The 46,068-nt window shown below is 71.8% G+C and carries 42 protein-coding genes and 2 pseudogenes (1 of these 44 running past the window's edge); 21 read left to right on the top strand and 23 right to left on the bottom strand.

Translation table 11 applies throughout. The annotated features are described in order from the left end of the window. The 3 genes from ABZX96_RS03785 to ABZX96_RS03795 form a co-directional block, all read left to right on the top strand. Nucleotides 1–488, top strand: partial view of a hypothetical protein gene (locus ABZX96_RS03785; protein ID WP_355537266.1) — the 3' end only. 769 nt of this gene lie to the left of the window's left edge; 488 of the gene's 1,257 nt are visible here — the last part of the coding sequence; the start codon falls outside the window, past its left edge; its stop codon occupies nt 486–488. Between the two features lie 257 nt (nt 489–745). Continuing rightward, nucleotides 746–1,072: a thioredoxin domain-containing protein gene (locus ABZX96_RS03790; protein ID WP_355537269.1), complete on the top strand. Its 327-nt coding sequence runs from the start codon at nt 746–748 to the stop codon at nt 1,070–1,072. 376 nt (nt 1,073–1,448) lie between these two features. After that, entirely contained in the window at nt 1,449–2,798 is a 1,350-nt protein-coding gene (locus ABZX96_RS03795) for a cytochrome P450 (protein WP_355537272.1), read from the top strand. 180 nt (nt 2,799–2,978) lie between these two features. Here the strand turns inward: ABZX96_RS03795 and ABZX96_RS03800 are convergent, their stop codons facing one another. Beyond that, nucleotides 2,979–4,223 carry a glutamate dehydrogenase gene (locus ABZX96_RS03800; protein ID WP_355537275.1) on the bottom strand — a complete coding sequence of 415 codons (1,245 nt, stop codon included), beginning with the start codon at nt 4,221–4,223 and terminating at the stop codon, nt 2,979–2,981. A 4-nt stretch (nt 4,224–4,227) separates the two neighbouring features. Then, nucleotides 4,228–4,911 carry a hypothetical protein gene (locus ABZX96_RS03805; protein ID WP_355537278.1) on the bottom strand — a complete coding sequence of 228 codons (684 nt, stop codon included), beginning with the start codon at nt 4,909–4,911 and terminating at the stop codon, nt 4,228–4,230. A 440-nt stretch (nt 4,912–5,351) separates the two neighbouring features. Between ABZX96_RS03805 and ABZX96_RS03810 the strand changes: the two genes are divergently transcribed. Continuing rightward, on the top strand, nt 5,352–7,355 hold the full coding sequence (locus ABZX96_RS03810) for an alkyl sulfatase dimerization domain-containing protein (RefSeq protein WP_355537281.1): 2,004 nt from the start codon (nt 5,352–5,354) through the stop codon (nt 7,353–7,355). A gap of 291 nt (nt 7,356–7,646) precedes the next feature. Here the strand turns inward: ABZX96_RS03810 and ABZX96_RS03815 are convergent, their stop codons facing one another. Together ABZX96_RS03815 and ABZX96_RS03820 are read right to left on the bottom strand one after the other, a co-directional pair. Further along, a complete protein-coding gene (locus ABZX96_RS03815) occupies nt 7,647–8,228 on the bottom strand; it encodes a DUF1349 domain-containing protein (RefSeq protein WP_355537284.1) in 582 nt (193 codons plus the stop codon). 300 nt (nt 8,229–8,528) lie between these two features. Next, on the bottom strand, nt 8,529–8,675 hold the full coding sequence (locus ABZX96_RS03820; protein WP_355537287.1) for a hypothetical protein: 147 nt from the start codon (nt 8,673–8,675) through the stop codon (nt 8,529–8,531). 201 nt (nt 8,676–8,876) lie between these two features. Here ABZX96_RS03820 and ABZX96_RS03825 point away from each other — a divergent pair, with 201 nt between their 5' ends. Continuing rightward, nucleotides 8,877–9,281, top strand: coding sequence for an ester cyclase (locus tag ABZX96_RS03825; RefSeq protein WP_355537290.1), 405 nt, complete (start codon nt 8,877–8,879; stop codon nt 9,279–9,281). Nucleotides 9,282–9,423: 142 nt separating this feature from the next. On the opposite strand, the gene ABZX96_RS03830 is transcribed toward ABZX96_RS03825, so the two are convergent. Both ABZX96_RS03830 and ABZX96_RS03835 read right to left on the bottom strand, forming a co-directional pair. Beyond that, nucleotides 9,424–10,041, bottom strand: coding sequence for an HAD-IA family hydrolase (locus ABZX96_RS03830; protein ID WP_355537293.1), 618 nt, complete (start codon nt 10,039–10,041; stop codon nt 9,424–9,426). A gap of 252 nt (nt 10,042–10,293) precedes the next feature. After that, nucleotides 10,294–10,647 carry a hypothetical protein gene (locus ABZX96_RS03835; protein ID WP_355537296.1) on the bottom strand — a complete coding sequence of 118 codons (354 nt, stop codon included), beginning with the start codon at nt 10,645–10,647 and terminating at the stop codon, nt 10,294–10,296. 457 nt (nt 10,648–11,104) lie between these two features. Between ABZX96_RS03835 and ABZX96_RS03840 the strand changes: the two genes are divergently transcribed. Together ABZX96_RS03840 and ABZX96_RS03845 are read left to right on the top strand one after the other, a co-directional pair. Then, the gene (locus ABZX96_RS03840; RefSeq protein WP_355537299.1) at nt 11,105–11,647 is read left to right on the top strand and encodes a DUF1707 domain-containing protein; all 543 of its coding nucleotides are present in this window, start codon (nt 11,105–11,107) and stop codon (nt 11,645–11,647) included. A gap of 411 nt (nt 11,648–12,058) precedes the next feature. Beyond that, nucleotides 12,059–12,448, top strand: coding sequence for a RidA family protein (locus ABZX96_RS03845; protein ID WP_355537302.1), 390 nt, complete (start codon nt 12,059–12,061; stop codon nt 12,446–12,448). A 319-nt stretch (nt 12,449–12,767) separates the two neighbouring features. Here ABZX96_RS03845 and ABZX96_RS03850 read toward each other — a convergent pair whose 3' ends face one another. Next, nucleotides 12,768–13,400 carry a response regulator transcription factor gene (locus ABZX96_RS03850; protein WP_355537406.1) on the bottom strand — a complete coding sequence of 211 codons (633 nt, stop codon included), beginning with the start codon at nt 13,398–13,400 and terminating at the stop codon, nt 12,768–12,770. After that, nucleotides 13,400–14,674 (bottom strand): sensor domain-containing protein, encoded by a 1,275-nt coding sequence (locus tag ABZX96_RS03855; protein ID WP_355537409.1) that lies wholly within the window; start codon nt 14,672–14,674, stop codon nt 13,400–13,402. The genes ABZX96_RS03850 and ABZX96_RS03855 overlap by 1 nt, the downstream gene beginning before the upstream one ends. A 558-nt stretch (nt 14,675–15,232) precedes the next feature. On the opposite strand from ABZX96_RS03855, the pseudogene ABZX96_RS03860 reads away from it, so the two are divergent. Then, nucleotides 15,233–15,969: pseudogene (locus ABZX96_RS03860) on the top strand (ABC transporter ATP-binding protein). Further along, a complete protein-coding gene (locus ABZX96_RS03865; RefSeq protein ID WP_355537305.1) occupies nt 15,963–18,419 on the top strand; it encodes an FtsX-like permease family protein in 2,457 nt (818 codons plus the stop codon). Before ABZX96_RS03860 ends, ABZX96_RS03865 begins: the two are co-directional and overlap by 7 nt. A 390-nt stretch (nt 18,420–18,809) precedes the next feature. Here the strand turns inward: ABZX96_RS03865 and ABZX96_RS03870 are convergent, their stop codons facing one another. Next, nucleotides 18,810–19,448 carry a TetR family transcriptional regulator gene (locus tag ABZX96_RS03870; protein WP_355537308.1) on the bottom strand — a complete coding sequence of 213 codons (639 nt, stop codon included), beginning with the start codon at nt 19,446–19,448 and terminating at the stop codon, nt 18,810–18,812. Between the two features lie 116 nt (nt 19,449–19,564). Here ABZX96_RS03870 and ABZX96_RS03875 point away from each other — a divergent pair, with 116 nt between their 5' ends. Next, complete coding sequence (locus tag ABZX96_RS03875) at nt 19,565–20,500, top strand: zinc-binding dehydrogenase (protein ID WP_355537311.1); 936 nt, start codon at nt 19,565–19,567, stop codon at nt 20,498–20,500. A 307-nt stretch (nt 20,501–20,807) separates the two neighbouring features. Here ABZX96_RS03875 and ABZX96_RS03880 read toward each other — a convergent pair. Beyond that, nucleotides 20,808–21,977: pseudogene (locus ABZX96_RS03880) on the bottom strand (aminotransferase class I/II-fold pyridoxal phosphate-dependent enzyme); the annotation flags it as partial. A gap of 17 nt (nt 21,978–21,994) precedes the next feature. Between ABZX96_RS03880 and ABZX96_RS03885 the strand changes: the two are divergent. Beyond that, nucleotides 21,995–22,561 (top strand): CGNR zinc finger domain-containing protein, encoded by a 567-nt coding sequence (locus tag ABZX96_RS03885; protein WP_355537314.1) that lies wholly within the window; start codon nt 21,995–21,997, stop codon nt 22,559–22,561. A gap of 148 nt (nt 22,562–22,709) precedes the next feature. Here the strand turns inward: ABZX96_RS03885 and ABZX96_RS03890 are convergent, their stop codons facing one another. The 3 genes from ABZX96_RS03890 to ABZX96_RS03900 form a co-directional block, all read right to left on the bottom strand. Further along, nucleotides 22,710–23,078: a hypothetical protein gene (locus ABZX96_RS03890; RefSeq protein WP_355537317.1), complete on the bottom strand. Its 369-nt coding sequence runs from the start codon at nt 23,076–23,078 to the stop codon at nt 22,710–22,712. A 276-nt stretch (nt 23,079–23,354) separates the two neighbouring features. After that, nucleotides 23,355–23,930, bottom strand: a complete 576-nt coding sequence (locus tag ABZX96_RS03895) for a helix-turn-helix domain-containing protein (protein WP_355537320.1) — start codon at nt 23,928–23,930, stop codon at nt 23,355–23,357. 233 nt (nt 23,931–24,163) lie between these two features. Further along, nucleotides 24,164–24,643 (bottom strand): cupin domain-containing protein, encoded by a 480-nt coding sequence (locus tag ABZX96_RS03900; RefSeq protein ID WP_355537323.1) that lies wholly within the window; start codon nt 24,641–24,643, stop codon nt 24,164–24,166. 635 nt (nt 24,644–25,278) lie between these two features. Here ABZX96_RS03900 and ABZX96_RS03905 point away from each other — a divergent pair. Beyond that, entirely contained in the window at nt 25,279–25,470 is a 192-nt protein-coding gene (locus tag ABZX96_RS03905; protein WP_355537326.1) for a hypothetical protein, read from the top strand. A gap of 170 nt (nt 25,471–25,640) precedes the next feature. Here the strand turns inward: ABZX96_RS03905 and ABZX96_RS03910 are convergent, their stop codons facing one another. Beyond that, the gene (locus ABZX96_RS03910; protein WP_355537329.1) at nt 25,641–26,522 is read right to left on the bottom strand and encodes an NAD(P)H-binding protein; all 882 of its coding nucleotides are present in this window, start codon (nt 26,520–26,522) and stop codon (nt 25,641–25,643) included. A gap of 295 nt (nt 26,523–26,817) precedes the next feature. On the opposite strand from ABZX96_RS03910, the gene ABZX96_RS03915 reads away from it, so the two are divergent. From ABZX96_RS03915 to ABZX96_RS03935, 5 genes are all read left to right on the top strand, one after another. Next, a complete protein-coding gene (locus ABZX96_RS03915) occupies nt 26,818–27,783 on the top strand; it encodes an ankyrin repeat domain-containing protein (RefSeq protein WP_355537332.1) in 966 nt (321 codons plus the stop codon). Nucleotides 27,784–28,086: 303 nt separating this feature from the next. Further along, complete coding sequence (locus ABZX96_RS03920; RefSeq protein ID WP_355537335.1) at nt 28,087–28,281, top strand: toxin-antitoxin system HicB family antitoxin; 195 nt, start codon at nt 28,087–28,089, stop codon at nt 28,279–28,281. Further along, nucleotides 28,278–28,574 carry a type II toxin-antitoxin system PemK/MazF family toxin gene (locus tag ABZX96_RS03925; RefSeq protein ID WP_355537338.1) on the top strand — a complete coding sequence of 99 codons (297 nt, stop codon included), beginning with the start codon at nt 28,278–28,280 and terminating at the stop codon, nt 28,572–28,574. Before ABZX96_RS03920 ends, ABZX96_RS03925 begins: the two co-directional genes overlap by 4 nt. Before the next feature lie 418 nt (nt 28,575–28,992). Further along, nucleotides 28,993–29,763 carry a DUF1963 domain-containing protein gene (locus ABZX96_RS03930; protein ID WP_355537341.1) on the top strand — a complete coding sequence of 257 codons (771 nt, stop codon included), beginning with the start codon at nt 28,993–28,995 and terminating at the stop codon, nt 29,761–29,763. Nucleotides 29,764–30,165: 402 nt separating this feature from the next. Continuing rightward, nucleotides 30,166–31,053 (top strand): calcium-binding protein, encoded by an 888-nt coding sequence (locus ABZX96_RS03935; RefSeq protein WP_355537344.1) that lies wholly within the window; start codon nt 30,166–30,168, stop codon nt 31,051–31,053. Nucleotides 31,054–31,176: 123 nt separating this feature from the next. Here ABZX96_RS03935 and ABZX96_RS03940 read toward each other — a convergent pair whose 3' ends face one another. Beyond that, a complete protein-coding gene (locus ABZX96_RS03940; protein WP_355537347.1) occupies nt 31,177–31,689 on the bottom strand; it encodes an SgcJ/EcaC family oxidoreductase in 513 nt (170 codons plus the stop codon). A gap of 187 nt (nt 31,690–31,876) precedes the next feature. Here ABZX96_RS03940 and ABZX96_RS03945 point away from each other — a divergent pair, with 187 nt between their 5' ends. After that, nucleotides 31,877–32,386, top strand: a complete 510-nt coding sequence (locus tag ABZX96_RS03945) for a hypothetical protein (protein WP_355537350.1) — start codon at nt 31,877–31,879, stop codon at nt 32,384–32,386. Nucleotides 32,387–32,427: 41 nt separating this feature from the next. Here the strand turns inward: ABZX96_RS03945 and ABZX96_RS03950 are convergent, their stop codons facing one another. Continuing rightward, nucleotides 32,428–33,426, bottom strand: coding sequence for an AraC family transcriptional regulator (locus ABZX96_RS03950; RefSeq protein ID WP_355537353.1), 999 nt, complete (start codon nt 33,424–33,426; stop codon nt 32,428–32,430). Between the two features lie 82 nt (nt 33,427–33,508). Here ABZX96_RS03950 and ABZX96_RS03955 point away from each other — a divergent pair, with 82 nt between their 5' ends. Next, nucleotides 33,509–34,357: an NAD(P)H-binding protein gene (locus ABZX96_RS03955; RefSeq protein WP_355537356.1), complete on the top strand. Its 849-nt coding sequence runs from the start codon at nt 33,509–33,511 to the stop codon at nt 34,355–34,357. Nucleotides 34,358–34,504: 147 nt separating this feature from the next. After that, the gene (locus ABZX96_RS03960) at nt 34,505–34,933 is read left to right on the top strand and encodes a pyridoxamine 5'-phosphate oxidase family protein (protein WP_355537359.1); all 429 of its coding nucleotides are present in this window, start codon (nt 34,505–34,507) and stop codon (nt 34,931–34,933) included. Between the two features lie 123 nt (nt 34,934–35,056). Here ABZX96_RS03960 and ABZX96_RS03965 read toward each other — a convergent pair whose 3' ends face one another. The 6 genes from ABZX96_RS03965 to ABZX96_RS03990 form a co-directional block, all read right to left on the bottom strand. Continuing rightward, complete coding sequence (locus ABZX96_RS03965; protein WP_355537362.1) at nt 35,057–36,286, bottom strand: DegT/DnrJ/EryC1/StrS family aminotransferase; 1,230 nt, start codon at nt 36,284–36,286, stop codon at nt 35,057–35,059. Then, nucleotides 36,283–36,411, bottom strand: a complete 129-nt coding sequence (locus tag ABZX96_RS03970) for a hypothetical protein (protein WP_355537365.1) — start codon at nt 36,409–36,411, stop codon at nt 36,283–36,285. The genes ABZX96_RS03965 and ABZX96_RS03970 overlap by 4 nt, the downstream gene beginning before the upstream one ends. Beyond that, nucleotides 36,408–37,538 carry a dTDP-glucose 4,6-dehydratase gene (rfbB, locus tag ABZX96_RS03975; RefSeq protein WP_355537368.1) on the bottom strand — a complete coding sequence of 377 codons (1,131 nt, stop codon included), beginning with the start codon at nt 37,536–37,538 and terminating at the stop codon, nt 36,408–36,410. The genes ABZX96_RS03970 and rfbB overlap by 4 nt, the downstream gene beginning before the upstream one ends. Before the next feature lie 34 nt (nt 37,539–37,572). Then, nucleotides 37,573–38,448: a glucose-1-phosphate thymidylyltransferase RfbA gene (rfbA, locus tag ABZX96_RS03980; RefSeq protein WP_355537371.1), complete on the bottom strand. Its 876-nt coding sequence runs from the start codon at nt 38,446–38,448 to the stop codon at nt 37,573–37,575. Between the two features lie 218 nt (nt 38,449–38,666). Beyond that, entirely contained in the window at nt 38,667–40,124 is a 1,458-nt protein-coding gene (gene desII, locus ABZX96_RS03985; protein ID WP_355537374.1) for a dTDP-4-amino-4,6-dideoxy-D-glucose ammonia-lyase, read from the bottom strand. After that, entirely contained in the window at nt 40,121–41,371 is a 1,251-nt protein-coding gene (locus tag ABZX96_RS03990; RefSeq protein WP_355537377.1) for a dTDP-4-dehydro-6-deoxyglucose aminotransferase, read from the bottom strand. Before ABZX96_RS03990 ends, desII begins: the two co-directional genes overlap by 4 nt. A gap of 342 nt (nt 41,372–41,713) precedes the next feature. Here ABZX96_RS03990 and ABZX96_RS03995 point away from each other — a divergent pair, with 342 nt between their 5' ends. Beyond that, nucleotides 41,714–42,943, top strand: a complete 1,230-nt coding sequence (locus ABZX96_RS03995; RefSeq protein ID WP_355537380.1) for a cytochrome P450 — start codon at nt 41,714–41,716, stop codon at nt 42,941–42,943. Nucleotides 42,944–43,177: 234 nt separating this feature from the next. Here ABZX96_RS03995 and ABZX96_RS04000 read toward each other — a convergent pair whose 3' ends face one another. Then, nucleotides 43,178–45,721 carry a glycoside hydrolase family 3 C-terminal domain-containing protein gene (locus ABZX96_RS04000; protein WP_355537383.1) on the bottom strand — a complete coding sequence of 848 codons (2,544 nt, stop codon included), beginning with the start codon at nt 45,719–45,721 and terminating at the stop codon, nt 43,178–43,180. Nucleotides 45,722–46,068 lie beyond the last annotated feature (347 nt).

A 46,068-nucleotide genomic window follows, 5' to 3' on the forward strand; every position in this document is an offset into this window, starting at 1 on the left:
TCTTCCCCGGCACGGGCTTCGCCGCGATCGGTCACGACCGCATCCTCTACGGGACGTTCCGCCACGCCCGGCTGCTGGACTACCACGCGACGAGTCCGCTGCCGAGCGCCTCGGCCGCTCCCGGCGAGCCCCGCCCGGTGCTCGGCGACATCATCGCCGACAAGACCATCGGCAACCGGCGCAGCCCCATCCGCCCGGTGGCCGACGACGGCCGCGTCGTGGCGGTCCTACAGGACACCCGGCTCATCTTCTGGGAGCCCGCCACCCGGCGGACGCTCACCGCCGTCACCCTGCCCTTCCCCGCCATCTGCCCGTCGTCGGCGAAGCCCAAGATCCCCGCGCAGTTCACCACGTCCTTCTCCGCGGACCACAAGACCTTGGTGATCAGCGGTTTCTGCCCGCCCTACAACAACATCGAGTCGAATTCCGAGGAGGGACGGCGGCTTTCCACGTACCGGCGCTGGGCGGTCGCCTATCCGTCGCCGTGAGAGGGCGAAGGGTCCGTATGCCTCGTGGGTCGGCTTTCGTTCGGAGCGAGCCGATCGGCGCGATTGTCCGGAAAAGGGCAGGGGAGCGCCCGCCTCCGCGTCTACGCTGCGTTCTCCGAAGGTGACGCGTTCTCCGAACGTGACGCGTGCACCGGGCGTGACGCGGTGCGCCGGGGCGGGTTGTTCGCCGGTGGCCGCCACGCGGGACCGTCGGCCCGGGGCCCGTTTCGCCAACGCCCCTGCCGGAGGGATTCCTTGTGGCTGACACCGTTGTGGATGTGACCGACGCGACCTTCCTGACGAAGGTGGTGCAGGCTCCCGGCCCGGTCCTCGCCGTCTTCCGCGCCGAGTGGAGCGGGGTCTGCCGGGCGCTGGACCCCGTCCTGGCGGAGGTCGCCAAGGAGTACGCGGACCGCTTGACCGTCGCCCGGCTCGACATCGACCAGAGCCCCCAGACGCCCCCGAAGTACAGCGTCACCGCGATCCCCACCCTGCACGTGTTCAAGGAGGGGAAGGTCGTCGCCACCCGGATCGGGCCGTCCAGCAAGAGCGACGTGGTGAGGCTGGTGACGCCGCACCTGTGACCGGCCGGGGCCGGGGGCCGGTCCTTGTCCGTCCTGGTGGCGCATGGCGTCCGCGGGTGACGGCAGCCTGCCGGGGCCGCCGATGAGCGCCAGCCGCACTGGGAGACGGTTTCGCTCCCTGGGCCGTTCTCACGGTCGTTCTCACGGCCATCCTCACGGTCGTCTCCACGCGGGTCCGGCCGCCGGGAATCTCGGGGCGGAGGTGGACGGTTCCGGGAAGGCCCACGAGCAGCTCATTCCGCCCATTCCGCGCGGGCGCACCCGTGGGGCGGCGCGTACGGTGAGGGAGGATCTCGGTGCGGCCGTGCGTTCCCGGCCATCTGCGGCGAGGCCCTGACCTGCGGCCACCTACGAGTACGAGGCGAGAGCGCAGCCCATGCCGATCCGTGCCGACAGTCGGCTCCACACCGTTTCCTGGGGGCGGGTGCTGGGCGGGCTGCGGGCGGGCGGCGGTCCGCTCGGTCTGCTGGAACGGATCGGGGCGCGGTCCCAAGGGGCGCTGACCCGGCTGGACCTGGGCACCTTCCGGCCGTTCCTGGTCACCCACCCCGACCACCTGCGGCACGTGCTGCGTGACCATGGCGAGAACTACCGGCGCGGCACGGCGATGTGGAAGGCGCTGGGCCGGCTGACGGGGCTGGGCATCACGGGCGAGGGGCCCCAATGGAGGGCCAGCCGCGAGGTCTGGCACCGGGGCCTGTCGGGCGGGGCCGCGCACGCCCTCGCCGACCGGATGGTCCCCTCGGTCGCCGACGCCGTGGCGGACCTGGCGGTGCGCGCCGCGGCGGGGGCGCGGGTGGACTCGGTGGCGGAGATGACCCGCATCGTGCTGCGGATCATCAACCCGGTGCTCTTCGGCTCCCGCATCCCCCAGTCGCAGTGCGACCGGCTCGCCGCGGCGGTCGCCGTCGCGTTCGACTCGTTGCTGTGGCGAATGGCGGCGCCCTTCGTCCCGTTGGCGGTGCCGATGCCGGGCGACCGCGCGTTCCGGCGCGCCACCGCCACCGTCAACGAGATCCTGCTCCCCCTGGTCCGCCGGGCACGGCGGGAGGGGGGCGGCGGCCCGGACCTGATGAGCGCCCTGCTCGACGGCCGCGACGCCGACGGTCGGCCGCTCGCCGACGAGCAGGTCGTCCAGGACGTGGTGGCGCTGTTCGTGGCGGGCTCGGAGTCCAGCGCCCTCACCCTGACCTGGGCCTGGGTAGCGCTCGCCGGGAACCCCGAGGTCGCGGCACGCGTCCGGCGGGAGGCCGACGAGGTGCTGGGCGGCGGTGCCGCCCGGCCGGAACATCTGCGCGCGCTGGTCTACACCCGGCAGGTGGTGGCCGAGGTCTGCCGCCTGTACGCGGTGGCGTGGGCGGTGCCGCGCACGGCCGCGGCCGGGGACGTCATCGACGGGGTGCGCATCCCGCCCGGCGCCACGCTGGTGATCTCCCCGTACCTGACCCACCGGCTGCCCGCCTTCTGGGAGCGGCCCCTGCGCTTCGACCCCGGACGCTTCACCAAGGACGGTGTGCGGGGCCGGCACCCGCTGGCGTACCTGCCCTTCGGGGACGGGGCGCACCAGTGTGTGGGCCAGTCCTTCTTCCTCCAGGAGGCGGCCTTGATCATCGCCACGATGGCGAGCCGCTTCGACATCGCCGTACCCGGCCGGGCCGAGCCCCGGGCAGCGGTGGCGCTGCGGCCCCGGGAGCGGGTGGATCTGGTGATCACACCGCGCCGGTGAGGGGGTATGGGGGTTCGGGGGTGATATGCTGGGCTCGTGGTGCTTTGACGTCGTTCCCTCTGAGGTTCCCGGCATCGCGTCTGCGAATTCGGGACGGCCGACTGGACGCGGCTCCACCGGACGCGGCCCCACCGAACGCGCCTCACTGAACGCCTGGCCCGATGGCCGCCCCGTCCGGTGTCAGAACCGATCCCACCACCACGCGATGGACGGAATCGGCGGCGGTACGTCGGTCCGCGGCGCGGCCGACGTGAAGGAGCCGGTGGTGTGGACGGCCCCGGGGTGGCGGCCGTCGGGGTTGGTGTAGCGGCCGGCGTGCAGGCCCCATTCGAGGTTGCCGCGGATCAGGTGGGAGAGGTGGTCGAGGTGGCGCCGCAGCGGCTCGCCGGCCCGGGGCAGCACCTGGTCGCGCAGCCGGACGAAGCGCAGGGTCAGCCGGTCGCACAGCTCCACCGCCGCGGCCAGCGCCGCTTCGAGGCCGAGGCCGTTCTCGGCGGCCAGGATGTCGACGAGGTTGAGCCGGCACCGTGAGGGCCGGGGGTCGCGGGCGGCCAGCCAGCGTTCCTTGCCGTAGGAGAACAGGTCGTCGTCGAAGGCGGCGGTGGTGACGGCCAGTTCGCTCAGCGCGCGCACCGCGGGCGCGTCCAGCGCGGCGCCGGGTATCTCCGCCCCGTCGATGATCTCCATCCAGCCGGTGGTCGCCGTGCCGGCCGCGGTGTGCTGGCGCAGGTGGGCGTAGTCGTTGAGGGACGGCGTACGGTTCCGCAGCCGGCAGCCGAACTCCCAGGCCACCCCGAGGAACCAGGCGCGGTGCCCCTCGACGACACGCCTGACCTGCACGGGTGTGCCCGCGGCGCGGCACCGGGCCGCCAGGTCGTCCACCGCCGCCAGGAAGGGTTCCCCGGCCGGGCCGAGCGCCGCCCCCGGGGCCTCCAGGGTTCGTACGATGCGGGCGGCGACGTCGGTGAAGGCACCGCCACGGGCACTGGCCGGGCCCTCGTCACAGTGCAGGTCGTCGAAGGCGAACATCAGCACGCACCAGTCCACGGCGAGCTGGAGCCGGTCGGCCGGTGCCCGGGGCATGATCCGGCCGTAGAAGCCGCCGCAGTCGTTGCCGGTCATGCGGACGCGCTGCGCGCCCCGGCGGCACAGGCCGTAGCCGTTCAGCCAGGTGGCGGCCCGTGCGTTCAGCTCGTCGGCATCGGGGTGCACGGCGGTGGGCAGCGGGCAGAACCGCGGCGGCACGACCACCCGGAGCGGGGCGCCGGGAAGTTGGTCGTCGGCGGGCCCGTCGTTGGGAAGTCGGTTGTCGGCGGGCCGGTTGTCGGCGGACCGGTCGTCGGCGAGCTGGTTGTCGGCGAGCCGGGCGTCGGCGAGCTGGTCGCAGTGGACGGCCGTCGCGGTGGCCAGGACGTCCTCGCCCATGCCGTTACGGCAGCAGGGCGCGGGTGAGCGCCTTGGCGGCGGCGGTCACGTCACCGGTGGCGGTGGCGTCGAAGACCGTGCCCTGCGCGGGAAGCGGGCTGGTGCCGAAGGCGTCCTTCAGCGCGTTCCGCACGCCGGGGCTTGCGGTCAGGGTGGCGGCGCCCCGCGCCGTGCCCTTGGCCACGTCGACCTTGGTCTTCTCCGGGTGGAAGGCGAAGCCGAAGAGCTCGACCGGCTGCTGCCGCCCTCGGCCGGACCCGGCCCCTTCCGTGGTCGGCGTGCCGGTGGCCTTGTGGGAGGCGAAGTCGAAGGTCAGACCGGTGAAGGTGACGGTCTTGCCGGCGGACTTCTTGGTGAAGGTGAGAGCGCCGTCGGTCGGCACCGATCCCTTGCCGAGATCGACGGCGAACGAGCCCTTGGTGATCGGCAGCCGCACACACCGACGCCCGCCGACATCGGCGGTGCTCGCCGGGCCCTTGGCCCCGAGCTCGACGCCTTGGTCGGCCAGCGCCTTGGTCACGGCCTGGGTCGGGCACAGCTCGGCCTGGCCCCGGGTGACCTTGACCTGCGGGGCGGGCAGCACGCTCGGTGTCACCCCCGCCGCGGCCCCGGCCCAGGACAGCACGCACCCCGCCGCGGCCACCCCACAGCCCGGCAGGACGAAACGGCTCCAACGTCGCGACGACATGACGACTCCCAACACCCCGAGTCAGGCGATACCGGCGACTTCCTCCACCGCGCGGGCCCGCTGCCCCGACGGCCGGCCCTTCCACGCGACCACGCCACGGGACCGGCCACGACCACAGGTGGGCCATTCGGGCGACGAATCCCTTCGGGGCGGTAGGCCGCGCGGGAGGGGCCCCGACCACACGCGGGCCGTTCGAGCGACGAACCCTTTCGGGGCGGTAGGCCGCGCGGGAGGGGCCCCGGGGCATCTCCGGCCCTTTTCCCGCCGTACGCGCCATGCTGCGGTAACTGACTGGTATGCCCCTGTTCGCGCCTGATGCGGGCTGCCAGGCTCCGTACCCCGGTCCGCCGAGGTTCGGCGCCTCCCCGTGAGCGAACCGGACCACAGGTGTGCGAGGTGCCCGGGTTCACCCCGGACACACTGAGCGAAGGGAGCAACCGTTGACCGTTTCACCGCGTGGCACGGCCCAGCCCGCGACGCCGCTCACCAGGGACCTGAACGCCGCCGTGGCGGCACTGCTGCCCAAGGAGGACGAGGAGGCCGAGCTCGCCCGGAAAGGCCAACTCGTGGCGCTCCCCGAGGACTTCACCGTGGAGCGCGACGGCGGGCACCTCCCGGCGTGGAGCCTGGAGCCGTACACGTTCCTGACCGGGGACGCCCCGGACACGGTGAACCCCAGCCTGTGGCGCAACGCGAAGCTGAACATGGTCACCGGCCTGTTCGAGGTCGTGCCCAACGCGGTGTACCAAGTGCGCGGGATGGACCTCTCCAACATCTCCTTCCTGGAAGACCCCCGCGGCATCTCCCCGGAGATCGTCGTGGTCGACCCGCTGATCAGCGAGGAGTGCGCGGCAGCCGCCTTGCGGCTGTACCGCGAGCACCGGGGCGCGCACCGCGTCATCCGCGCGGTGATCTTCACCCACTCCCACCTCGACCACTACGGCGGCGTGCTGGGCCTGTTCGAGAACAGGACGCTGCCCGACCGGGTGGACATCATCGCTCCGGAAGGCTTCCTGGAGCACTCGGTGAGCGAGAACGTCTACGCCGGCAACGCCATGCAGCGCCGGGCGATGTTCATGTACGGGCCCCTTCTGGAGCGCTCCCCCCAAGGGCAGGTGGACGCCGGGCTGGGCAAGAGCATGTCCGCGGGCTCCTCGGGCCTGCTGCCCCCGACCTGCACCGTCACCTCCGACATCGCCCGGCCCGGCAACGTGGTGGCGTTCGGACCGGTGAACCTGGAGTTCCAGCTCACTCCGGGCACCGAGGCCCCGGCCGAGATGAACTTCTACCTGCCCGACGTCGAGGCGCTGTGCATGGCGGAGAACGCCACCCCGACCCTGCACAACCTCTACAGCCTGCGCGGCGCGCAGGTCCGCGACGCCAAGGCGTGGTCGCGGTACCTGAACGAGTCGATCGAGTGGTACGGCAGCCGTTCCGAGACGCTGTTCGCCTCCCACTTCTGGCCCCGCTGGAAAACGGAGGGCGGCGACGAGATCGTGTCGTTCCTGACCAGCCAGGCGGACCTGTACCGGTTCCTGCACGACCAGGCGCTCCGGCTGGCCAACCACGGCCGGACGATGACCGAGATCGCCGAGGACCTCGACCGCGCGGTGCCCGAGAGCCTGGCGCGCCAGTGGTTCAACCGCGGCTACTACGGCACCGTCAACCACGACATCAAGGCCGTCTACCAGCGCTACCTGGGCTGGTACGACGGCAACGCCGCCCACCTGCACACCTTGCCCCCGGAGCAGGCCGGCCCCCGCTACGTCGAAGCCATGGGCGGACCGGCCAAGGTCGTCGAGCTGGCCCGGCAGGCGTTCGGCAACGCCAAGAGCGCCCACGACTACCGCTGGGCGGCCGAACTGCTCAGCCACGCCGTCTTCGCCGACCCCGCCAACGAAGAGGCCCGCACGCTGGAGGCGGACGTCCTCGAACAACTCGGCTACCAGGCCGAGAGCGGCCCGTGGCGCAACTTCTACCTGGCCGCCGCCCACGAACTGCGCACCCGGCCCGCCGACGGCACCAGCACCCACGACCTGCCCTCCCCGCAGATCATCACCCAGCCCGTGCTGGAGGCCATGCCGCTGGACATGCTCTTCGACTACCTCGGCGTCCGCCTCAACGGCCCCGACGCAGCCCGCTACACGCTCACCCTGGGCCTCACCCTCACCGGCGGCCTGCCCGACGACCCCACCCGGTGCGTGGTCCGGCTCCGCAACGGCGTCCTCGTCTACACCGCCGGCCTCATCGCCCCGGAGCACGCGGACGCCACCTACACCCTCACCCGCTCCGGCCTGAACCTCCTCGCCATCGGCCAGACCACCCCCGACCAGCTCGCGGCCGACGGCGACCTGACCGTCACCACCGGCACCATGGACCCGCTGAACACCCTCAACGGGCTGCTGGAGACCTTCGAGTACTGGTTCGGGCTGAGCACTCCCTGACGTGCGGCGGTGCAGGGCCGTCCCGGTCGGTCGCCGGGGCGGCCGAGCCCGGGGCGGCCTGGTCGCCCGGGGGCCTGGTCGCCCCGGCTGGTGGCTCGGCGCGAGCATAAGCCCGGGCGAACGGCCGCCCGCATCCCGCGTTCCGCGGCCGGTTTCACGGCCGTTCCAAGCGTGGCCGTTCCGAGCGTGGCCGTTCCGAGCGCGGCCGTTCCGAACGTGGTAGGTCCGAGCGTGGCCGATCCGAGCGTGGCCGATCCGAGCGTGGCCGTTCCGAACGTGGTCACGTCCGCGTCACAAGGCCTCGAAGCGCAGGTCACTGAAGCGCGCGGTGAATCCCTTCCCGTCAGGCGAGGCACACATGAGGCCCGCCTGGGCGGCGGCGCCGGGAGGGAAATAGGCGAGGCGGAGCAGCGTCTCGGGGGGCTGCTCGCCGACGCCGTAGTGGAGGAAGACGTGATCGCCCTGCCGCCGCATCTCGATGGTGACCCGCTTGGGGGCAGGGACGTTCTGGCTCAGGGGAACGACGTTCCAGTCGGAGAAGGCGCGGGTGACGACCGCGCTGAGCTGCTGCTGCCCGTCGACGTATTCGATGCCGGTTTTGATCCAGTTCTTCTCGTCCAGGCGCAGAAGGAGACCGGCTTGGTCGTACTGCTCGCGATATTCGCCCGCGAAGGTGACCCGCATCCGGAAACTCGCCGGCACGGGGCGCAACAGCGCGTGACCGGTGTCGCGCACGAATCCGTAGTGGGTCGTAGCCCAGAAATCGGTGTCGGGGTCGGTGGTGATCTCCACCTGTTCCTCGCGGGCGGACCACTGGGCGGGCGGATTGAGCCAGGCCCAGTCGGTGTGACCGAAGCAGGCAGGGGATTTCATGAGGCGTCCTTGGTGAATCGTGAGCTGCGCGGCGGAGGGAGACAGCCGAGCAGACATTGCAGCTCTCCTTCATCGCGGCTCTCCGAGCGGGGGCGGCATCGCGAGCCGTGCAATGAGCGCCCGCGGGACAGGCGTCACGCACCCGCCCGGGCGCGGTCGCTGCAAGATCTTGCCTTTGTTTCTTGAAGCTTGCAATGGATTTGCTGCAAACTTGCCATCACTTTCTGAGGCCGGATGCCGCCTCCGCTGTGTCGGCTTCGTCGGCGTGACACATCGGTGACGTGTGACGAGCCCCGCCCCTCAGGCGAACCGCAACGAGATCACCGTGCTCGTAGCCTGCGGATGCTCTCCGGGCCGCCAGCCGCTGGTCAGCGCTGCCATGGCCGCCGGGTCGTCACCGGCAGGTGTGGCCACCGCCGCCGAGCCGGCACCGGTAGTCGCCGTCACCGCCACCGAATCGTCACCACCTACTGACCCACCATCCACTGACCCACCACCTGCCGTAGACCCTGAATCCCGTGTCGTCCGAATCACCGTTGGACCGCACGGCTCGTCCACGGGCAGGCTGGTCGTATGACAGATCGGTCGACGGATCGGTCGACGGATCGATCGGCGAGTCGATTCACGCGAGACGACCTTGTAGCCCGTTTGATCCGCGCCGGTGAGCTGGAGATATCGGGTGAGGACCTGGACGAGGCCGCGACGTACTTCGACACGGAGAGGTTCCGTTTCCACGGGCCGGACGGCTTCGAATCCGACTACGACGGGCTCAGCGCCTACTTCGCCGCGGTGCGCGAGGCCTTCGACGACCGGTCGATCCGGCGCGGCGTCGTAGTGGCCGAAGGCGACCACATCGCGTGCCAGACCTGGATCGAGGGCACCTTCGTCCGCGAATTCACCCAGTCACCCGTCGGCCCCTTACCTCCCAACGGCAAATGCGTCACCTTCGACCTGATCAACATTTTCCGCTTCGACGATCAGGGGCGCCTGATCGAGGAATGGGTACGTATCGACAATCGCGGCCTCTTGCGCCAACTGGGCGCCGAAGTCTGAGAAGCGCTTGCCCTTCATGTCACGAGGTGATTCCGGGCCCGGAAACACCGTACGAGCCGAGCATCTGGAGCGAGCGTGCACCGCCGAGCTCGTTCCTTGATGCACGGCCGCACGGCCAGGACTCCTCAACGGCCTTGACGGCTCAGCCGAGCAGAGGCGCGACCGCGTCCCGTAGCTGTTCGAAGCGCTGGTAGTGCAGTCCGCGCAGGCCCGCCGCCCGGGCCGCCTCGACGTGGGTGAGGGTGTCGTCGACGAACAGGCAGCGCTCCATGGCGGCCCCGGCCTGCCGGGCGGCGATCGCGAAGACCCGCGGGTCGGGTTTGGCGACGCCGATCCGGGCGGTGCTGACCACGGCATCGAAGGCGTCGGACAGTCCGACGGAGGCGAGGTAGGTCTCAAGCCGGGTGGTGGCGTTGGAGACCAGGACCACCGGCACCCTGCCGCGCAGCGCGGCGAGCAGCGCGACGACCTCGGTGTCAATCCGGCCGGTGAGCGCGGTCCACGCTGCCGCAAGCTCCCGGGCACGGGTCGGCGAGCCGCAGACGGGCGCCAGGTCCTCCGCCACTCGACGCCGCCACTGCTCGTCGCTGAGGCGTCCTGTGACCGCCGCGTGCAGAAGCCGGCTTTCGAACGCCACCCCAGCCAGCGTGCCCCGGGCCAGTCCCCAGGCCCGGTCCAGCGTGTTCATGGCGTCGGGATCCCACAGATGCACGACTCCGTCGAAGTCACACAGCACCGCGTCACATGGCAACTCACCCATGGGTCGCGATCATGCCATCCGGGTCGTCGCCGGCCCATGCCCTGGGTCACAGTCGGCCCGCATTCTCCGAGAAGGGTGACTTCGATGGCGGCGCGGTAGCCGCGGGCAAATGTCGGCGCCATAGCCGCGGGCGACTGCCCAGCGGGAGCACCGAAACGGCGGGCCTTTCCGTCCCGCGCCGTGGTCCTCGCGACGGTGCGCGGACCACAGCGCAGGTCAGGGGCGCGCCACCTGCGGGGCGAGCGGTGCCGGTCAGTCCTCGCAGTGCAGGTTCTGGGCCTGGACCCATCCGGTGGTCAGGCCGATTCTGGAGGCGAACAAGGCCCAGTCCCCGTCCTCGTTGTGCGTCCGCCGGGTGACCGATCCGAGCACGCCCGGGAACAGGATGCCGCTCTCCGGCGTGTCCAGGTGCGGCGCCGGACGGTAGGGGGTCCGGGTTTTGGTGATGCAGGTCTCGTCCCTGTTGTGCTCGGCGGTGACGGTCCGTGGCGTATCGGTGGGGGCGGCGGCGGTGGCCACTTGGGGTGACAGGCCCAGCGCCAGCCCGGCCCCGGTGGCCAGCAAGGCGGTTATCACGCCGGTACGCCGCTTCTTGGTCGAGAACATGGGTGGTTGCCCTTTCGTCGTGCGCGTCCGTGCGACGCACTCACCTCACGAGCACCCGGCTCCCCGTTGCGGGAAACGCCTGCGGTGGGGTTTACGCCGTTTGGCGGCGCGTCGCTTGGCCGCCAGGGTGTCGCAGTGCTGGTCATCGGGACGCGTCCGGGCCCGGCCCGGCGCCGGTATGAGGCGGCGGGCCGGTGTGCGGCGCCTGCGAGCGTGAGTTCCCCGGCACCCGGGCGAAGGCTCGCGTGCCGTGCGACGCGCCGGGGGGAAGCGCGCCGGGCGAAGCTTGCGGGGAGGGGCATGAGCGCTTGCCGGGAAGGGCATGAGCGCTTGTCGGCCGCTGAGTTCGCCGGTTGGACGATCAAGGCCGGAACGGTGAAAGGGGTCCGTACCGCATGCCTTACCTGTTGCGCGCCCCGGCATATTCACGCCATCGACGCGGTACTACAGTGCGACGGTGACCTCTGCGCGGAAAGATCCGTCGGCCCTGATCAGCGAAGACGACCGGGAGGAGGCCGTGCGGCGTCTGCGGGAGGCATACGCCCAGGAGCACGTCTCGCACGAGGAGATGGACGCGCGTCTCGACCAACTGCTCGCAGCCAGGACGCATGACGAGCTCGCGGCGGCTCTGGACGGGCTCCCGGGGGAGGTTCCGGACACGCCGCCGACGATCGCCGCCGCCGGCGGACGGATCAAGCGGCGCGGCGCATGGCGGGTACCCCGGACCCTCAAGGTCGCGTCCGCCTACGGAAAGGTGCGCCTGGATCTGTCCCGGGCGGTCATCGAGCACCCGGTCGTCGACATCGAACTGCGACTCGGCACCGGCGGGGCCACCATCACGGTCCCCCGGGACGCGATCGTCGACGTCGAAGACCTGAGCACCGGGTGGAAGGACCTGCGCTACAAGCCCCCAGGGCGTTCCCGTCCCGGCGGAGTGAGGATTCGATTCTCCGGTGTCATGGGGTTCGGACGGTTGAGGATCCGGCACGCGTGGCGTTGAGAAACCCCCGGCACACCCACCACCGGCACGTAGCGACCGCCTGGACGACCAGGACGCCCGTCCTCCCGTAGCCACCGGGCTGGGCGACTGTCTGCGCACGTCACCCAGCGGACCGACGTCCCCCCGGATGCGGTCGGGAGCGGCGCGCTGCCCGCTGAGCGGAGCCACGTTCCGCGAAACCGGCCGTAGGCGCAGGCCGTTGGCGTCTGCCGAGGCGGCGCGAACCGTACTGCCGGTTTCATCCGGCCGATGACCCGCTCCCTCTGTGCTCCGTCGTCGGGGCTGGCACGACGAAGGCGTGCAGCTGCGGAAGGGAAAGTTCGGGCCGGTCCATACGCTCAGAGATATCAGAACATACTTTCGACTGTACTGTATTAGACGTATCGATGCTGGTCACTTAGCGTTCGGCGCATGACAGAGCGACGTGCGATTCTGAGCGGTTCGACCTTCGAGGAGCAGATCGGCTACGCCCGTGCCGTGGTGGACGGTGACTGGGTGCATGTGTCCGGTACGACCGGGTTCGACTACGCCACCATGACGATCTCCGACGACGTGGTGGAACAGGCCGAGCAGTGCCTGCGCAACATCGAGGCCGCGCTGACCGAGGCCAAGTGCACCTTCGCCGACGTGGTGCGGGTGCGCTACCTGCTGCCGGACCGCGCGGACTTCGAACCCTGCTGGCCCGTCCTGCGCCGCCGTTTCGGCGACGTCCGGCCGGCCGCCACGATGCTCGTGTGCGGTCTCGCCGATCCTCGGATGAAGATCGAGATAGAGGTGTACGCGCGGCGGACCACCGCATAACGGACATGCCCTTCTCCTGGGGCCGCCGGACGTCCTGGTAGGCGGCCTGCCGGGCTGGTCGCCAGCGTGGTCACCGCCTGGTCACCGATCTGGTCACCGGTCTCGTCGACCGGAAGCCCGCTCGGCAGGGCGTGATGTTCCCCCGGCGTCCAGCCGGGCGCGGGAGCCGGTCCCGGCCATGATCACGGGGGCGATCACGGCCGCGACGACGCCACCGTCAGGCCCTGCGGGAGCGGGCCCCCGGCCACCACCATCATGACCACGCCACCGTCAGGCCCCGCTGGAACAGGTCCCGGCCACCCTCACGACCACGCCACCGTCAGGCCCGCAGATAGGCGAGGACGGCCAGCACCCTGCGGTGGGTCGCGTCCGTCAGAGGCAGTTCCAGTTTGCTGAGGATGCTGCTGATGTGCTTGCCGATCGCGGCCTCGGAAACCACCAGCTCCTTCGCGATCGCGCCGTTGGACCTGCCTTCCGCGATCAGTGCCAGCACCTCGCGCTCGCGCGGCGTAAGGCGCTCCAGCGGATCGCGGCGGCGGCGCAGCAACTGGCGCACGACCTCGGGGTCGATCACCGTGCCGCCGGCCGCGACCTCGCGCAGGGCGCCGACGAATTCCTCGACCTGGCCGACGCGGTCCTTCAGCAGGTAGCCGACCCCCGAGCCGTCGCCTGAGTCCAAGAGCTCGGAGGCGTACGTCCGCTGCACGTACTGGCTGAGGACCAGGACCGGCAGCGTGGGCCGCTGCGTGCGCAGCCGTACCGCCGCGTGCAGCCCTTCGTCCTGGAAACCGGGCGGCATGCGCACGTCCGTCACCACGATGTCGGGGGCGTGCGCCTCGACCGCGGCGATCAGCGCCTCCGCGTCCCCCACGGCCGCCACCACCTCGTTCCCGCAGCGGGTGAGCAGGCCGATGAGGCCTTCGCGCAGCAGCACGCTGTCCTCGGCCAGCACTACGCGGAGCGGTCGGCCGCCGCTTCGGTCAACTCGCAAGGGAACTCCACCAGTAACAGGGTCGGACCGCCCGGCGGGCTGGACAGGGCAAGTCTGCCATCGAGCACCGACACCCGGTCCGCGAGACCGGTGAGTCCGCTGCCCGCCGAGGGATCCGCGCCGCCCCGGCCGTCATCGCGCACCTGAAGGAACAGGCGGCCGTCGCGGTGACCTCCGCTGACCCGCGCGCGGTCGGCCCCGCTGTGCTTGGCGACGTTGACCAGCGCCTCGGAAACCACGAAGTACGCCGCGGACTCGACCGCCCGCGGCAGCCGGCCCGGGAGTGCGAGGTCGACGTCGACGGGGACCACGCAGCGGTCCGCGGCGTCGGCGACGGCGGCCTCCAGGCCGTAGTCCGTGAGGATCTTGGGGTGGATGCCGTGGATGAGTTCGCGCAGCTCCGCGAGCGCCTTGCCCGCTTCGTCGTGGGCCTTGGCGAGTTGGTCGGCGAGCGGGCCGGGCGGGGCGTCCAGCCGGGCCAGACCGAGCGTCATCGTCAGGGCCACCAGCCGCTGCTGGGCGCCGTCGTGCAGATCGCGTTCGATGCGGCGCCGCTCCGCCTCGAAGGCGTCCACCAGACGGACGCGGGAGCGGGCCAGTTCGACCACCTTGGCGTCGAGCTCTCCCTCGCGGGAGGCGATCAGCAGCCGGGTCAGTTCGGCGCGGGCGCCCGCCACGACGCCGAGCACGTAGCCGGACAGGCCCACGAGGAGCAGGCCGAGCACGGCGACGCCGAACGCGGACGGCCACGTGGTGATCGTCCACAGCTTGAGCACCTTCGTCTCCTGCCCGTCGCCGATCGTGGCCATCAGCAGCGGAGCGCCGACCATGGACAGCGGGAAGAGCAGGGCGACCGTGATCACCAGGGCGTCGACCGGCCACAGCAGCACGGCGAACAGCAGCGCGTGCCCCAGCTCCCGCCAGGTCGCCTGCTCGCGCAGCCGGGTGGACAGCCAGGCGCGCAGCCCCGGCGCGGCCGGGTCCTGGTGCTGGCCGGAGACCGGATCGTGACGGACCAGGCGCAGTCGGCGCCGCTCCACCCGGGCCACGGGGAGCCCGCTGACGGCGACCACGGCGAGCAGGGGGAGCCCCACCACGGTGAGGGCGAGCGTCCCGCAGAGCGCCACCACCCCCACGATCGCCACCAGGGCGGCGGCGCCGGTCACCGCGCCGGTGAGCAGGTACGCGATGGAGCGCCATGGCCATGCGGACAGCAGGAAGCCCGGCCGGGACATGGCCTGCCACACGTTCCGAGGGTGCATGGGGGTCACCGTAGGCGGGCGTAGCCGTCGGGTGCCATCGGTCCAGGGCGCGCATCGAGGGTAGGCCTGGCCCTACCCCAAGTCTCGCCCCTGCCACCATGCGCCGCGCACGTGCCCTGCGGTTTCGTAGAGGCGGCGCGGGGGCGAGGAGGCGGCGCACGATGACGGCGCGGGTGGCCGAGCAGATGGCGGGCTGCGCCCGATCGGTCACAGTGTGGGCCCGGGTGCCCGGCCCCGACCGATCCCGATCGGTCCCGGACTCGGGGCGCCGTTGGCCTCTGCCGTCCGCCACCGTGGCCCGCGTGCCCGCGCCGCCCGAGAACGACGCGCTACCGCACCCGAGAACGAAGCACTCCCGCGCCCCGGAACGACACGCTCCCGCACCCCCAGAACGGCCGGTACCGCGCGCCGTTCCCCGACGTTTCCACCCCGCCCAGACGCGCGGGAGGACCGTAACCGTCACCGACACGGCACCGACCCGACACGGCACAACACCGACCCGACACCGACACGAGTGGAACCCCGAACCCCATGAGCAACGACGCGATCCAACTGCGCTCCATAACCCGGCGGTACAACCCGGGCGGCACGTCCGTCACCGCCCTCGACCAGGTATCACTCGCCTTCCCGCAGGGCACGTTCACCGCCGTGATGGGCCCCTCCGGGTCGGCAAGTCGACCCTGCTGCAGTGCGCCGCGGGCCTGGACCGGCCCACGTCCGGCTCGGTCACCGTGGGCGGCACGGAACTGACCGGGCTGAGCGAGACCGGGCTGACGCTGCTGCGCCGCGAGCGCGTCGGCTTCGTGTTCCAGGCGTTCAACCTGCTGCCCGCGCTGACCGCCGAGCAGAACGTGGCCCTGCCGCTGCGGCTGGCCGGCCGCCGCCCGAAGAAGGCGCGGGTGCGCGAGGTGCTCGAACAGGTCGGGCTCGGCGACCGGGCGCGGCACCGCCCGACGGAGATGTCCGGCGGCCAGCAGCAGCGGGTCGCCCTGGCCCGCGCCCTGATCACCCGCCCCGAGGTGCTGTTCGGCGACGAGCCGACCGGCGCGCTCGACTCGCGGACCGGCCGCGAGGTGCTGACGCTGCTGCGCGGCATGGTCGACCGGGACGGCCAGACGATCATCATGGTCACCCATGACCCCGTCGCCGCCTCCTACGCCGACCGCGTCGTCTTCCTCGTCGACGGCCGCGTCAACGGCGAGCTGAGCGGCGCCTCCGCCGAGGACATCGCGGCGCACATGACCACGATCGAGGCCGTGCCGTGCTGAGCACCGCGCTGCGCACCCTGCGCACCCGCTGGATCACCTTCGTCGGCAGCTTCGTCGCCCTCTGTCTGGGCGTGGCGCTGATCGCCGTCATGGGACTGGCCCTGGCGTCCTCGCTGGACGCGCCCGACCGGGCGCCGGAACGGTTCGCCGCCGCCCCGGTCGTCGTCAAGGGTCGGGACAGCGTCGAGGTGTCCACGCCGATCGGCGACCGTCCCCTCAAGCTCGCCCGGCCGCGTCCCGTGCCCGCCGACGTGGTCGCGACGTTGCGGCGCCTCGGGACCGTCATCGAGGACCGGTCGTTCGCCGTGCGCGCCGAGGGCGGGCCCGCCGACCTGGTGGGCCACCCTTGGTCCACCGCGGCCTTCGCGCCGTACGCGCTCGACGCGGGACGCGCGCCCGAGGCCGCGGACGAGGTCGTCGTCAGCGGTGACTGGGCCCGCCCGGGCACCCGGGTGCGCACCGGCGGCGGCACCGTGCGCGTCGTCGGCACCGTGGCCGGGCTCGGCTTCGAGAACGCCGTGTTCTACACCGACGCCCGCGCCGCCCGACTGGCGCCGCGCAGCCTCCAGCTCGTGGTCGACGCCGACGCGTCGGACGTGCGCGACGCGGTGCGCGGCAGCGCGGGCGTCCTGGTCCTCACCGGGGACGCGCGCCGGTACGCCGACCCCGACCCCGACCGGGACGGCGAGGCCCTCACCGCGATGAACGCCCTGTTTGGCACGGCCGGCGGCGTCACCGGTTTCGTATCGGTGTTCGTGGTGGCCTCGACCTTCGCGTTCGCGGTGGCCCAGCGGCGCCGCGAGTTCGGGCTGCTGCGCATCGCCGGGGCGACCCCTGGACAGCTCCGCCGCCTGGTCGTCTACGAGGCGCTCGTGGTCGGCGTGCTCGCCTCGGCCGCCGGCTGCGCCCTCGGCGCCTACGGGGCCCCGCGGCTCGCCGCGTGGGCGGTCGACGAGCGGCTCGCGCCCCGCTGGTTCACCATCGGTGACGACGTCTGGCCCTACCACCTGGCGTTCTGGACGGGGTTGGGCGTGGCTCTGTGCGGCGTGCTGGCCGCCTCCTGGCGGGCGGGGCGCACCGGCCCCACCGAGGCGCTGCGCGCGGCGTCCGTGGACACCCGGGCGATGACCGGGGGCCGCCGGCTGTTCGGCGCGGCCCTGCTGATCACCGCCGTGGTGACGCTGGCGCTGGCCCTGATGACGAACCCGGGCGAGCTGCTGCAACGCAAGACCTATGTGAGCCGGCCCATGCTGCTGATCACCGCCGCCGCGCTGCTCGCGCCGGTGCTGGTGCGGCCACTGACCAGGCTGATCACCTGGCTCCCGGCCCGGCTGCCCGGCGCGGGCGGGACGCTGGTGCGGGAGAACGCCGCCGCCGGGGTACGCCGCACCGCCGCCGTCGCGGCGCCCGTACTGGTCACGGTCGCGCTGGCGGGCTCGCTGCCGGGCGCCACCGCCACCCTCGACGCGGCGAAGGCCACCGAGGTGCGCGAGCGGACGACCGCCGACTTCGTGGTCACCGCGACGGGTGACGCCGGTTTCGACGCGGCGACGCTGCGGCGGCTGGGGACCGTGCCCGGTGCCCAGACCTCCGCGAGTTCGTCGAGCGCCGTGTACGTCCTGGAGGAGGGCGCGGGCCTCGTCAGATCCGATGCCCGGGCCGCCGAGCCGGGGCCGCTCGCGGCGACGGCGCGTCTCCCGCTCGCCGCGGGGAAGGTCAGCGATCTGGACGACGACTCGATCATCGTCAACGAGGAGTGGGAGCAGCACACCGTGGGCGAGCGGGTGGACGTGTGGCGCGGCGACGGCACACGGAAATCCCTGCGGATCGCCGCCGTCATGACCGTCGGCACCGGCGACAACGGCGTCTACGTCACCCCGCGCAACGCCCCCGCGGCGCCCGTGGACCGGGTCGACGTACGCCTCGCGGACGGCGCCGACCCGCACACCGTGGCCACCGGCCTGCGGCAGGCGGTACGGACATCCGGTGGACAGGTCCTCACCAAGGACGCCTGGATCCGGACGGCATTCCCTCAGACCGACCGGACGACCCGGATGGGCTTCGTCCTGGTCCTCGGGATCGCCCTCCTCTACACCGGAATCTCGCTGGCCAGCACGATGGTCATGGCGACCTCCGACCGGGTCCGCGACCTGGCCGTGCTGCGGCTGGCCGGCGCCACCAAGGGGCAGGTCCTGCGGCTGGTGGGCGCCGAGGCGCTGACGGTGGTCGTGGTCGGCGGACTGCTGGGAGCGCTGGTCGCCGGGCTCAACCTGGCGGGCATGGGGGGAGCGCTGAGCCTGCTCTCGGTGCGGACGTCCATCGAGATCCCGTGGGCGACGCTCGCGATGGCCGTGGGAGTCTGCGCGGTGCTCGCCGTGACCTCGGCGGTGGCTGTGGCCGGTCTCTCCCTGCGCCGTGGGGCGGTGGGGGTGGCGGGCGTGCCGGAGTGATCCTCTGGGTAGGCGCGGGGGCCGGTTCCGGCGCTGGCCCCGGCCTCGGACTCGGCCCCGGCGCCGAGCGGGCCGTTCCCTGAGGGCCGTTCGCCTGTCCCGTTCGGTGCCGTCTCCCCTTCTTCCTCGGGGTCGGTGGCGGCCCGGCGGACATGGCAAGCGGGCCCGGAGAGACGGCCGCGGCACTGTCCACTGCCGAGTCCGCGACTGCCGACCGCACGACCGGAGCCTTGCTCGAAGCTCCGCTCGGAGCCCTGCCCGAAGCTCCTCCCGAAGCTTTTCCTGGAGTCTTGCTCGAAGCTCTGCTCGGAGCCCTGCCCGAAGTGCTGTCCGGAGTTTTGCCCGAAGCGCCGTTCAGCGCCGTCCGACGCCCGACGGCGCTGAACGGGCTCACGCCTCCAGATGAAGGGCGGCGTTCATGGACGAGCAGGTGCGGAGCAAGAGGGCGGGCAGTTCGCCTGGGCGACAGTCGGGCAGCCATTCGTCCAGGGCACAGCGCCAGGCGGCCACGAAGAACTCGATGAGGAGCCGCAGTTCGAGAGGACCCTGCCGATCGTCAAGATCATTGGGCCCACTGGGACCGCTCTGCCCGTCGAGCCGGTGCGCGATCTCGGCCTGCACCTCGGCGCAGTGCCGCAGCGTGTACCCGTCGAGTGCGGCCGAGTCGGCGATCAGCCGGAGCGTGAGCGGGAAGCGCCGGTACCAGTCCTCGTCCATGCGCTCCAACGTGGCCAGCATGGCTTCGAGGAGGACGTCGGCCAGCGGCCCGGTCTTGTCGTCCGTACCGTCCAGGACTTCGAGATAGACGTCCCACAACTGCTTGACGGCGGTGAGCGCCACGTCCTCCTTGGAACGGAAGTTGCGGAAGAAGGTCCGCCGGGACACCTCCACCTGCTCCAGGAGCGCGTCCAGCGGCGTGCTGTCGAATCCGCGCTCACCGAAGAGCGTGACGGCGGTGTCGGCCAGTGCCTGGCGGGTGCGCAGCTTCTTGCGTTCGCGCAGGGATGGGGGCGGTGCGGCGTCGGTCATCGCGAGCACTTTACCAACCTGGTGCCGAGTTCGCGCATGTGCTCTACTGAAGCAAACGCCACACTGTGGCACTTTCGTGCATCACGCTGTGGCACTTTCGTGAAAGGGATTTGCCCGTGCGCGCACTCGTCGTCGACCACGCCTCACCCGGACACCTGTCACTGACGGACGTCCCCGCCCCTCGGCCCGCCGCCCACGAGGCGCTCGTACGGGTCGAGGCGGTCTCGCTGAACTTCGGTGAGGTCCATATGGCGACCCACCCGGACATGCCGGACGGCACCCAACTCGGCTGGGACGCGGCCGGTGTGGTCGCCCAAGCCGCCGCCGACGGCACCGGTCCGGCCGAGGGCGAGCGCGTCGTCACCGTCGGCCACACCGGCGGCTGGGCCGAACTGCGCGCCACCCCCGCCACCCTGCTCGGCGTCGCACCGAAGGACGCGGACCCCGGCGCACTGAGCACCATCCCCGTGGCCGGACTGAGCGCCCTGCACGCGCTGCGCCGGATGGGACCGCTGCTCGGCCGCCGCGTCATGGTCACCGGTGCCTCCGGGGGTGTCGGCCGCTACGCCGTCCAACTGGCCGCCCGCGCCGGCGCGCACGTCGTCGCCATCAGCCGCGACCCCGCCCAAGCGGACGGGCTGCGCGCCCTGGGCGCCCACGAGATCCACCCCGCGCCGGCCGCCGTGCGGCAACCCGTGTCGGCCGTCATCGACAACGTCGGCGGTCAGCACCTCGTCGACGCCTTCGCCACCCTCTCGGCCGGCGGAACCCTCATCAGCATGGGCCGCTCCTCCGAGGCCGACGCGGTGCTCCCCCCGGACGCGCTGCTGGGCACCGAAGGACGGCACGACCGCTCGATCCGCACCTTCTACCTCTTCGGCGACCCCGCCACCGACTTCTCCGCGGACCTGACCTGGCTGGCGACGGAGATCACCGAGGGCCGCCTCGACCCGGGCATCAGCTGGCGCGGCCCCTGGACGCGCCACTCCGAGGCCGTCCACACCCTCCTCGACCGCCGCCTCCACGGCAAAGCCGTCCTCGACCTGGAATGACCGGCCGGCGGGCCCGTCACCCTTGAGCGATGCCGGGGACAGCGGCGCGCTCATCGCGTCGGGGGCGTCTGGGCGAGCCCCTGTGCGACGGCTGACGGGTGTACAAGTCCTCGCCGAAGGGACGACGTATGAGCTTCCTTGGCCGAAGGCCGACGTACGCGCTTCCATGTCCGAAGGCCGATGTGCCCGCGCGGTGTCGCGGCCCGCTCGCCTGCCGGATCAGCCGGAATCGCGCCCCGGTCGCCCCGGTCGCCCCGGCCGCCCGCCCGGCCGGACGTCGGCGCCCCGCCCCCCCCGTGGCCGCTGCCACCTCCCGTACCAGCGCCTCCACCGCGCGCCCGAAGGCGTGCTCCGGGGGCGTCGCGTAGGAGACGACCAGCGCGTCGCGGGCGGGGATGACCGCGTCCGGGTGGGCGAAGGAAGCGAGGCCGGACAGGGCGAGGCCGTGGGCGTGGGCGGCGTCGACGATCGGGCGTTCGGTGCCGGGTGGCAGGGTCAGCACGGCGTGCAGGCCCGCCGCGATGCCGGTGACGCGCAGGTGGGGGGCGCCGGTGGCGAGGGCGGTGACGAGGTGGTCACGCCGCCTCCGGTAGCGCAGGCGCATGCCGCGTACGTGCCGGTCGTACGCGCCCGAGGCGAGGAACTCGGACAGGGTCAGCTGGTCCAGGACGCCGGAATCCCAGGCGCCGGCGGTTTTGGCCGCGAGTACCGGTTCCATCAGGTGCCCGGGCAGCACCATCCACGACAGCCGCAGGCCGGGAGCCAGGCTCTTGCTGGCGGTGCCCATGTAGACGACCTGATCGGGGTCGAGCCCTTGGAGGGCCCCGACGGGCTGCCGGTCGTGACGGAACTCGCCGTCGTAGTCGTCCTCCACCACCACCCCGCCGTGCGCCCGCGCCCAGTCGACGACGGCGGCCCGCCGGTCCGGATGCAGCGGGACGCCCGTGGGGTACTGGTGGGCCGGGGTGAGCAGCACCGCCCGTATGCCGTCGCGCGCCGTCAGGCCCGTCAGCTCCCGGGTGCGGGCGCCGTGTTCGTCGACCGCGAGCGGGGTGGTGCGCAGCCCCTCCCGGGTGAGCGCGTCGCGGTGGAAGCCCAGCCCGTAGGGCTCGACCGCCATGTGGCGCGTCCCCATGGCGTGCAGGGCGCGGGCCAGGACGGCCAGGCCCTGACGGAAATCGGCGCAGACGACGAGGTGGCCGGGGTCGGCCCGGACGCCGCGGGCCGGTTCACGTAAAGAGGGACGATGCGGCTCTTGTAAGGAGGGGCGGTGCGGCTCACGTAAAGGGGGGGCGGTGCGGCTTTCGTAAGGAGGGCTGGTGCGGCGGGCGCCGTCCGGGGTGCCCGCGGGCCGGGAATCTTCCGTCGGTCCCGGAGGCCGTACGGAACATCGTGGCCGAAGTGTGGGAGGGGTGGCGCGTAGAGGGGTGGTGCGTAGAGGGGTGACGCCTAGAGGGTGACGCGTACCGATCGTCACCCGTCAGAATGGTGACCGTGAACCTCGACCACGTCTTCGTCTGCGGACATCCCGCGCTCGACTTCGCCGCGACGCTCCGGGCCCGGCGCTCCGTGCGCTTCGAGATGCTGGCGGCGCCGGAGCGGCTGGACGCGTGGTACGTGGAGTCCGGGATCGTGGACTCCGTCGCGCCCAGCCGCCCGTCCGACGTCGAGCGCGCCAAGGCCGTGCGGGAGGCCGTCTACGAGCTGATCACCGCCCGGCGCCTCGGTGCGGCACTCGACGACCGGGCCCTGGACACGCTCAACGACGCCGCACGCAAGCCCTCCGCGGTCCCGCAGCTCACGAGCGCCGGGCGCCGGACCGAGGCCACCGCGGAGGAAGCGCTCTCCGCCGTGGCCCGCCAGGCGGTGGAGCTGCTGGGCGGGCCGGACGTGCCGCTGCTCAAGGAGTGCGGCAACCCCGAGTGCACCCGCGTCTACATCGACCGCTCCCGGGGCATGCGGCGGCACTGGTGCGGCATGCAGTCCTGCGGCAACAAGATCAAGGCTGCCGCCTACCGCGCCCGCAAGGGGAGCGCGCCGCCCGCCACGGCTTCCCGCTGACCGGTTCCGCGCGGGCGCGGTGTCCGGCAACGGGATTCCGAGCTGTGTGATGTCGTCACGGCTCGGGAGCGATGGGCGGGCGGCGCCACGTAGGGATCAGCTATGGCTGACGGTTGTCTCTATGCGTACGCGTGTTTTTTCCACGTGACTAGTTCGCGAGGACCCGGTAACTCACGGCCGCGTAGGGGAAGTTGCTGGTGCCCAGGGTGCCCACCACATAGGTGAGATCGCCGTTCGTGCCGGGGGCGCCGGGGCGGCAGCCGGCGTTGAAGTAGACCTCCACGCTCCGCTCGGATATGGACCGGAAGGAGCGGACAGGAACGGTCAGTTCCTGGCACGCACCGACCTTGTCCAGATCGGCCTTGATCGCGCTCCCGGTGGCGTTGGCCCCGGTGTAGAAGGTGACACCGGGGAGCCCTGCCGCGCCGGCAGGGGCGGCCCCGGTTCCGAGGACGAGCATCCCGCTCGCGAGCATTCCGCCCGCGACCGCCGCGCATTTGGTGAACACAGTCTTCATGTCTTCTCCTTGAGTTGGTGGTGTCGTGCCGGTGAGGAATGGCTCCGATGGAACGGGGGCGCGTCCCATCGGTCCCTGTTGCTTTCGGTGATGTCTTCGACGTGTCTTCGACGTGTCTTCGACGTGCCTCAGGCATGCCTTGGGCGTGCCTCGGACGGGTCTTCGATGTGCCTTCGTTGTGCCTTCGTTGTGCCTTCGGGGAAGGCGGTGAATGGCGGATCGGGCCAAGGGGGGAGCTCGTGTGTGCCTGTCCGGTCTCGTTGTGTGCCCGTTCGGTCAGGCGTCCAGGATGCTTTCGGCCGCCTCGCGCAGCGTGCGGGCGACGTCGTGCTGATCGTCGAGGTAGCCGCCCGACATCGCTCCGTCGCGCAGCACCATGAGCGCCCGCGCCACCCGTTCCGGATCGGGGTGCCCGGTCTGGCTGACGACCTCGCGCAGGACGCCGCGGAACCAGCTCCGGTGTTCGGCCACGCAGACGCGCACGGGGTGCCGCGGATCGGGGTACTCGGCGGCGGCGTTGAGGAAGCCGCAGCCGCGGAACTCCGGTCGCTCGACGCTTCCGGCGACCATGGCGATGATCTCCAGCAACGCCTCGCGTCCCCGGTGGGCGTGGACGATGGCCTCCACCGCCCGCTTCACCCTGGCGTCCCTCTCCCGCAGGTAGGCGATGACCAGGCCTTCCTTGCTGGAGAAGTGGCGGTAGAAGGTGGCCCGGGTGACACCCGCCTCCTTCACGAGTTGTTCGACGCCGACGGTGTGGATCCCCTTCGCGTAGAACAGCTCCGCCGCGACGTTCAGCAGTCGCTCGCGTGGGTGGACCGTCTCACTGGTGTCACTGGTGTCCGAAGTCATGAGCAACAGCGTACGGAGCGCCTATCGGGGGCCTCCGGCCCGTTGGTTCAGGACGTCGTCAGTAGCGGTTCGGCTTCGTCGAGGGGGGCTTCGGCAGGGGCCCGGTCACGTTTCGGTAGGGGGTAGTCGGTGGTGGGCTTGGTCGCGCCCTCAGTGCGTCGTCACCAGTGCGTCGCTTCAGTGCGTCGTTCTCGGGACGTCGTCTTCAGTACGTCGCCTTCAGTACGTCGTCTTCAGTACATCGTCACCAGTGGCTTGGTCTCGTCGACGACGTAGGTGGACAGCATCATCGTCTTCACCGTGCCGACGTTGCGGGCGTTGTGGACGGCGTGTGACGGGATGAAGAACGGGTCGCCGGTGCGCAGCCGCTGGGCGGGGCCGTCGTCGAACTCCATCAGCACGTCGCCCCGCACGATGTAGCCGACCTCCACCCCGGGGTGGCTGTGGCGGCCGGACTCCTTGTGCCGGGGGATCTCCACGACGGTCTGCACCGTCAGCCAGCCCTTGGCCGGGGACGGGTTCCGCTGGAGTTCGACCCGGGTGACGCCGGCGGTCGGGTCGCGGGGGTCGACGGGCGGCGCCGGGTGGCGGTGACCGGGGGATGCGCCCGGGGGGAGGCCGGCGGCATCCGCCGCTGACGCGGCGGCGGACAGACCAAGGATGGCTGCTGCCGCGGCGCCGCCGGAACGCACCAGAGTGCGCCGGTTGATCATCGAGTCCTCCTAGGGAGAAAGAACGGTTGTTCTGCCTTGGTCGCTACGCTACGCACTCCGCCGCGGCCCCGTACAGATGCGACTTCGGCCATGCCGACGCACCTCATGTGGCCACCCGCGCACCACCGGCCGGCCGACTGGCCGCCGTCCGTCACCGCGACCGGTCGCAGCCCGTACGCGCAGGTCGCAAGCGGTGCGGCGCGGACGGCCACGCAGGAATCGCCGCCTCCGCTCGCGAGGGTGCGCCCGGCGCGGACGCGTGGCCGGAACTGATCCCCGGATGGTGCGATCGCGGCCACCGAAACGCACGCGCACCTCGGAAACGTCGAACGTCGCGCGTGAAGGCGGAGGCGCCGAGCGGCCTTGCTCCGGCGTGGAGTTGTGGCAGGAGTGCACCCCCGGCCGGGCGGTTCCGGTGCCACCTTCGCGGCAACACCCCAACCATCGTCACCGCCTTGACCGGTGACGCGACGCGTGCGACAGTCATCGCACACCCGGCCCCTGACGATCCGGCCAGCCCGTCACCGCGCCCCGCTCTCCGGTGGCGCCGCGAGCATCGAAGGGCACGGGCGGCGCGGCATATCCCCTCACCGGAAGAACGGCACCTCCCCTCACCCGAAGAACGGAGACCGAGGATGAACACCGACCACACGACGCATGGCGAAGCCGCGACCCGGCAGGCGAAGTTCGGCAAGCTGCCCGAGCGTGTCCGGTACGAGGACATGGTCACGGAGAAGCCTTCAACGGAGAACCGCGGCCAGGACGCGTACCGCCCCGAAGGCGCGTGGAACCACTACTCCTGCCTGGCTCTGGACCTCGGCTTGTAGACGCGGCGGAGGGGGAACCGGGCCGTCCATGCCATGCGCCACCCCATGCGTCCGTGGCTGCCGCGGCGAACCCGGTGTTCACCGCGGCAGCACACGACGGCCGTCAGGCGGCGTCCGCCCGCCCGACGAGCCGTCCACGAAACGGGGTTGCCGCCACCCGGCAGGGGAACTTACGACGCCTCGGCGATCCGGTGCCGCAGATGGGCGTAGGCCCAGGCGGCGAGGGTGGTCGGGGTGGTGCTCCGGACGGTGCGCGGTTGTTCCGGCACGAAGTCCTCGCGCAGTCCGGTCGACATCCCGAGCACGGCCTCCACCAGGCTGTCGGACATTCCGGCCTGGTGGAGCCGCGCGCGCATGGCGTCATCGGTGATGCGCTCGACGCTGATCCGCCGGCCGATGGCGGCGGTGAGGATCTCGCCGACCTGCCGCCAGGTGAGGTCGGCGGGCCCGTGCACCGCTTGCACGTGGCGGCCGGACCAGGCGGGGGAAAGGAGACGGGTGACGGCGACCTCGGCGATGTCGCGCGGTGCCACCCAGGCCATGGGCTGGTCGAGCGGCAGGATCACCTGGAGCGTGCCGGCACGCAGGGCGTGGAGCTCGAATTCGAGATTGGTGAAGAAGTAGCCGCAGCGCAGGTGGGTGACGTCGACCCCCGTACCGTCCAAAGCGGTCTCGGTGTGGGCCAGGCCGTCGATCTCGCCGGCACCGTGCCGTTTCTCGGCGCCGACGCTGCTCTGGAAGACGACCCGGCCGATCCGGTTGACGGTGACGGCGCGGACCACGCTGTCGGCGGCGCGGGCGTGGTCGAGCAGGGGATCCGCACTGTCGGTGATCGGGCTCACCCAGAACAGCGCGTCGACCCCCTCGGTGGCGGCCACCACCGCGTCGGCGTCGTACTGGTCCACCCGGACGGCATCCACCTCGTCCCGGATCTCGGGAGCCAGCCGCGCGGGGTCGCGCAGCAGGACGCGCGGCCGGATTCCGGCGCGGACCAGCATGGCGACGACGTGGTGGCCGACATTGCCGGTCGGGGTGGTGACAGCGATCTGCATGAGGTCAGGTCCTCTCCTGGGTGTCCATTGGTGTCCGTCGACGACAGTCGGTTTCCGTCGATATTTCGTCGGTGTCCGTCGGTGTCCGTCGATGTCCCGTCGGTGGTACGGCCACAGGCTAGGAAGGAAGGGGGCCAGTGGCTGTCCTCCTTCGACGCGGCGGGCGAGGAGCACCGGCGAGAGGCACCGGTCCTTCCTCGCGCCGGGTTGTCGCAGGGCGTTGTCAGACCCCTCTGCGATGGTGTGTGCGGACGGGTCGATGAGCGGAGCCGTCCGGATCGGTTGTGGAGGGGGCATGGTGACGAGCGGCGATGGCGGCTGGGCAGGCGTGGACTGGACCTGGCAGGACTACGACGACATCCGGCGACGACTTGATCAAGGCGCCGACCCGGACGCGTGGGGCGGAGGGCAGCGGCCCTTGCACCGGGCGGCGGCCTCCGGCTCACCGGAGGTCGTCGCGGAACTCGCTCGCCGCGTCACGGATGTGGACGCGCTGGAGGACGGGACGACCGCCCTGTGGGAAGCCGTCCTGTCCGACCGGCCGGACAACGCGCGGGTCCTTGTTGCTGCCGGAGCGGATCCATGGCGGCCCGGGCTCGGCGGCTGGTCACCGGGGCGGCTCAGTCTGGCCGGGCCGACGCCGGACCTGTTCGTGGTGCCGGAGGGCGAGCGCGGCCTGAGCGAGCAGGAGCGCGCGCGGGCACAGGAGGGCAACCGGCTCGTCTCCGCGCTGGGGGACCTCTATTACGAGGGCACGGGCCTGGCCTGCGTGGCCGGGATCGATGCCGAGGAGGCGGTGCGCCGCTTGGGGGCAACACCGGCGGCGGGTGAGGAACTCGACGTGCTGCTGGAAGACCCCTACGCATACGACATGGACGAGAGCCTGCGGGTCGTCGGCGTGACGTCCGTGCCGGGCGGCTGTGTCGTCACCCAGCCGTGGGGGTACGCGCCGTCGATGCCGGGTGTACAGATCCGGCTATCCGTCGGCACCGTCTGCTACGGGCTGTACGCCAACCCTAAGAGCGGTAACCAGGGCAGCATCGTCCGCGACGGGCACATCGAAGACTGGGACCTCCATCCGGGCGGCGGCCCGGATGTGGACGACACCTCCGAAGAAGTCCTGACCTCCTACCTGTACCGGTACAACGCGGTGGCGTACTCGTGTGCCTTCGTGGGGCTGCGGCCGACCGACGCGCGCGCCGTCGTGGGGCCACCGGACATATGGGTGGAGCTGCCGAAGCGCGACTACTGGGAGAGCTGAGGGCGGCGGGGGCGTCACGAGCTGCCCTTGCCCTCCCGATGCGGACCACCGGATCGGCTCGCGCGCTCTCCGCCCCCGCGACAGCCGGCTCGCCTCCGTGCCGGTGGAGAGGGCGTGATACCGCCGTGGCCCATGCCGGTGGAAAGGGCGCGATGCCGCCGTGCCCCGGCCGCCCGAGAGGGCGCGATGCCGTCGTGCCCGATGCCGTCCTCGCCGACTGGTGCGCCTCTACCCGTGCGGAGTGGGGGCACCGGTTCGTGCCACCGCTTTACGCGACCACACGATGGTGGCTAGCTTGGTGGCATGAGTGTCGACATGACCCTGCGGATACCGGACGATGTCGCTCCCGCCATCAAGGCGGCGGCCCAGAGCGCCGGACTGAGCCTGAACGCGTACGTCGTACGTGCCGCGCGCCGACAGGCCACCGTCGATGCCGCACAGCAGCTCGCCGCGCTCGGCCTCGGGAACGACCTGGCCGGCGAGGGGGACACCCTGTGAGGCGCGGGGACATCTGGACCCTGGACGACGGGCGCGATGTCCTGATCGTCTCCCTGACCGATCTGGAGCAGGCTTACGGCGCGGTCCTCGTGATCGTGCTGCATCCTTCCGGTCGTTTCCCCGACACCGCCATGTCCGTGGTGATCGGCGACCCGGTTCCGTGCACCGCAGTGGCAGTGAATCTCCAGCAACTGCGCGTCGCACGCTTCGAGGGCGCCAAGCACCGTGGTGCGGTCGCCCCGGAGACCATGGAGCGCGTGGACCAGGCGTTGCGCGCGGTTCTCGACCTGTAGCCGTCCGTACGACAACAGGGGCCCGAGCGGGACAGGGGACTGTTCCCGCCGGGCCCTTGTCCGCTTGTTCGCGGGTGGCGTCAGGGGAGGGGCGCAGGTCCGCTCGTTCCGGGGGGCGGGCAGGGCCCGCTCGTTCCGGGGGCGGGCAGGGCCGCTCGTCCCCGCGCGTCCCGATCTTGCGGACCGGTGCTCCCTCCCGTACGCCTCTTGCCGCTCCGGGGAGCGCCGAGGTCGGTGCCGCGGTTCGCGGTACCACCCTTCGCGCGTCCTGGGCGACGGCTGCTCCGCAAGGTGTCCCACTGCCGCACGAGGGCGAGGACGAGGATCAAGACGAGGGCGAGGACCGGGAACAGGGCGCGGACGAGGATGGGAACGCGTCGTCGTAGGTCGAGCAGGTGTATGGCAGACTGCTCGCCCCATGGACAGACGTCAGAATTTTCGTGCCAGCGCTCTCGGCAGTGGGGTTCCCGAGGACATCGTCGACTGGGCCCTTGAACTCGCCCTCCCTCGTATCGAGATGAGGCCGAAGGGGCACAGCCACGGTCCCGTCGTCGGGCGGTACGGGGGCCTGCCCTCGCTGCCGGCGGAGGTGGAGTGGTCCGGCTACCCGCATTTCGTCGCGTCGGTGGACTGCGCGGCGCTGCCGCCGGGCGCACCCGACTTCCCGTTGCCCAAGGACGGGCACTTGCTGTTCTTCGGCAACATGGACACGCCGTCATGGGGACCGGAGTCCGAGGACAGCCAGGGCCTCGTGATCCACGTTCCGGCCGGTACGCCGACCGCGGAGCGACAGCCCGACGAGAGGCACGCCGAGTTCGTCAGTGAGCCGTTCCCTCTCCATGGGCACGTCGACTGGAACATGCCCGATCCCGGTGACGACATCATCGAGTCGCACCCCGAGCGCGCACGCGTGTGGGAGGAGTACGAGGACGGCCTGTGGGCCGACAACTCCGACGCCGGGGAACTCACCCTCGGCGGACACGCCTGCGCCGCCTTCGACGACCCGTGTCTGCCTCCTTACCCGGGCGGTGACGAGGAACCGTGGCGGCTGCTGACCCAGGCACGGGTCTCGCCCAGGACGCGGGAGCCGATACAGAACACGATCTTCTGGCTGATGCACCCGCGGGATCTGGCCGAGGGAAGGTTCGAGAAGGCCAAGGTGCGGCTGGAGTTGGTGCCCCCTGCCTGATCCTGCTGTCTGAATCCGCTCTGCATCTGCTCTGGATCCGTTCTAAATCCGCTGTCTGATCGGCCTGGTTGATTCGCCTGTCTGTTTCGCCTGGCTGGTCCGAGTCCCGGTCAGCCCGGCGCGTTCCGTGCGCGCCGGGCGCCGGGCGCCGAACGCCGAACGCCTTCTGATCCGCTGCCGACGGGCCGGCCGCTCCCCGGAAATCCGGGTGGCGGCTGCCGGCCCTGTTCGTGGTGCGCTGCTTCACGGGGTGGACGCCGCCACCGAGAACCGTCCATGCCCCGGCCACCGCCCGGCCCACCGTTGTTCATTCGCGACGGCACAACTCCGCTCAGGCGCCCCTGGTCTAACCGCGTGACACCAGCACCACCACGCACGGATGAACCGAAGGGCCACTCCCGCATGCGCACCTACCGCCCCCTCGCCGCCACCCTCGCCCTCGCCCTCGGCGCCACCGCCTTCGCGGCACCGACCGCCCAGGCGGCCCCGAAGACCACGACCACGGCCACAGCGACGACCACGGCCACAGCGACGACCACGGCCACAGCCACCGTCGTCCGGCAAGACGGCGAGCTGTGGTACAAGGCCGCCCCCGGCCAGCAGAACAAGCTGACCGTTGACGAGAAGATCGAGCACCGCGGCGAGTTCGAGTCGTACTACGTCCTCACCTTCCGCGACCGGTACGAGATCACCATCGGCCCGGACGCGGCGAACGCGAACGAGTGCGCCTATCCCACCCCGGGCGACCGCACCGCCGTACGCTGCGCGGTCCTGATCCCGCAGAACTCGGACGACTCGGACAGCTACGACATCGACCTCGGCGACAAGGACGACACCGCGACGCTCGGCCCGGACAGCAGCGCCTGGGCCGGGGTCTACGGCGGCCCGGGCAACGACGTGCTCACGGCGTCCGCGTCCGCCATGCTCTACGGCGGCGACGGGGACGACCGCCTCGACGGCGGCGGTGGCCCGTTCGGCTTCGGCTCCTACGGCGGCCCGGGGAACGACGTCCTCACCCACTGCGGCCAGGACTGCTTCGGCGAAGCCGGGAACGACACCCTGACCGGGACCGACGAGGAGAACAACCTCCACGGCGACGACGGCGACGACATCCTGTACGGCAAGGGCGGAGACGACGTCCTCTACGGCGGCAAGGGCAACGACAAGCTGTACGGCGAGGCGGGCAACGACACGCTGTGGGGCAACAGCGGCGACGACGTCCTGTGGGGCGGCCCCGGCACCGACAAGCTCTCCGGCGGGCCGGGCCGCAACGAACTGCACCAGGACTGAGATCGCGAGTCCCGTCATCGGAACGGGGCTCGACGGACGAGCGCGTGGCACCAGCGGACCAAGCCAAGCGGCAGGCCCTCCGTGAGTCGCTCCCCTCAGAGGGCTCGCGGAGGGTCGGCGCTCCTACGACTCCGGAACCTCCTGGCTCCCGGAGGACGGCGGAATTGGGACATAGCGGGTGTTCTGGAACGACTCCTGTAGCCACCTACCGTCCCGTCGGGACAGGACGTTGGTGTTGCGGGACAGCGACCCGTCCCGGCAGTCCGTCGCCGGACGTTCGATGATGCACGTGGTGCGCACGATGACGACCAGGTCGCGGTCCACGTACCGGACGCGCTCGTCCAGCAGTTTCAGTCGCGACGCCGGGATGTAGTGGTCGAAGTAGTACTGCATGCCCTCGGCGATGCCCTTGCGGGTGGACAGGTGATCGCCGTTGAACGTGACCATGTCCGCGTCCTTGGTGAACGTGGCCGCGAACTTCGCGCCGTCCTCCTCGGACCACGCGTCGTACTGCTGCTTCAGTATCCGTGCGAACTCCGCCCGGTCGTCGCGCGCTGACGCGCTCGCCGGAACGGCACCGATCGCCAGTGCCACGCATGCCGCGCCGATGAGCGCGGCGACTTTGTTCCTCTTCATGCCGCCACGCTAGGTAGCGGCAGGTGGGGGAGACGTCCCCCAGGAGTTGCGAGCCAGGAACAACTTCGGGCGTACGGCGGGAAACGGGGCGTGCACTCCGAGCTGACGCGATCGGCGGCGGTCCGCGCGTCGTCTCCCTACCTGAAATCGCCTCGACCAGGACGTTCAGTGCCGCGATCATGAACGGGTGACCTCAGCCGCATCAGCCGCAAGCACCCTGCAGGACCATGCCGCCTTCTGGAGCATGGGAGAAATCCGCGCCGGCGGCATCGTCGACGCCGCCTGTGACGCACTCGTCGCCGGGCTCGACAGCCCCGCCCTGCGCATGCTCGCCGCCTGCACGCGCTCCGAAGCGGACTACGAGGTGCCCGAACTGCTTCCCCGAGCGCTCGGCGAGCTCGGCCTGACCTTCCACCCGCTCGCCAGTGAGGCGGGCCGGGAAGCCGCCGCACGAGCAGTCGCCGCCCGGTTGGTGGCCGGCGAGCTGCCACCGCGCGAGCTGGCATCCCGGATTCATGAGCTCTTCGGGCACACGCTGCCTCTCGCCAAGCGGCTGGCCGAGCTCGACGACGAGTACGACCTCCTCGAATACGGCGACCGCACAGCGGAAGAAGTCGATGCCGAGGTCACCGCCGAAGCCCACCGCCTCGCAGCCCACCCGCGCGTTCGCACCGCCCCTGGGGACGCGTCCGGCTGACACCCGCGGCACGTCCCGCGACCGCCCGCCTCACCCAGGGTTCACGCGCTTGACCCTCCCGACACGGTGCGAGCCGGAATGGGCCACTCAGCCGCCGGGGAAGCGGTGATCGCGGCCCGGCGGAAGGCGCTCGGGCTGGTGCCTCGGACGCGTTTGAACGCCGCGCTGAAGCCGAACGGGTCGGAGTAGCCCACGGCGCGGGCTATGTCCGCGACGGTCGCGGAGTCGCGTTCGACCAGGAGGTCCGCGGCGAGCGTCATGCGCCAGCGGGTGAGGTAGGTCAGCGGTGGTTCGCCGACCAGGTCGGTGAACCGCTTGGCCAGTGTCGAACGCGAGACCCCGGTGCGCGCGGCCAGCGTGGCGACCGTCCAGGGCGCCGCGGGTTCGGCGTGCAGCAGGCGCAGGGCCTCGCCGATCACCGGGTCCCGCTGGGCCGCCCACCAGGTGGGGGGCTCGCCGCCGGGCCGGTCGAACCAGTCGCGCAGGGTGCACACCAGCATCCAGTCCAGCAGCCGGTCGAGCACCACCTGCTGGCCCGGCGCGTCTACGGCGACCTCGGCGGCGAGGTGGTCCAGCACGGGGTCGGCCGTGCCCCCGCCGCGCACGCGCAGCGTGACGGGCAGCGCGTCCAGCAGGCGGCGGCTGATCTCGCCGCGTACCGGGTAGGCGCCGACGATCAGGGTCGTCGCGTCGTGGCCGTCACCGGCGTCCCCGCAGTCGTTCCAGCCGCGCCGGTGCCGGGTCCCGCCCAGTTCGGGCGTCGCGCAGTGCTCGCCGCACGCGATCGGTTCGGCCGGGGTGCCCGGATCGTCCACGAAGGTGAACGTCGCGGGGCCGCGCACGACGAGCGTCTCGCGGGCGCGCAGCGGCTCGGGCGGGCGGCCCTCCGGCACGATCCAGCCCGCGCCGTTCAGGACGGTGCACAGGGTGAGCGGCGCGCCGTCCACGAAGTGCAGCGACCAGGGCGGGGTCAGGGTGGAGCTGCCGAACAACGAACCATGGGCCCGCACTCCGCGGATCAGATCACTGAACATGTCCACAGCGCTCAAGTTAGACGATCGCGTAGGTGATCCGGCTTCTCACCCATGGGTTCGTCCGAGTCGGCCGTGTTGAATCGGCGTCATGAGCAACGACACGACTCTCGTCCTCGGTGCGACCGGCAAGACCGGCCGCAGGATCGCCGCCCGGCTGCGGCTGCGCGGCGCCCAGGTGCGCACCGCCTCCCGATCGAGTTCCACCCGGTTCGACTGGTCCGATCCCGGCAGTTGGGACGTGGCCCTGAAAGACGTAGACGCCGTCTACATGGTGGCCCCGCCCGTGCCGGGTCCGGCGCACGAGTTCGTGGCGCGGGCCGAGGCCGCCGGAGTGCGCCGGCTGGTCCTGCTGTCCGGGCGCGGCGCCGACACCTGGGGCGACTCCACGTTCGGGCTGGAAATGCGGGCGGCCGAGGACGCCGTGCGCGGCTCGGCGCTGGAGTGGACCGTGCTGCGGCCGTCGAACTTCGCCCAGAACTTCGACGAGGACCTCTTCCACGCCCCGCTGCTCGCCGGGGAGCTGGCGCTCCCGGCCGGTCCGGTTCCCGAGCCGTTCATCGATGTCGAGGACGTCGCCGACGCGGCGACCGCGGTACTGACCGAGCCCGGCCGGCACGCCGGACGGATCTACGAGCTGACCGGGCCGCGCGGGATCACCTTCGGTGAGGCCGTCGAGCTGATCTCCCGGGCCTCCGGCAGAGAACTGACGTACCGTCAGGTTTCGCATGACGAGTACGCCGCGGCGCTGGTCGGGCAGGGCTGGGGCGAGGACGACGCGCACCACCTCGTCGAGATGTTCGTGCTGATGGAGCGCGAACTGATCAGCGCGACGACGGATGACCTCGCCACCCTGCTGGGACGGGCGCCCCGCACGTTCGAGGAGTACGTCGTGCGGGCCGCGGCGGCGGGAGCATGGGAGATCCGGTCGGAAGGATGACGATCGGGGGAAGGGCTGGACCCCGGTGTGCTTACGCGACGGTGGCCCAGCCGCTTGCCCTTGTTTACGGAGCACGCGCGTACCCGTGCCGCACGCGCCGACGCCCCGTTCAACGACCTCGGAACCTCGCCTATCGGAAGGGCTGTGATGAGCACCGACGCCAATTCGCTGACCCCGCAGGACCTCGACTTCCTCCGGCGGCCCCTGCACGGGTTCCTGACCGTGGCCGGGGGAGCGCTGCCGCCACAGCCCCGGCCGGTCTGGTTCGAGGCCACCGCCGAGGGCACGATCCAGCTGTTCACGGCCCCGGACTCGCTCAAGGTGCGGCGCCTGCGCAGCGACCCCCGCGCCTCGATCGTCGTCGCCGCCCCCGTGGGTGAGCGCGAGCGCTGGGTGTCGGTCGCGGGCAGGACGACGGTGGAACCCGATGGAGCACACGACCTGTGTGCCCGCCTGGCCGCCCGTTACTGGGATCTCGACGATCCGGCCCGCGCCGACGATCTCGCGGGGCTTCTGGCCGTGGAGCAGGTTCGTATCGTCATCCATCCGGAGGCCGTGAGCCGTTACGCGTATTGAGCCGGTGCGATCACTGCTTCAGACCGGCCTCGACATGTGCAAGGTGCCCCGGCCCCGCCAGGCGGGGTGCGGCGGAGCCGGGGCGGTTCGGGGAGGGCCGGGCGGTTCGGGGAGGGCCGGGCGTCAGCGCGTTCCGGCCCAGTCGCGGACGGCGGTGATCACCCGCTCGACGTGGTGCGGGGACAGGTGCGGGCCCATGGGCAGGCTGAGCACCTCCTCCGCGTACCGCTCGGCGCGGGGGAGGGAACCCGGCGGATGGGCGGGTGAGGCGTAGGCGGCGGAGAGGTGGACCGGGGTCGGGTAGTGGATCAGGGTCTCGACGCCCGCCGCCGCCAGGTGGTCGCGCAGCGCGTCGCGGTGGCGGGTGCGGACGGTGAACAGGTGCCAGGCCGGTTCGGTGTCCGGGGCGACCTCGGGGAGCAGGAGGCCGGGCAGGTTGGAGAGCCCGGCCAGGTAGGCGCCGGCGACCGCCGCCCGGCGGGCGTTCCACGCGTCCAGGTGCGGGAGTTTGACGCGCAGGACGGCCGCCTGGATCTCGTCCAGACGGGAGTTGGTGGCCCGCAGCTCGTGGCGGTACTTCTCCCGGGACCCGTAGTTGCGCAGCATCCGCAGGCGGTCGGCCAGGGCCGCGTCGTCGGTGACCACGGCCCCGCCGTCGCCGAAGCCGCCCAGGTTCTTGCCGGGGTAGAAGCTGAAGGCGGTGACGGAGGAGGGGCCCGCTCCGACGCGTCGGCCGTGGTAGCGGGCGCCGTGTGCCTGGGCGGCGTCCTGGACGACGTGCAGACCGTGCCGTTCGGCCAGCCGGTGGATCGGGTCCAGGTCGGCCGGCTGGCCGTAGAGGTGGACCGGCAGGACGGCCTTGGTGCGCGGGGTGATCGCCGCTTCGATCAGGTCGGGGGCGATCGTGGGGTACCGGGGATCCGGCTCCACGGGGACGGGGGTCGCGCCGGACTCGGAGACCGCGAGCCAGGTGGCGATGAAGGTGTGGGAGGGGACGATCACCTCGTCGCCGGGGCCGATGCCCAGGCCGCGCAGGGCCAGTTCCAGCGCGTCGCAGCCGCTGTTGACGCCGACGCAGTGCCCGGCCCCGCAGTAGGCGGCGAACTCCTCCTCGAAAGCGGCGAGTTCGGGTCCCAGGAGGTAGCGGCCCGAACCGAGGACGCGCGCGGTGGCGGCGTCGATCTCCGGGCGCAGTTCCTCGTAGGCGGCGTGCAGGTCCAGGAAGGGGACCCGGTCCCGGTCCCGGTCCTCGTCCCGGTCGCGGTCGGGGGAGGACTGCCGGGGGACGGTGGCGGTCTTACGGGTCTCGTGGGGCACGTCGGTCTCGCGGGTCACGTCGGTCTCGCGGGTCACGGATGCTCTCCGGTGGGGGCGTCGGCGGGAGCCAGGACGGAGGGGGCTTCGGGGGAGGACAGCCGGGGCACGGCGGCTTCACGGGCCTCGCGGATCTCGCTGGTCACGTGGGTCGCGCGGCTCACGGGTGGTCTCCGGCGGGCGCGTCGGCGGAAGCCGGGACGGAGGGGGCTTCGGGGAAGCCCGGGACGGACGGGGTTTCAGGGGCGGCCGGGTCGTTTCCGGTGAGCGAGGCACCGGAGTCGGCCCCCGGCCCCCCGCCCCGCCCCGTCTCGTCGCCCGGTTTCTTCAACGGCTCCCACCACGCCCGGTGCTCCTGGTACCAGCGCACGGTCCGGGCCAGCCCCTGGGTGAAGGGGACCCGGGGCCGGTAGCCCAGTTCCCGTTCGATCTTGCCGCCGTCCAGGGAGTACCGCAGGTCGTGGCCCTTGCGGTCCTCGACCTGGCGGACCATGGACCAGTCGGCGCCGCAGGCGTCCAGGATCATCCCGGTCAGCTCGCGGTTGGTCAGTTCCAGCCCGCCGCCGATGTTGTACGTCTCCCCGGCCCGGCCCCGGGCCAGGACCAGCGCGATGCCCCGGCAGTGGTCGTCGGTGTGCACCCACTCGCGGACGTTGAGCCCGTCCCCGTACAGCGGCACGGGAAGGCCGTCCAGCAGGTTGGTGACGAACAGGGGCACGACCTTCTCGGGGAACTGGTACGGGCCGTAGTTGTTGCAGCAGCGGGTCACCCGGACGTCCAGCCCGTGGGTGCGGTGGTAGGCGCGGGCCAGCAGGTCGGAGGACGCCTTGGACGCCGCGTAGGGGGAGTTGGGCTCCAAGGGGTGGTCCTCGGTCCACGAGCCGGTGGCGATCGAGCCGTACACCTCGTCGGTGGAGACGTGCACCACCCGGCCGACCCGGGCGTCCAGGGCGCTCTGCAGGAGCGTCTGGGTGCCCAGCACGTTGGTCCGTACGAAGACGGCGGAGCCCTCGATCGAGCGGTCCACGTGGCTCTCGGCCGCGAAGTGCACCACGGCGTCGGTGCCCGGCAGCAGCTCGTCCAGCAGTTCCGCGTCACCGATGTCGCCCTGGACGAAGGACAGCCGGGGGTCGTCGGACACCGCTTCGAGGTTGGCGAGGTTGCCCGCGTAGGTGAGTTTGTCCAGGACGGTCAGCCGGTCCACGGGGAGGTCCGGGTACGTTCCGGCGAGCAGTTGCCGTACGAAGTGCGAGCCGATGAAGCCCGCACCCCCGGTCACCAGAAACCGCACGGCCGTCTCCTGTTCCGCCGGGGGGCCGGGCGCGTCATCGTGCCCCCTGGCTCGCGAGTTCCATCAGATATGTTCCGTAGCCGGCGTGGGTGCTCTCCCGGCCCAGCCGGTGGCACGCCTCGGCGTCGATGAAGCCCATGCGGAAGGCGATCTCCTCCAGACAGGCGATCCACACGCCTTGCCGCTGCTCCAGGGCCTGCACGTACTGGCTGGCCTGGAGCAGCGCGTCGTGGGTGCCGGTGTCCAGCCAGGCGAAGCCGCGGCCCAGGTCGACCAGGCGGGCCTTGCCCTGAGCCAGGTAGTGCCGGTTGACGTCGGTGATCTCCAGCTCCCCGCGGGCGGAGGGCCGGAGGTTCTTGGCGATGTCGATCACGTCGTTGTCGTACAGGTACAGCCCGGTGATGGCGAGGTTGGAGCGCGGCGCGCTCGGTTTCTCCTCCAGCGCGACCAGCCGCCCGGAGGCGTCCACCTCGCCGACGCCGTACCGCTCCGGGTCCTTGACGGAGTACCCGAACAGCACACAGCCGTCGACGTGCGCGGTGTGCTCGCGCAGCAGCCCGTACAGCCCGGAACCGTGGAAGACGTTGTCCCCCAATATCAGGGCGCAGGTGTCGTCGCCGATGTGGTCGGCGCCGATGACGAAGGCTTCCGCTATTCCGCGGGGAGCCGGCTGCACCGCGTAGGTGAGGTCCAGACCGAGGCGGCTTCCGTCGCCCAGCAGGGCCTGGAAAAGACCGACGTGCTGCGGGGTGGAGATGATTTGGATTTCCCGGATGCCGGCGATCATCAATACCGACAGGGGATAGTAGATCATGGGTTTGTTGTAGACCGGCAGAATCTGTTTGGAAACCACCGATGTGACCGGATGCAATCTCGTGCCGCTACCGCCTGCGAGGACGATTCCTTTCACCCGGAAAAGATACCGACCGGGCCGCCTCAATAGCGCGGAGGACGCGGAGGTTAGGGGTTTCTAGGGGAGGGTTAGGGGTGCGCTTTCGCCCGGTGTTGCGCCGTTCGACGGCCGGACGCGGCACCGGTGCCGGGACAAAGGAAAACGGCCCGGCGGCGAGGCCGGGCCGTTTCACGGTGAGGGTGTGCGGACGAAGGAGAGTGGCGGCCGGGTGGCCGTCAGCGCAGGAAACCGCGGAAGTCCCCCCAGCCGGCGGCGGTGTCGGCCTCCAGCTGGTTCAGGCGGGCGGTGACCACCTGGTCGAACCCGTCGAGGAAGTACTCGTTGCCGGGCGCGGGCGGCACCTGCCCGCCCTCGCGGACGAAGCGGTCCACGACCTCGGTCAGGGATCCGCCCGGCGCTACCCGTCCCGCGATATAACGGTGCGCGTCCTCCAGGTCGGGGAACCCCGCCTCGCGGTACAGGTACACATCGCCCAGCAGGTCCACCTGGACGGAGATCTGGGGGTGCGCCGTGGGGCGCATCGTCTCCGGGCGGATGCGCAGCAGTTCGGCGTCCGCGCCCAGCCGCAGGCTCTGCAGGGCGTAGCCGTAGTCCACATCCAGCGCCGGAGTGCGCTCCCGCACCTTCTCCTCGAAGGCGGCCAGCGCGTCCTGGAGCTCGGCGCGCTCGGCCTCCGGCAGCCGGCCGTCCTCCCGGCCGCTGTAGTCCTCGCGCACGTTCAGGAAGTCCACCGGCCGGCCCGGCGCCGCCGCGTCCAGCTCGGCGATGAAGTCGACCAGGTCCAGCAGCCGGTGCGCGCGGCCCGGCAGCACGATGTAGCTCAGGCCCAGCCGCACCGGGGCGCCGCGCCCGGCGCGCAGCTCCTGGAAGCGCAGCAGGTTGGCCTTGACGCGGCCGAAGGCGGCCCGCTTGCCGGTGGTGTGCTCGTACTCCTCGTCGCTGAGCCCGTACAGGGAGGTGCGCACGGCGTGCAGGTCCCACAGCCCCGGCTGCCGGGCCAGGGTCTGCTCCGTCAGGGCGAAGGAGTTGGTGTAGACGGTGGGGCGCAGGCCGCGGCCGGCGGCGCGGGCCACGAGGGTGCCCAGCCCGGGGTTGGTCAGCGGCTCCAGCCCGCCGGAGAAGTACATGGCGTACGGGTTGCCGTCGGGTATCTCGTCGATCACCGAGGCGAACATCTCGTTGCCCGCGCCCAGCGCCGAGGGGTCGTACCGGGCGCCCGTCACCCGGACGCAGAAGTGGCAGCGGAACATGCAGGTCGGCCCCGGATACAGGCCCACGATGTGCGGGAACGCCGGCTTGCGGTCCAGGACGGTGTCGTAGAGGCCCTGCCGCTCCAGGGGGAGGAGGGTGTTCTGCCAGTACTTGCCGGCCGGGCCCTGCTCGACGGCGGTCCGCAGGTCGGGCACCGTGCGGAAGAGGGTCAGCAGGCGGCGGAAGGCGTCCTCCCCGACGCCCAGCCGCGCGCGGGTCTCCTCCAGGGGCGTGAAGGGGCTGTTGCCGTAGTGCGCGGCGAGCGCGACCAGGTGGCGGGAGAGGCCGGGCGCCTCGTCGGCGCCGGCCCGGCCCTCGGCGGTCAGCCGGTCGCCCACGGCCTGGGCCGCCGCGGACAGGTCGGCGCCCGGCAGCGCGCAGCGGGCGACCGGCCCGGCGGGGAGGGGGGATCGCGTGGTCATGCGTGGGGTCCAATCGACGGCGTCAAAGGGGTGGGTACGGGCATCTGGGCGGCGGCGGCGCGGGCGGCGGCGGTCACCGCGTGGCCCTCGGTCACGGCGAGCCGTATGACGTCGCAGATCCGCTCGACGTCCTCGGTGGTCACCGAGGTGCCGGTGGGCAGGGACAGCACCCGCTCGGCGAGCCGCTCGGTGTGCGGCAGCGCGGCGCCCGGCCGGTCGCGGTAGGGCGCCAGCTGGTGGCAGGCGGGCGAGAAGTAGGGGCGGGTGCGGATGTTCTCGGCGCTCAGGACGTCCATGAGCAGGTCCCGGTGGATGCCGGTGACCGCCGCGTCCACCTCCACGATCACGTACTGGTAGTTGTTGCGCTCGTGGCGATCGAAGTCGACCACTTGGACGCCCGGCAGGTCCGCGAGGCAGGCCCGGTACCGGGTGTGGTTGTCGCGGTTGTGCAGGACGGTCGCCTCGAAGGTGTCCAGCGAGGTCAGCCCCATGGCCGCGGCGGCCTCGCTCATCTTGGCGTTGGTGCCGCCCGCCGCGGCGGCGGGGTCGTCGGACAGCCCGATCCCGAAGTTCTGCAGGGCGCGCAGCCGGTGCGCCAGCGTGTCGTCGTCGGTGACCACCGCCCCGCCCTCGAAGGCGTGCGCCACCTTCGTCGCGTGGAAACTGAACACCTCCGCCCGGCCGAACCCGCCGACGGGCCGCCCGCCCGCCGTGCAGCCGATCGCGTGCGCGGCGTCGTAGAACAGCGGCAGGCCCAGGTCCGCCGCGACCCGCTCCAACTCGTCCACCGGGCACGGGCGCCCCCACAGGTGCACCCCCAAGATCGCCGAGGTGCGGGGCGTGACGGCGGCGGGCACCAGGGCCGGATCGAGGTTGCCGGTCCGGGGATCGACGTCCACGAAGACCGGCTCCAGACCCAGCCAGTGCATCGCGTGCGCGGTGGCCGCGAACGTCATGGATGGCATAACGACCTCGCCGGTCAGCCCGATGGCCCGGGCCAGTATCTGGAGGCCGGCGGTGCCGTTGCAGGTCGCCACGCAGTGGCGGACGCCCGCCAGCCGGGCGACCCGCTCCTCGAACTCGCGGACCAGCGGGCCGCCGTTGGACAGCCACTGGCTGTCCAGGGCCTGGTTGAGCCGGTCGAAGAACTTCGACCGGATGACGGCACTGGGCCGGCCCACCTGCACGGGCCGCGCGAACGCGCGGTCCCCGCCGAAGAGGGCGAGGTCCGTTCTGCCGTGTTTCATGGCGTCCCTCCGGAACTTTCGCCGCGGGATATGCGGGATATCCCGCTACGGGCGCGGGCGTGCCCGGCCGGTGAACTCCCGGTCGGGCGTCTGATGGACTGCTGGAACTTCGCTGCGGGAAGAGGGCCTCCGCGCCGTGGCGCCGGACAATCCTTCGGCAACTTCACGGTGGCTCCGACGGCCCGAGGAACTCGTGCGCGTCCTCGTCGGGTGTCGCGTAAGGAATTGTGCTCGCGATCGTGTCCGTACGCAATGGCCCCCACCCCGCAGGGTAATTGCTGCGCACGCGCACCTACTAGGTTACGGTGAGCCGCATTTGGGAAACCAAGGAGGTGCGAAACGGTGCAGACACCGTCGACGGCGCGGAAAGAACGGCCGGATATTGTCGACCTGCGGGAACTCGGACCGGATTTCCACGGCAATCCGCATCCCGTGTACGCGCGGATGCGCGCCGAGGGGCCCGTCCACCGCGTCCGCACGACCGACGGCGAGGACGTGTGGCTGGTCGTCGGCTACGACCAGGCCCGCGCGGTGCTCAACGACCCCCGCTTCAGCAAGGACTGGAGCCGGTCCGCGTCCCCCGACCTGCGGCCGAGCGGCAAGGCCGCCCTGGTCAGTGCCAACATGCTGGAGTCCGACCCGCCGCGCCACACCCGGCTGCGCAAGCTCGTCGCCCGCGAGTTCACCACCCGCCGGGTCGAGGCGCTGCGCCCCCGCGTGCGAGAGATCACCGAGGACCTGCTCGACGCGATGCTCGCCGCCCCCGACGGCCGCGCCGACCTGGTGGCCGACCTGGCCTTCCCGCTGCCGATCACGGTCATCTGCGAACTGCTCGGCGTGCCCGTCGAGGACCGTGCCACCTTCCGGGCCTGGACCGACAAGTTCGTCATGCCGGACAGCCCCCAGGAGGCACAGCAGGCCGTGGAGGACATGGCCGGCTACATCGAGAAACTCGTCGCGGACAAACGGGCCCGCCCCGGCGACGACCTGCTGAGCGCGCTGACCCGCACCGCCGCCGACGACGGCGAACGGCTGGCCGAGGACGAGCTGATCGCCATGGCGTACGTCCTGCTGATCGCCGGACACGAGACGACGGTCAACCTCATCACCAACGGCATGTACGCGCTGCTCACCCACCCCGACCAACTGGCCCTGCTGCGGGCCGACATGTCACTCCTGGACAACGCCGTGGAGGAGATGCTCCGGTACGAGGGACCGGTGGAGGCCGCGACCTACCGGTTCCCCCTCGAACCCGTCACCCTCGGCGACACCGTCCTCCCCGCCGGCGCCAGCGTGCTCGTCGTGCTCGCCGACGCGCACCGCGACCCGAGCCGCTTCCCGGACCCGGACCGCTTCGACATCCGCCGACCCACCGGCGGACACCTCGCCTTCGGGCACGGCATCCACTTCTGTATCGGCGCGCCGCTGGCCCGCATGGAGGCGCGGATCGCGATCCGGCGGCTTCTGGAGCGGTGTCCGCGGCTGGGGCTGGTGGATGACCCGGGGACGCTGCGGTGGTTCCCGAACATGATGATCCGGGGGGTGCGGGAGCTTTGGGTGGGGTGGGGGTGAGAGGGGGCGGGCCGGTGATACCGGCCCGCCCCGTCCCCGCGCTTCGGGACGCGACGCGGGGAGGGGCGGGCCGGCGGTCCGGTGGTGCCGTGCTTGGGCGGGGCCGGTCCGTCCTCCCTGCGCTCGGAGTGTGTGTCTCGGGGCGCGTGTCGCAGAGTGTGCGTCTCGGTGCGGTGTCGCAGGGCGTGCGTCTCGGGGCGCGCCCCTCAGGACGCGCCCCTCAAGACGCCCGCCTCAGCCCGTCACGCGGACCGTCGCCGTCCCTCGCAGATCCGCCGACGATGACCCCACCTGCACCGTGCGCTCGCCCGTACCCGTCCGCCAGGCGTGCGAGGCGGTGTCCCAGTACTGGAGCTGGCGGGCGTCCACCGTGACGGTCACCCGCTTGCTCTCGCCCGGGGCCAGCTTCACCTTGGTGTACCCGGCCAGCTTCTTCTTGGCCTGCGGTGCCGACACGTCCGGGCTGGCCCCCAGATAGACCTGGACGACCTCGTGGCCGGCGCGCTTGCCGGTGTTGGTGACCGTGGCACGCACCGTCAGCCCGCCGTCGGCGGCCCGTTCGGCGCTCACGTCGCCGTAGCCGAAGGTCGTGTACGACAGGCCGTGCCCGAACGGGAACAGCGGGCGCTCACCCTGCTGGTCGTACCACCGGTAGCCGACGTAAATGCCCTCGGAGTAGTCCTGCTGGTTGTCCACGCCCGGGTACCGCTTCGGGTCACCGGCGACGGCATGCTGGTCCTCCCGGGCCGGGAAGGACTGGGTGAGCTTGCCGCCGGGGTTCGCGTCCCCGTACAGCAGCGCGGTCGTCGCCTCGGCACCGGCCTGGCCCGGGTACCACATGTCCAGGACGGCGGCGGTGTCCGCGAGCCACGGCATGAGGACCGACGCGCCGGTGTTGAGCACCACGACCGTGCGGGGGTTGGCCTTGGCCACCGCGGAGATCAGCTTGTCCTGCGTGCCCGGCAGCGACAGGGAGGTGCGGTCGAAGCCCTCGGCGCCGTCGTCGTACGCGAACACGATCGCGGTCCGCGCGCTCTTCGCGGCCTCCACCGCGCGCTGGATGTTCGCCTCGGCGGCCTGCGGGGTGACCCAGCCCAGGTCCACCGAGAGCGGGGTGCCCTGCATGGCGAAGCCCGTCATCGTCACCTTGTGGGTGCCCTTGGTGAGGGTGAGCAGCGGACTGCTGATGTCGCCGTACACCTCACCGGCCTCGATGACGGTCCCGTCCACCGTGAGGGTCGCGTACCCGCCGGTGGCGCGCACGGCGATCCGGTACGCGCCGTCGGCCGGGACGGTCAGCGTGCCGTCGTAGAGCGTGCCGGTCTGGCCGGCCTCCAACTGCTTGCCGTTGGTGAACGCCGGGCTCAGCGCGGTGGCCGGGATGGGGCTGCCGAACCGGTCCTCGCCGATCTCGTACGTCACCTGGGCGTCCTTGCCCGCCCGGGCGCGCAGGGTGTCCAGCGGGGCCGCCGCCGCGTCCGGCCGCACGTGGGCGCTGCCCAGGCCGGTGACCTTGGGCGTGGTGGCCGTCGGGCCGATCACCGCGATGCTGCGGCCGGCCTCGCCGGTCAGCGGCAGCGCGGCGTTCTCGTTGCGCAGCAGCACCGCGCCGCCCTCGGCGATCTCCTTCGACGCGGCCTGGGCGCCCGCCCGGTCCCGTTCGGGCCGGGGCGGCGGGGTGGTGCCGACGAGCCCGAAGCGGACCATCTGCCCGACGATGCGCGCCACCGACCGGTCCAGCGTGGCCTGCGGAATCCGCCCCTCCTGGACGGCCTTCTTCAGGGCCTGGCCGAAGTACTTCGCGTCCGGCTCCGGGTCGCCCGGCGCGGGGTCGCCGACCAGGTCGAGGCCCATCTCCTGGTCCAGGCCCTTGGTGATGGCGTCCGTGCTGTGGGTGGCCTGCCAGTCGGACATCACCCAGCCCTTGAAGCCCCACTGCTCGCGCAGCACGGTGTTCAGCAGGTCCTCGTTGCCGCAGGACGGCTTGCCGTTGAGGCCGTTGTACGCGCACATGAACGACGTGGCCCCGGCCTTCACCGAGGCCTCGAACGCCGGGAACTCGATCTCCTGGAGCGTCTGCTCGTCGACGTTCGCGTTGACGGTGAAGCGGTTGTCCTCCTGGTTGTTGGCCGCGAAGTGCTTCGCCGTCGTCATCAGGCCCTGGCTCTGGATGCCCTTGATCTGGGCCGCGGCGATGCGCGAGGAGACCAGCGGGTCCTCGCCGAAGGTCTCGAAGTTCCGCCCGCCGTGCGGGACCCGGATGTTGTTGACCATCGGGCCGAGCACCATGTCCTGGTTGAGCGCGCGGCCGTCCCGGCCCATCACCTCGCCGTACTTGCGGGCCAGGTCGTCGTCGAAGGAGGCGGCCAGGCCGATGGGGGCGGGCAGCGCGGTGGCCGTCTTTCCGACCAGGCGGATGCCCTCCGGTCCGTCGGCGGAACGCAGCGGGGGTATGCCCAGGCGCTTGACGCCGGGCAGGTAGCCGACGCCCTGCCGGTCCGGGTCCAGGCCCCAGTGGACGAAGGAGATCTTCTCGTCCAGCGTCATCCGTGCCACGAGCCGCTGGGCCTCCCGTGCCCAGCTCGCCTGCTCCTCCTCAGGGGTGGCGGTCTTGACCGCTGAGTCCGACGCGGGCGGCGCGGCGTGCGCCACGGTGCCCCCGAGCAGCAGGCTCGCGGCGGCGGCCAGCACCAGCGGCCGGAACGTCCGGCCGCGGCGGGAGAGGGAGGGGAAGGCGTACGGGGTTCTGCCGCGGGTGGTTCGGGTTGTGCGTTTCATGCGGGGGTTCCTCGTTTCGTTGTTCCGTTGTTCCGTTGGTTGTGCGGTGGGTGTTTTTCAGGGGAGAGGTGGTTTGTGGGGGCGGGGTGGTGGCTCCCGTCGGGAGCGGTGCGGCGCCGTGCCCGCCCGAGGCCGTGGGCGGCATCCGGGCCCTTCCGGGCGGGTGTCCGGATTGTCTCCGTGCGGTGGCTCGCTCGCCTCCGTGTGATCCGGGGTCGTCTCCGTACGCCTTCGGCGGGAGGGGGTGTGGGGCGGGCGCCCGGTGTGTTTGGGGTCGGGGCCGCCCCGGGGTACCTCCTCGCGGCAGTTGCGCGTAACCGACGCGCGGTAGGTCACCCGCCGCCCCG

The sequence above is a fragment of the Streptomyces sp. NPDC003077 genome (genome assembly GCF_040611095.1).
Lineage (GTDB): Bacteria > Actinomycetota > Actinomycetes > Streptomycetales > Streptomycetaceae > Streptomyces.

Excerpts from the sequence above, each read along its gene's own strand:
- ABZX96_RS03960 (WP_355537359.1), top strand. The coding sequence starts at position 34,505 with ATGAGCACCGACGCCAATTCGCTGACCCCGCAGGACCTCGACTTCCTC.
- ABZX96_RS03845 (WP_355537302.1), top strand. The coding sequence starts at position 12,059 with ATGACAGAGCGACGTGCGATTCTGAGCGGTTCGACCTTCGAGGAGCAG.
- ABZX96_RS03900 (WP_355537323.1), bottom strand. The coding sequence starts at position 24,643 with ATGATCAACCGGCGCACTCTGGTGCGTTCCGGCGGCGCCGCGGCAGCA.
- ABZX96_RS03930 (WP_355537341.1), top strand. The coding sequence starts at position 28,993 with ATGGACAGACGTCAGAATTTTCGTGCCAGCGCTCTCGGCAGTGGGGTT.
- ABZX96_RS03910 (WP_355537329.1), bottom strand. The coding sequence starts at position 26,522 with ATGCAGATCGCTGTCACCACCCCGACCGGCAATGTCGGCCACCACGTC.
- ABZX96_RS03905 (WP_355537326.1), top strand. The coding sequence starts at position 25,279 with ATGAACACCGACCACACGACGCATGGCGAAGCCGCGACCCGGCAGGCG.
- ABZX96_RS03795 (WP_355537272.1), top strand. The coding sequence starts at position 1,449 with ATGCCGATCCGTGCCGACAGTCGGCTCCACACCGTTTCCTGGGGGCGG.
- ABZX96_RS03805 (WP_355537278.1), bottom strand. The coding sequence starts at position 4,911 with ATGTCGTCGCGACGTTGGAGCCGTTTCGTCCTGCCGGGCTGTGGGGTG.
- ABZX96_RS03855 (WP_355537409.1), bottom strand. The coding sequence starts at position 14,674 with ATGTCCCGGCCGGGCTTCCTGCTGTCCGCATGGCCATGGCGCTCCATC.
- ABZX96_RS03800 (WP_355537275.1), bottom strand. The coding sequence starts at position 4,223 with ATGGGCGAGGACGTCCTGGCCACCGCGACGGCCGTCCACTGCGACCAG.
- ABZX96_RS03915 (WP_355537332.1), top strand. The coding sequence starts at position 26,818 with ATGGTGACGAGCGGCGATGGCGGCTGGGCAGGCGTGGACTGGACCTGG.
- ABZX96_RS03940 (WP_355537347.1), bottom strand. The coding sequence starts at position 31,689 with ATGAAGAGGAACAAAGTCGCCGCGCTCATCGGCGCGGCATGCGTGGCA.
- ABZX96_RS03890 (WP_355537317.1), bottom strand. The coding sequence starts at position 23,078 with ATGAAGACTGTGTTCACCAAATGCGCGGCGGTCGCGGGCGGAATGCTC.
- ABZX96_RS03870 (WP_355537308.1), bottom strand. The coding sequence starts at position 19,448 with ATGACCGACGCCGCACCGCCCCCATCCCTGCGCGAACGCAAGAAGCTG.
- ABZX96_RS03935 (WP_355537344.1), top strand. The coding sequence starts at position 30,166 with ATGCGCACCTACCGCCCCCTCGCCGCCACCCTCGCCCTCGCCCTCGGC.
- ABZX96_RS03920 (WP_355537335.1), top strand. The coding sequence starts at position 28,087 with ATGAGTGTCGACATGACCCTGCGGATACCGGACGATGTCGCTCCCGCC.
- desII (WP_355537374.1), bottom strand. The coding sequence starts at position 40,124 with ATGACCACGCGATCCCCCCTCCCCGCCGGGCCGGTCGCCCGCTGCGCG.
- ABZX96_RS03815 (WP_355537284.1), bottom strand. The coding sequence starts at position 8,228 with ATGAAATCCCCTGCCTGCTTCGGTCACACCGACTGGGCCTGGCTCAAT.
- ABZX96_RS04000 (WP_355537383.1), bottom strand. The coding sequence starts at position 45,721 with ATGAAACGCACAACCCGAACCACCCGCGGCAGAACCCCGTACGCCTTC.
- ABZX96_RS03835 (WP_355537296.1), bottom strand. The coding sequence starts at position 10,647 with ATGTTCTCGACCAAGAAGCGGCGTACCGGCGTGATAACCGCCTTGCTG.
- ABZX96_RS03955 (WP_355537356.1), top strand. The coding sequence starts at position 33,509 with ATGAGCAACGACACGACTCTCGTCCTCGGTGCGACCGGCAAGACCGGC.
- ABZX96_RS03895 (WP_355537320.1), bottom strand. The coding sequence starts at position 23,930 with ATGACTTCGGACACCAGTGACACCAGTGAGACGGTCCACCCACGCGAG.
- ABZX96_RS03830 (WP_355537293.1), bottom strand. The coding sequence starts at position 10,041 with ATGGGTGAGTTGCCATGTGACGCGGTGCTGTGTGACTTCGACGGAGTC.
- ABZX96_RS03990 (WP_355537377.1), bottom strand. The coding sequence starts at position 41,371 with ATGAAACACGGCAGAACGGACCTCGCCCTCTTCGGCGGGGACCGCGCG.